The 57671-nt window shown below is 72.3% G+C and carries 54 protein-coding genes (2 of these 54 cut by a window edge); 36 read left to right on the top strand and 18 right to left on the bottom strand.

The window, feature by feature from the left end:
- From LNK82_RS13305 to LNK82_RS13280, 6 genes are all read left to right on the top strand, one after another.
- A protein-coding gene (locus LNK82_RS13305) for an ABC transporter substrate-binding protein (protein ID WP_230567268.1) crosses the window boundary here: on the top strand, positions 1-660 show its 3' portion. 597 nt of this gene lie to the left of the window's left edge; only the last 660 of its 1257 coding nucleotides appear in the window; the start codon falls outside the window, past its left edge; the stop codon is at positions 658-660.
- Positions 657-1607, top strand: a complete 951-nt coding sequence (locus tag LNK82_RS13300; RefSeq protein WP_308257204.1) for a carbohydrate ABC transporter permease — start codon at positions 657-659, stop codon at positions 1605-1607. The genes LNK82_RS13305 and LNK82_RS13300 overlap by 4 nt, the downstream gene beginning before the upstream one ends.
- Complete coding sequence (locus LNK82_RS13295; protein ID WP_230567267.1) at positions 1607-2452, top strand: carbohydrate ABC transporter permease; 846 nt, start codon at positions 1607-1609, stop codon at positions 2450-2452. The genes LNK82_RS13300 and LNK82_RS13295 overlap by 1 nt, the downstream gene beginning before the upstream one ends.
- A gap of 4 nt (positions 2453-2456) precedes the next feature.
- Entirely contained in the window at positions 2457-3638 is a 1182-nt protein-coding gene (locus LNK82_RS13290; RefSeq protein WP_230567266.1) for an ABC transporter ATP-binding protein, read from the top strand.
- A 283-nt stretch (positions 3639-3921) separates the two neighbouring features.
- Entirely contained in the window at positions 3922-4809 is an 888-nt protein-coding gene (locus LNK82_RS13285) for an SDR family NAD(P)-dependent oxidoreductase (protein ID WP_230567265.1), read from the top strand.
- A 162-nt stretch (positions 4810-4971) separates the two neighbouring features.
- The gene (locus LNK82_RS13280) at positions 4972-5943 is read left to right on the top strand and encodes a hypothetical protein (protein ID WP_230567264.1); all 972 of its coding nucleotides are present in this window, start codon (positions 4972-4974) and stop codon (positions 5941-5943) included.
- Here the strand turns inward: LNK82_RS13280 and LNK82_RS13275 are convergent.
- Together LNK82_RS13275 and LNK82_RS13270 are read right to left on the bottom strand one after the other, a co-directional pair.
- Positions 5940-6779: a chromosome partitioning protein ParB gene (locus LNK82_RS13275; protein ID WP_230567263.1), complete on the bottom strand. Its 840-nt coding sequence runs from the start codon at positions 6777-6779 to the stop codon at positions 5940-5942. The genes LNK82_RS13280 and LNK82_RS13275 overlap by 4 nt on opposite strands.
- An 11-nt stretch (positions 6780-6790) precedes the next feature.
- Positions 6791-7447, bottom strand: coding sequence for a metallophosphoesterase family protein (locus tag LNK82_RS13270; protein ID WP_230567262.1), 657 nt, complete (start codon positions 7445-7447; stop codon positions 6791-6793).
- A gap of 106 nt (positions 7448-7553) precedes the next feature.
- On the opposite strand from LNK82_RS13270, the gene LNK82_RS13265 reads away from it, so the two are divergent.
- A complete protein-coding gene (locus LNK82_RS13265; RefSeq protein ID WP_230567261.1) occupies positions 7554-8639 on the top strand; it encodes a DUF2332 domain-containing protein in 1086 nt (361 codons plus the stop codon).
- 134 nt (positions 8640-8773) lie between these two features.
- Here LNK82_RS13265 and corA read toward each other — a convergent pair whose 3' ends face one another.
- Positions 8774-9850, bottom strand: a complete 1077-nt coding sequence (gene corA, locus LNK82_RS13260) for a magnesium/cobalt transporter CorA (protein WP_230567260.1) — start codon at positions 9848-9850, stop codon at positions 8774-8776.
- A gap of 296 nt (positions 9851-10146) precedes the next feature.
- Between corA and LNK82_RS13255 the strand changes: the two genes are divergently transcribed.
- The gene (locus LNK82_RS13255; protein ID WP_053716239.1) at positions 10147-10650 is read left to right on the top strand and encodes a MaoC family dehydratase; all 504 of its coding nucleotides are present in this window, start codon (positions 10147-10149) and stop codon (positions 10648-10650) included.
- 1 nt (position 10651) lies between these two features.
- Positions 10652-11737, top strand: coding sequence for a DUF2332 domain-containing protein (locus LNK82_RS13250; protein ID WP_230567259.1), 1086 nt, complete (start codon positions 10652-10654; stop codon positions 11735-11737).
- Between the two features lie 13 nt (positions 11738-11750).
- Here LNK82_RS13250 and LNK82_RS13245 read toward each other — a convergent pair whose 3' ends face one another.
- The gene (locus LNK82_RS13245; protein WP_230567258.1) at positions 11751-12164 is read right to left on the bottom strand and encodes an NUDIX hydrolase; all 414 of its coding nucleotides are present in this window, start codon (positions 12162-12164) and stop codon (positions 11751-11753) included.
- 142 nt (positions 12165-12306) lie between these two features.
- On the opposite strand from LNK82_RS13245, the gene LNK82_RS13240 reads away from it, so the two are divergent.
- From LNK82_RS13240 to LNK82_RS13220, 5 genes are read left to right on the top strand one after another with little or no spacing between them, the layout of a single operon-like run.
- A complete protein-coding gene (locus tag LNK82_RS13240; protein WP_170185132.1) occupies positions 12307-12465 on the top strand; it encodes a hypothetical protein in 159 nt (52 codons plus the stop codon).
- Positions 12466-12505: 40 nt separating this feature from the next.
- Entirely contained in the window at positions 12506-13066 is a 561-nt protein-coding gene (locus LNK82_RS13235; protein ID WP_073896001.1) for a PH domain-containing protein, read from the top strand.
- Positions 13067-13080: 14 nt separating this feature from the next.
- Positions 13081-13938 carry a PHP domain-containing protein gene (locus LNK82_RS13230; protein WP_230567257.1) on the top strand — a complete coding sequence of 286 codons (858 nt, stop codon included), beginning with the start codon at positions 13081-13083 and terminating at the stop codon, positions 13936-13938.
- A gap of 45 nt (positions 13939-13983) precedes the next feature.
- The gene (locus LNK82_RS13225) at positions 13984-14823 is read left to right on the top strand and encodes a RecB family exonuclease (protein ID WP_230567256.1); all 840 of its coding nucleotides are present in this window, start codon (positions 13984-13986) and stop codon (positions 14821-14823) included.
- Between the two features lie 10 nt (positions 14824-14833).
- On the top strand, positions 14834-15136 hold the full coding sequence (locus LNK82_RS13220; protein WP_230567255.1) for a hypothetical protein: 303 nt from the start codon (positions 14834-14836) through the stop codon (positions 15134-15136).
- A 36-nt stretch (positions 15137-15172) separates the two neighbouring features.
- Here LNK82_RS13220 and LNK82_RS13215 read toward each other — a convergent pair whose 3' ends face one another.
- The 3 genes from LNK82_RS13215 to LNK82_RS13205 form a co-directional block, all read right to left on the bottom strand.
- A complete protein-coding gene (locus tag LNK82_RS13215; RefSeq protein ID WP_230567254.1) occupies positions 15173-16045 on the bottom strand; it encodes an alpha/beta fold hydrolase in 873 nt (290 codons plus the stop codon).
- A gap of 42 nt (positions 16046-16087) precedes the next feature.
- On the bottom strand, positions 16088-17470 hold the full coding sequence (locus tag LNK82_RS13210; protein WP_230567253.1) for an Rv3212 family protein: 1383 nt from the start codon (positions 17468-17470) through the stop codon (positions 16088-16090).
- A 775-nt stretch (positions 17471-18245) separates the two neighbouring features.
- The gene (locus tag LNK82_RS13205) at positions 18246-19889 is read right to left on the bottom strand and encodes a DEAD/DEAH box helicase (RefSeq protein WP_372470480.1); all 1644 of its coding nucleotides are present in this window, start codon (positions 19887-19889) and stop codon (positions 18246-18248) included.
- A gap of 345 nt (positions 19890-20234) precedes the next feature.
- Between LNK82_RS13205 and LNK82_RS13200 the strand changes: the two genes are divergently transcribed.
- Both LNK82_RS13200 and LNK82_RS13195 read left to right on the top strand, forming a co-directional pair.
- A complete protein-coding gene (locus LNK82_RS13200) occupies positions 20235-20930 on the top strand; it encodes a ferritin-like fold-containing protein (RefSeq protein ID WP_230567251.1) in 696 nt (231 codons plus the stop codon).
- 41 nt (positions 20931-20971) lie between these two features.
- Positions 20972-21202 (top strand): DUF3107 domain-containing protein, encoded by a 231-nt coding sequence (locus LNK82_RS13195; RefSeq protein WP_230567250.1) that lies wholly within the window; start codon positions 20972-20974, stop codon positions 21200-21202.
- 97 nt (positions 21203-21299) lie between these two features.
- On the opposite strand, the gene LNK82_RS13190 is transcribed toward LNK82_RS13195, so the two are convergent.
- Together LNK82_RS13190 and LNK82_RS13185 are read right to left on the bottom strand one after the other, a co-directional pair.
- Complete coding sequence (locus tag LNK82_RS13190; protein WP_230567249.1) at positions 21300-21602, bottom strand: DUF4873 domain-containing protein; 303 nt, start codon at positions 21600-21602, stop codon at positions 21300-21302.
- The gene (locus LNK82_RS13185; RefSeq protein WP_230567248.1) at positions 21602-22336 is read right to left on the bottom strand and encodes a TetR/AcrR family transcriptional regulator; all 735 of its coding nucleotides are present in this window, start codon (positions 22334-22336) and stop codon (positions 21602-21604) included. The genes LNK82_RS13190 and LNK82_RS13185 overlap by 1 nt, the downstream gene beginning before the upstream one ends.
- An 84-nt stretch (positions 22337-22420) precedes the next feature.
- On the opposite strand from LNK82_RS13185, the gene LNK82_RS13180 reads away from it, so the two are divergent.
- Positions 22421-23320 (top strand): AurF N-oxygenase family protein, encoded by a 900-nt coding sequence (locus LNK82_RS13180; protein WP_230567247.1) that lies wholly within the window; start codon positions 22421-22423, stop codon positions 23318-23320.
- Positions 23317-24198 carry an alpha/beta fold hydrolase gene (locus LNK82_RS13175; protein WP_230567246.1) on the top strand — a complete coding sequence of 294 codons (882 nt, stop codon included), beginning with the start codon at positions 23317-23319 and terminating at the stop codon, positions 24196-24198. Before LNK82_RS13180 ends, LNK82_RS13175 begins: the two co-directional genes overlap by 4 nt.
- Positions 24199-24298: 100 nt before the next feature.
- Here the strand turns inward: LNK82_RS13175 and LNK82_RS13170 are convergent, their stop codons facing one another.
- A complete protein-coding gene (locus LNK82_RS13170) occupies positions 24299-24946 on the bottom strand; it encodes a TetR/AcrR family transcriptional regulator (protein ID WP_053716225.1) in 648 nt (215 codons plus the stop codon).
- A gap of 140 nt (positions 24947-25086) precedes the next feature.
- On the opposite strand from LNK82_RS13170, the gene LNK82_RS13165 reads away from it, so the two are divergent.
- The 3 genes from LNK82_RS13165 to moeZ all read left to right on the top strand — a co-directional run bounded on the left by LNK82_RS13165 (position 25087) and on the right by moeZ (position 28455).
- Entirely contained in the window at positions 25087-26070 is a 984-nt protein-coding gene (locus LNK82_RS13165; RefSeq protein ID WP_230567245.1) for an alpha/beta fold hydrolase, read from the top strand.
- Positions 26071-26152: 82 nt separating this feature from the next.
- The gene (locus tag LNK82_RS13160) at positions 26153-27181 is read left to right on the top strand and encodes a DUF3152 domain-containing protein (RefSeq protein WP_230567244.1); all 1029 of its coding nucleotides are present in this window, start codon (positions 26153-26155) and stop codon (positions 27179-27181) included.
- Between the two features lie 101 nt (positions 27182-27282).
- Positions 27283-28455, top strand: a complete 1173-nt coding sequence (gene moeZ, locus LNK82_RS13155; RefSeq protein ID WP_230567243.1) for an adenylyltransferase/sulfurtransferase MoeZ — start codon at positions 27283-27285, stop codon at positions 28453-28455.
- Positions 28456-28507: 52 nt separating this feature from the next.
- Here moeZ and LNK82_RS13150 read toward each other — a convergent pair whose 3' ends face one another.
- Positions 28508-29494: a serpin family protein gene (locus LNK82_RS13150; protein WP_230567242.1), complete on the bottom strand. Its 987-nt coding sequence runs from the start codon at positions 29492-29494 to the stop codon at positions 28508-28510.
- Between the two features lie 117 nt (positions 29495-29611).
- On the opposite strand from LNK82_RS13150, the gene LNK82_RS13145 reads away from it, so the two are divergent.
- The 10 genes from LNK82_RS13145 to LNK82_RS13100 all read left to right on the top strand — a co-directional run bounded on the left by LNK82_RS13145 (position 29612) and on the right by LNK82_RS13100 (position 41680).
- On the top strand, positions 29612-30406 hold the full coding sequence (locus LNK82_RS13145) for a TIGR02569 family protein (RefSeq protein ID WP_230567241.1): 795 nt from the start codon (positions 29612-29614) through the stop codon (positions 30404-30406).
- A gap of 152 nt (positions 30407-30558) precedes the next feature.
- On the top strand, positions 30559-32532 hold the full coding sequence (locus LNK82_RS13140; RefSeq protein ID WP_230567452.1) for a molybdopterin oxidoreductase family protein: 1974 nt from the start codon (positions 30559-30561) through the stop codon (positions 32530-32532).
- Complete coding sequence (locus LNK82_RS13135) at positions 32529-33971, top strand: FAD-dependent oxidoreductase (RefSeq protein WP_230567240.1); 1443 nt, start codon at positions 32529-32531, stop codon at positions 33969-33971. Before LNK82_RS13140 ends, LNK82_RS13135 begins: the two co-directional genes overlap by 4 nt.
- A gap of 100 nt (positions 33972-34071) precedes the next feature.
- Positions 34072-35424, top strand: a complete 1353-nt coding sequence (locus LNK82_RS13130; protein WP_230567239.1) for an MFS transporter — start codon at positions 34072-34074, stop codon at positions 35422-35424.
- A 119-nt stretch (positions 35425-35543) separates the two neighbouring features.
- The gene (gene nirB, locus LNK82_RS13125; RefSeq protein ID WP_230567238.1) at positions 35544-38048 is read left to right on the top strand and encodes a nitrite reductase large subunit NirB; all 2505 of its coding nucleotides are present in this window, start codon (positions 35544-35546) and stop codon (positions 38046-38048) included.
- Positions 38045-38365: a nitrite reductase small subunit NirD gene (gene nirD, locus LNK82_RS13120; RefSeq protein ID WP_230567237.1), complete on the top strand. Its 321-nt coding sequence runs from the start codon at positions 38045-38047 to the stop codon at positions 38363-38365. The genes nirB and nirD overlap by 4 nt, the downstream gene beginning before the upstream one ends.
- Positions 38362-39477: a uroporphyrinogen-III synthase gene (locus LNK82_RS13115; protein ID WP_230567236.1), complete on the top strand. Its 1116-nt coding sequence runs from the start codon at positions 38362-38364 to the stop codon at positions 39475-39477. Before nirD ends, LNK82_RS13115 begins: the two co-directional genes overlap by 4 nt.
- A complete protein-coding gene (locus tag LNK82_RS13110) occupies positions 39474-40139 on the top strand; it encodes a sirohydrochlorin chelatase (RefSeq protein ID WP_230567235.1) in 666 nt (221 codons plus the stop codon). The genes LNK82_RS13115 and LNK82_RS13110 overlap by 4 nt, the downstream gene beginning before the upstream one ends.
- Before the next feature lie 192 nt (positions 40140-40331).
- Complete coding sequence (locus LNK82_RS13105; protein ID WP_230567234.1) at positions 40332-41294, top strand: pirin family protein; 963 nt, start codon at positions 40332-40334, stop codon at positions 41292-41294.
- On the top strand, positions 41291-41680 hold the full coding sequence (locus LNK82_RS13100) for a tetratricopeptide repeat protein (RefSeq protein ID WP_230567233.1): 390 nt from the start codon (positions 41291-41293) through the stop codon (positions 41678-41680). Before LNK82_RS13105 ends, LNK82_RS13100 begins: the two co-directional genes overlap by 4 nt.
- Here LNK82_RS13100 and LNK82_RS13095 read toward each other — a convergent pair.
- Entirely contained in the window at positions 41643-41969 is a 327-nt protein-coding gene (locus LNK82_RS13095) for an MGMT family protein (protein WP_230567232.1), read from the bottom strand. The two genes, LNK82_RS13100 and LNK82_RS13095, sit on opposite strands and share 38 nt — an antisense overlap.
- Before the next feature lie 113 nt (positions 41970-42082).
- On the opposite strand from LNK82_RS13095, the gene LNK82_RS13090 reads away from it, so the two are divergent.
- Both LNK82_RS13090 and LNK82_RS13085 read left to right on the top strand, forming a co-directional pair.
- On the top strand, positions 42083-45247 hold the full coding sequence (locus LNK82_RS13090; protein ID WP_372470478.1) for an ATP-dependent helicase: 3165 nt from the start codon (positions 42083-42085) through the stop codon (positions 45245-45247).
- Between the two features lie 70 nt (positions 45248-45317).
- Positions 45318-48905, top strand: coding sequence for an ATP-dependent helicase (locus LNK82_RS13085; RefSeq protein ID WP_372470477.1), 3588 nt, complete (start codon positions 45318-45320; stop codon positions 48903-48905).
- Here LNK82_RS13085 and LNK82_RS13080 read toward each other — a convergent pair.
- Together LNK82_RS13080 and LNK82_RS13075 are read right to left on the bottom strand one after the other, a co-directional pair.
- A complete protein-coding gene (locus LNK82_RS13080) occupies positions 48902-49438 on the bottom strand; it encodes a hypothetical protein (RefSeq protein ID WP_230567231.1) in 537 nt (178 codons plus the stop codon). The two genes, LNK82_RS13085 and LNK82_RS13080, sit on opposite strands and share 4 nt — an antisense overlap.
- 79 nt (positions 49439-49517) lie before the next feature.
- Positions 49518-49898: a DoxX family protein gene (locus LNK82_RS13075; RefSeq protein WP_230567230.1), complete on the bottom strand. Its 381-nt coding sequence runs from the start codon at positions 49896-49898 to the stop codon at positions 49518-49520.
- A gap of 69 nt (positions 49899-49967) precedes the next feature.
- Here LNK82_RS13075 and LNK82_RS13070 point away from each other — a divergent pair, with 69 nt between their 5' ends.
- Together LNK82_RS13070 and LNK82_RS13065 are read left to right on the top strand one after the other, a co-directional pair.
- Complete coding sequence (locus LNK82_RS13070) at positions 49968-51380, top strand: M20/M25/M40 family metallo-hydrolase (protein ID WP_230567229.1); 1413 nt, start codon at positions 49968-49970, stop codon at positions 51378-51380.
- Complete coding sequence (locus tag LNK82_RS13065) at positions 51377-52444, top strand: potassium channel family protein (protein ID WP_230567228.1); 1068 nt, start codon at positions 51377-51379, stop codon at positions 52442-52444. Before LNK82_RS13070 ends, LNK82_RS13065 begins: the two co-directional genes overlap by 4 nt.
- A 37-nt stretch (positions 52445-52481) precedes the next feature.
- On the opposite strand, the gene LNK82_RS13060 is transcribed toward LNK82_RS13065, so the two are convergent.
- Together LNK82_RS13060 and LNK82_RS13055 are read right to left on the bottom strand one after the other, a co-directional pair.
- Positions 52482-54137 (bottom strand): sensor histidine kinase, encoded by a 1656-nt coding sequence (locus LNK82_RS13060; RefSeq protein ID WP_230567227.1) that lies wholly within the window; start codon positions 54135-54137, stop codon positions 52482-52484.
- Positions 54134-54817: a response regulator transcription factor gene (locus LNK82_RS13055; RefSeq protein WP_230567226.1), complete on the bottom strand. Its 684-nt coding sequence runs from the start codon at positions 54815-54817 to the stop codon at positions 54134-54136. The genes LNK82_RS13060 and LNK82_RS13055 overlap by 4 nt, the downstream gene beginning before the upstream one ends.
- A gap of 772 nt (positions 54818-55589) precedes the next feature.
- Here LNK82_RS13055 and LNK82_RS13050 point away from each other — a divergent pair.
- On the top strand, positions 55590-56027 hold the full coding sequence (locus LNK82_RS13050) for a hypothetical protein (RefSeq protein ID WP_230567225.1): 438 nt from the start codon (positions 55590-55592) through the stop codon (positions 56025-56027).
- On the opposite strand, the gene LNK82_RS13045 is transcribed toward LNK82_RS13050, so the two are convergent.
- Entirely contained in the window at positions 55997-56899 is a 903-nt protein-coding gene (locus LNK82_RS13045) for a neutral zinc metallopeptidase (protein ID WP_230567224.1), read from the bottom strand. The two genes, LNK82_RS13050 and LNK82_RS13045, sit on opposite strands and share 31 nt — an antisense overlap.
- A gap of 15 nt (positions 56900-56914) precedes the next feature.
- Positions 56915-57671 carry the 3' portion of a neutral zinc metallopeptidase gene (locus LNK82_RS13040; RefSeq protein WP_268996313.1) on the bottom strand. 431 nt of this gene lie beyond the right edge of the window, so only the last 757 of its 1188 coding nucleotides appear in the window; its start codon lies beyond the right edge, outside the window; it ends in the stop codon at positions 56915-56917.

Below are 57671 nucleotides of genomic sequence, written 5' to 3'. Positions count from 1 at the left end.
CTGGTCAACACCGCCGGCGGGCAGATCCTCGACGAGAGCGGCACGAAGTCCGTCGTGGACGACGGCGCGGTCAAGGCGCTGGAAGTGCTCAAGCAGTTCGCCACCTCCGACGTGGTCGACCCGTCCTTCTCCAACGCCGCCGAGGACGACGCCCGCCTCGCGATGGAGAACGGCAAGGCGGCGTTCCAGCTCAACTGGCCCTACGTCTACGCCGCCGCGCAGTCCGTCCCCGACCTCGCGCCGAACCTGAAGTGGGCGCCCTACCCGTCGATCGACGGCGGGCCGGCCGAGGTCACCGTGGGCGGCATCAACTACGCGGTCAGCGCCTTCTCCCGCCACCCCGACGAGTCGTTCGACGCCGTCACGTGCCTGCGCAGCGCGGAGCACCAGAAGTTCGCCGCCATCAACGACGGCGTGCCGCCCACCATCGAGTCCGTCTACGACGACCCGGAGATGGCCGAGCCGTACCCGATGAAGGAAGCGATCCTGGAGACGCTGAAGAACGCGGGCGCCCGCCCGCGGACCCCGGCCTACCAGAACGTCTCGACCGTCATCTCGACGATCCTCTCGCCACCGGCCGACATCGACCCGCGGCGCACGGCCGACCGGCTGCGCACCGAGCTCCAGGACGCGCTCGACTCGAAGGGGGTGCTGCCGTGAGCCACGCGTTGGACGCCGAACCGGCCGCCGAACCCAAGCTGTCGCCCAAGGCGAAAGCCGCGCTCAGCGAGGGCAAGAAGGCCGAACGCCGACTCGGCCTGCTGCTGTGCGCGCCCGCGATCCTCATCATGGCGGCCGTCGCGGGCTGGCCGATCCTCTACTCCTTCTGGCTGTCGCTGCAGCGCTACGACCTGAAGTTCCCGGACCGCACGGAGTTCGTCGGCCTGGACAACTACGTCACCGTGCTGACGAACCCCTACTGGTGGAACGCCATGTGGGTGACGGTGCTCATCACGGTGGTGTCCGTGGCCGTCGAGCTGGTGCTCGGCATGGCGCTGGCGCTGATCATGCACCGCACCCTGGTCGGCCGGGGCATCGTGCGCACGTCCACGCTCATCCCGTACGGGATCGTCACGGTCGTCGCCGCGTTCTCCTGGCGCTACGCCTGGACGCCCGGCACCGGCTACCTGGCCGAGACGGTCGCGGGCGGCGACCCCGTGCTCACCGAGAAGATCCCGGCGATCATGGTCGTGACGCTGGCCGAGATCTGGAAGACCACGCCGTTCATGGCGCTGCTGCTGATGGCGGGCCTGGCCCTGGTGCCGGACGACCTGCTCAAGGCCGCCGCGATGGACGGCGCGAGCGCGTGGCAGCGGTTCACCAAGGTCATGGTCCCGGTGATGAAGCCCGCGATCCTGGTGGCGCTGCTGTTCCGCACGCTCGACGCGTTCCGCATCTTCGACAACCTGTTCGTGCTCACGGCTGGCTCGCAGGGCACGTCGTCGGTGTCGATGCTGACCTACAACAACCTGATCAAGGGGCTGAACCTGGGCATCGGCTCCACCATGTCGGTGCTGATCTTCATCGCGGTGGCGATCATCGCGTTCGTGTTCGTGAAGCTGTTCGGGACCGCCGCGCCCGGCAGCGACGGCGGGGGGAGGCGCTGATGGCGGGCATCGGCGGGGCCGTGACGACGGGCCGCAAGGCGCGCTGGACGGTCCTCAACGTCCTGGTGGTGGCGTACGCGCTGTTCCCGGTGCTGTGGATCGTGTCGCTGTCGTTCAAGACCAAGGAGACCCTGGGCGACGGCAACTTCATCCCGCGCGCCTGGACGTTCGACAACTACAAGGCGATCTTCTCCACCACGGAGTTCGTCCGCGCGCTGGTGAACTCGATCGGCATCGCGCTGATCGCCACGGCCGTCGCGGTCGTGTTCGGCACCATGGCCGCCTACGCCATCGCGCGGCTCGACTTCCCCGGCAAGCGGCTGCTGGTCGGGGTGTCGCTGCTGATCGCGATGTTCCCGCAGATCTCGCTGGTCTCGCCGCTGTTCGAGATCGAGCGCTCGCTCGGGCTGTTCGACACCTGGCCCGGCCTGATCCTGCCCTACATCACGTTCGCGCTGCCGTTGGCGATCTACACGCTCTCGGCGTTCTTCCGCGAGATCCCGTGGGAGCTGGAGAAGGCGGCGAAGATGGACGGCGCGACGCCCGGCCAGGCGTTCCGCCGGGTCATCGCGCCGCTGGCCGCGCCCGGCGTGTTCACCACCGCGATCCTGGTGTTCATCTTCTGCTGGAACGACTTCCTGTTCGCGATCTCGCTGACCTCGACCGAGAGCTCGCGCACGGTGCCGGTGGCGCTGTCGTTCTTCACCGGCGGCTCGCAGTTCGAGGACCCGACCGGGTCGATCGCCGCCGCCGCCGTGGTGATCACCGTCCCGATCATCCTGTTCGTGTTGTTCTTCCAGCGTCGGATCGTCGCCGGGTTGACCTCCGGCGCCGTCAAGGGGTGAAGCAATGGCCGAGATCGTCCTGGACAGCGTGACCAAGCAGTACCCCGACGGCGCGGTGGCCGTGCGGGACGTGGACATCGAGATCGCCGACGGCGAGTTCATCATCCTGGTCGGCCCGTCCGGCTGCGGGAAGTCCACGACCCTCAACATGATCGCGGGCCTGGAGGACATCACGTCCGGCGAGCTGCGCATCGGCGGCGAACGCGTCAACGAGCGCGCGCCCAAGGACCGCGACATCGCGATGGTGTTCCAGTCCTACGCGCTGTACCCGCACATGACAGTGAAGGAGAACATGGCCTTCCCGCTGCGGTTGGCCAAGGTGGACGACGCGACCGTGGAGAAGAAGGTCCGCGACGCCGCCGAGATCCTGGACCTGACCCACCACCTGGACCGCAAGCCGTCCAACCTGTCCGGCGGGCAGCGGCAGCGGGTCGCGATGGGACGGGCGATCGTGCGCAACCCCAAGGCGTTCCTGATGGACGAGCCGCTGTCGAACCTCGACGCCAAGCTGCGCGTGCAGATGCGCACGTCGGTGTCGCGGCTGCAGAAGCGGCTCGGCACCACCACCGTGTACGTCACGCACGACCAGACCGAGGCGATGACCCTCGGCGACCGGGTCGTGGTGATGCGCGGCGGGGCGGTGCAGCAGATCGGCGCGCCGCAGTTCCTCTACGACAACCCCGCCAACCTGTTCGTCGCCGGGTTCATCGGCTCGCCCGCGATGAACTTCGTGCCGGCCGCGCTGGAGCACGGCGTGCTGCGGTCGGCGCTCGGCGACGTGCCGCTCACGGACCGGGTGCGCGGGCTGCTGGAAGGCGCCGACGCGCCCCGCGAGGTGATCATGGGGTTGCGGCCGGAGCACTTCGAGGACGCCCGGCTGGTGGACGACGCCGTTCGCTCGAAGGGCGTCACGTTCACCAACCACGTGGACGTGCTGGAGTCGATGGGCTCCGACAAGTTCGCCTATTTCAGCCTCCAGGGTGAACAGGCGACCTCGGCGGAGCTGGCCGAGCTCGCGGCCGACGCCGGCTCGGCGGACGTGCCCGGCGGTGGGGTGTCGCTGGTCGCCCGGATCGCCGCCACGTCCACCGCGGTGGCGGGGGAACCGGCGGACATCTGGTTCGACGCCGACCAGGTGCAGCTGTTCGACCCGGGCAACGGCCGCAACCTCACCTACCGCGGCTGACCACCGCACCGGAAGGCCGCCCCACTGGTTCGACGGGGGCGGCCTTTCACACTTCCAGGGGAAGTCCAACGGGAGGTTTCCGGAGGTCACGGGAAGGGTGCTGACCAGTCCGGACCATCGGCCGGGGCGAACTCCATAGGCCATTCAGCGCAGCAAACGCACACCTCGTCGCATTTGTGGCGCTACGGGTGCCGGCGATCCCCACGCTGGTCGGAGGCGGAAACGACTCCGGCCGTAAAGGGCCGGGGCAGGGGAGTCCGCCGAGCACAGAGAAGAGCGCGAGATGGGGATTCTTGACGGCAAAGCAGTCGTGATCACCGGGGCGGGACGGGGTTTGGGCGAGGCCTACGCGATGCACGCCGCGCAGGCCGGAGCCGCGGTCGTGGTCAACGACATCGATGCTGACCAGGCCGAACAGGTGGCCGAGCACATCCGGGCGTACGGCGGGCGCGCGGTGGCCAGCACGGCGACGGTGGCCGATCCCAGCGAGGCGGAGAAGATCGTGGGAATGTGCCTGGCCGAGTTCGGCCGGGTCGACGGGCTGGTCAACAACGCCGGCCTCAACTACGAGGCGCTGCCGTGGGAGGACGAGCCGGAATCCATCCGGCGGATCGTCGAGGTCAACCTGCTGGGAGTCATATACACCGGAATGGCCGCGATGCGCGTGATGCGCGAGCAGGGCCACGGCTCGATCGTGAACATTTCGTCAGGCGCGTTTCTCGGCCAGCGCAAACTCGCCGCCTACTCGGCCACCAAAGGCGCGGTGGCCTCGCTCAGCTCGTCGTGGGCCCTTGACCTGGAAGGGGACAACATCCGGGTCAACGCCGTCTGCCCGGTCGCCCACACCCGGATGGTGTGGAAGTCGGAGCGGTCCCTGCGGGCCATCCCGGCCGACCGCACCCCCGGCAAAGTCGCGCCGCTCGTGCTGTTCCTGCTCAGCGACGCGGCCGACGGCATCACGGGGCAGATCGTCCGGTGCAACGGCCGCCAGCTGCACCTCGTCGGCCACCCGTACTTCAAGCAGCCGATCCTGGAGAGCGACACCTGGGACACCGCGTCGGTGAAGCGGGCGTTCGACGGCGTCCTGCAGGCCCACCTGGAACCGTTCGGCCTGGAGAAGCGCATGCCGCCGCGGCTGCGCGAGCTGGTCGAGCCGGGCCGCACGGCCTGAGCCGGAACCGGGTGGTGGAGCAGGGGAGGCGCCTTCGAACCGGCGCTTCCCCGCCCTGCCGCGAGGTTCACCTGTTTGCCCGCCCCTCACCCGCTCCCACCGCGGTGATCACACCTTCGGGTGATCGCCTGATCGGTGGGTCTTGCTGCGACGATGCTGGACATGGGCACGCGCACACCCCGGGTCACGGACTGGCGGCTGGTGGTGCAGTCGCGGTTGGACCGGGTGCGCGCCGACCTCGCCGCGCTCGGCCCGCGGGACCCGCTCGACCCGGAGAGCGACCAGTGGCGCGCGGTGGCCGAGCAGGAGGCCGCCGTGGTCGAGGACATGATCACGCGCGCCGAGTCGCGGTGGCGGACGGTCGCGTCGTGGTGGTCGGGGTGGCACATCGAGCGAGCCTGGCGGTCGCTGCACGAGGCCGAGATCGCGGTCGTGGCCGCGGGCAGCGGGTTCCTCGGGCGGCTGCCGGGGCTCAAGGCCCGGGTCGCGGAGAACCTGGAGGAGGACGACCCGCGCCGCGTCGCGCTGGAGGAGCTGCGGCCCGGCGAGTTCCCCCTCTCCATTGAGCGGGAGATCGTGGTCGACGCGCTGCGGGCGGCGTTCGACGCCTCCGACTTCGCCCACGCCGGGTCGCGGGCGTTGCGCAACAAGCTGATCGCCACGTCCGTGGTGCTGTTCGTGGTGAACACCGCGCTCGGCGTCATCGGCCTGCTCAAGCCCGGCCTGATCCCGATGTGCGTGAGCGCGGAGAAGCTGCCGACGGTGTGCCCGTCGGGCAAGTCGGCGACCGGCGCGGACGTGTGGCTGTCCCAGGTGTTCGGCGCGTTCGGGGCGGTCCTCTCGGCCGTCGTGCTGCTCCTGCGCCGCCGGCCCAGCCTCTCGCCGTACGTCATGGTCGGCTACCAGGCGCTGATCAAGGTGCTGCTCGGCGCGGCGCTCGCGGTGGTCGGCATCCTGGGCCTCGGCGCGGGCGTGACGACCGGCCTCATCGGCGTGGCGTCCCAGGCCGCCCTGCTGCTGTGGGCCGTGATCCTCGGGTACGGCCAGCAGGTCGCGACCCGCCTGCTCGACACCTACACCGACCGGGTGATGGACCAGGCCCGGCCGCTGCCCCGGCTGGAACGGCAGCGCTAGCGGCGCGAGCGCAGGGTCGAGATGACGTCGGCGTCCCACCGGTGCGTGCGGATCAGCCGGTACCGCTCCGCCGCCACCCACATGTACGCCTCGGTCTCCGTGCGGTCGCCCACCAGGTCCGCCTGCCGCAGCATCTCGACCACCGGCTGGTACTCCTCGGCGTACCAGCGCCCGGCGACCGTGGCCCGGTCCAGGAACGCGCCCTCGTCCTGCATCAGCCGGAAACCCCACGCCTCCACGTGCTCGCCGAGCTCGGCGTACTCCCACGGGTCCGACAGCAGCACCGCCGCCCGCGCCTGCCCGCCCAACGGCACCCGCTCGAGGAACAGCCGCCGGTAGTCCTTCACGATCAGGTCGCCCCGGTGCCGGATGCCGTGCGCCGCGATCCGCGTCACGACCTCCGTCACGTACGCGTCGATCACCTCCAGCCCCAGCGCGTGCGCCACCGAGACCCGGTGGTGCCCGTCCTGGACGAAGTGCAGGTCACCCACCCGGTACACCTCGATCGGCGGCACGGGCTCGCCCCGCCGCTGCGCCAGCGCCAGCCGCTGCCACCGCTCCCGCACCCGCGCCGACGTCGGCCGGAACCGGCGGTCGAAGTCCCGCGTCCGGTCCACGCTGCCGACGATCGAGTCGAGCCGGACCGCGCGCAGCCCGAGCCGCCGCTCGCTGAGCATCCCCAGCGACTCGACCACCTCGTGGAACGGCAGCATGATGTTCACGTCGTCCGGCTCGCGGCGCAGCCACGCGGCCAGCCGCGACATCACCTGGCGACGGCGGGCGCGCAGGAAGTCGTTCTCCGCGTCGGCCCGCGGGAATCCGGTGTCACGGGGCACGGCACTCCTCCTCAGGGCACTGGGACGTCCAACACCTGGTAACCCACGACGTTCACCACGCGGGTCGAGCCGAGCACGCGGTCCGGCTTCACCTGGCCGTGCGGGTGGATGTGCCCGTGCAGCATGACCGGTGGCCGCAACCGCCGCACGGCCTCGTGCAGGCAGGCGAACCCCCGGTGGGGCGGGTCCGGCTCGTCGCCGCAGCCCAGCGGCGGCGAGTGGGTGAGCAGCACGTCCACCCCGCGCCCGTCGCGCCACCGCCGCCACCGGGCCGCCCGCAGCACGCCGCGCAGCCGACGAGCCTGCTGCCGCTCGGTCCACTGGTTCGGCCCGCCGCTGTACCGCACGGACCCGCCGAGCCCGGCGATCCGCAGCCCGGCGACGTCGACCACCCGCCCGTCCGCGTTCACGCCGCCCGCCGGACCGGGCCAGCGCGCCGGGAGGCCCGCCTTCGTCCACAGGCCCCGGACGTTGGTGTACCCGGTCAGGTCCGCGTCGTGGTTGCCCGGCACGAACACGCACGGCCGGTCCAACGCGCCGGCCAGGAACTCCAGGTAGTCGAACGGCAGGTCACCGGCCGCGACGACCAGGTCGACGTCGTGCCGGCGCACCCGGTCGGTCCACAACGACTCGACCACCTCGTCCGCCACCGCGAGCACCCTCGGCACCCACCGAGCCTAAGCGCCGGCGCGGTCGGAGACACCTCGTCGGTGAAAGGGTGAACAACGCGTTCCTCCCCCTGCCGCACAAGGGAAATCGGGTTAACGTCACAGGGTGCTCGCCGAGCTGTTCCTCGACGCGTCCCGCGCCTGCGACGTCCACAGCCCGCTCACCCGCACCCTGCTGGTGGCCGCGGCGGACGACCTGGCCCGCGGCGGCATCACCGCGCGGGTGATGGCGGGCGCCGAGTGCGACCGGCACGGCACCGTGCCCGGCCTGCGGTTCGCGGGCGCCCTGCACCGGCTCGTCCTGGAGGGCCGCGCGCCGACGCTGGCCAAGCACTACCCGACGGCCGGCGGCCGACCCGACCTGGGCGCGCTCTGGGACGACGCGCTGACCGTGCTGCACGAGCACACCGACGAGCTGCACGCCCTGGTCACGTCCACCGTCGTGCAGACCAACGAGCCGGGCCGCAGCGCGCCCCTGTTCGGCGGCCTGCAGACCGCCACCCACCTGGCTGCGGCCGAGGTCGGCAGGCGGGCCACGTTCCCGATCCGCCTGCTGGAGGTCGGCGCGTCCGGCGGGCTGAACCTGCGCCCGCACCGCGTCGCCTACCGGGTCGGCGGCGAGACGTTCGGCGACCCGGGCAGCCCGTTCGCCCTCGACCCGGGGTGGACCGGCAGGCCGCCCGTCGACCTGCGCCACAACCTGCGCCTGGTCCGGCGCGCGGGCTGCGACCTCAACCCGGTCGACGTGTCCACAGAGGACGGGCGGCTGCACCTGTCGTCGTTCGTCTGGGCCGACCAGCCGGCCCGCTTCGACCGCCTCCAGGCCGCCGTCGAGCTGGCCAGGCTCGACCCCGTCCCGGTGCGGCGGGCGACGGGCCCCGAGTGGCTGGCCGAGCAGCTCGCCCGCCCGGAGCGCGACGTGCTGACCGTCGTCTGGCACTCGGTCGTCTGGCAGTACGTGTCACCGGCCGACCGCGCCATGGGCCGCGCGATCCTGGCCGACGCCGCCTCCCGGGCCACCCCGATGGCGCCGCTGGCGCTGCTGGTCTTCGAGCCGCGCCGCACCCACACCGCGGGCACGTACGAGTTCCGGCTGCTCCTCAAGCTGTGGCCGGCCGGCGTCTCGCTGCGCCTGGGCACGGGTGTGGGGCACGGCATCCCGTTCGCGTGGGACACCGCGCCCTGGAACTGAGCGGTCAGCTCCCGTTCGCGATCAGCAGGGTCACCGTGGCGAGCCAGCCGATGAGGAAGGTGAGCACCCAGAACCGCAGGTTCGTGAACATCCTGGACATGGGGGGACATCCCGTCGCGGGAAGGGGAGGGGGTCTACAGCCAGCGGTTGCGACGGAATATTCGGTACAGGGTGAGGCAGACCACGAGGATCACGGCGATCACCATGGGGTAGCCGTACTTCCAGTGGGTCTCCGGCATGTAGTCGAAGTTCATGCCGTACACGCCGACCACCATGGTCGGCACGGAGATGATCGCCACCCAGGCGGCGAGCTTGCGCATGTCCGAGTTCTGCTGGAGCGTGATCTTCGCCAGCACGGCGTTGACCAGCGTGGTCAGCAGCTCGTCGAAGTTGATCACGCGTTCGGACACCTCGGTGAGGTGGTCGTCCACGTCGCGGAAGTACGAGCGCACCTGCTCGGGGATCAGCGGGGTGTAGCCCTCCGCCAACCGCCGCAGCGGCACGGCCAGCGGCATCACCGCCCGGCGCAGCTCCAGCACCTCGCGCTTCATCAGGTAGATCTGGTCGGCGCTGACCCGGCTGCGCGGCTGGAAGACCAGCGCCTCCATCTGGTCGATGTCGTCCTCGATGTGATCGGTGACGTCGAGGTAGTTGTCGACCACGTGGTCGGCGATCGAGTACAGCACCGCCGCCGGCCCCGAGCGCAGCCGTTCCGGCTCCTCCTCCAGCTCGCGCCGCACGGCCGCCAGCCCCGAGTGGTTGCCGTGCCGGACCGTCACCACGAAGTCGCGGCCGAGGAACACCATGATCTCGCCGCTCTCGACGATCTCGTTGGCGGTGTCCGGCGACGAGTTCTGGATGTACCGGACCGTCTTGAGCACCATGAACAGCATGTTGTCGTAGCGCTCGAGCTTGGGCCGCTGGTGCGCGTGCACGGCGTCCTCGACGGCCAGCTCGTGCAGCCCGAACGTGTCCGCGACGCCCTGGATCTGCTCCTCGTCCGGCTCGTGCAGCCCGATCCAGACGAACCCGTCGCCGCGCTTGCGCACCTCCTCGACCGCGTCGACGTGCGACCAGCGGCCGGGCAGGCGCGTGCCGTCGACGTAGACGCCGCAGTCCACGACGTACCGCGCCAGCGGCACGGGGATGGGCACCGAGGGTCGATCCTGCGCGCGGCCTCTCAAGCCGCCGAGCGAGGGCAAGCTGGGCACGGGTCCTCCAGGTGGGGAGCGTCGACTCGACGAACGACGACGGCACGTCCCGACCGGTACCGCTGGGCCTAGCTGTGGAAAGCCGGCTCCCCGATGAGGACGCGCGAGGTACTCGCAGGATGGGGGTCGTTACTCATCGGTAGTCCTCACCTCCTCGGGTCGGCTGGCCGCGGCGGTGTAGTCGCTCACAGACCAGTTGCCGAGGGTACTCCCCCGGTGCTCACACTGTCGTCCCGGTCGGAGTGGTCCTCGATCACACCGACCTCACACTGGTAGCCGGCCAACGGAGGCGTGCGGTGCAGTTCGGGCGTTACTACGAGGAGTTCGAGGTCGGCGCGGTCTACAAGCACTGGCCCGGCAAGACGGTCACCGAGTACGACGACCACCTGTTCTGCCTGCTCACGATGAACCACCACCCGCTGCACATGGACGCGCACTACGCGGCGGAGACCACCGACTTCGGCAAGAACGTCGTCGTCGGCAACTACGTCTACTCGCTGCTGCTGGGCATGTCGGTGCCCGACGTGTCGGGCAAGGCCATCGCCAACCTGGAGGTGGAGTCGCTCAAGCACGTCAAGCCCACGTTCCACGGTGACACCATCTACGGTGAGACCGAGGTGCTGGACAAGACGCCGTCGAAGTCCAAGGACGACCGCGGCGTGGTCTACGTCGAGACCCGCGGGTACAAACAGGATGGAACGGTCGTCTGCGTGTTCCGCCGGAAGGTCATGGTGCCCAAGCGCTCCTACGGCGAGGCGCGCGGCGGCGAGCAGCCGGGCAGGCCCGAACCCAAGGAGTGACGTGACCTCGCTGGATCTGGTGCGGCAACGACTGGCCCGGTTCGCGACGAGCGAGGCGCACGGCGTCTCGCCGCTCTACGAGCACCTGGCCTCGCACGCCGCCGACGATCCGGAGGTCGCCGGTCTGCTGACCGCCGCCCCGGAGCGGTTCGCGCACGCGACCCTGCTCCTGGCGGCGGCGCACCGGCTGGTGCAGGCCGAGCCGTTCCACGCGCTGTCCCGGTACTACCCGTCGCTGGGCGGCACGTACGGCGCGGACGAGAGCACCTGGCGGCTGTTCCGCGAGTTCGTGCTCGACCGGGCCGACAAGGTGCGCGAGCTGGTCGCCACCCGGACCGTGCAGACCGACGAGGTGCGGCGGGCCCCGCTGCTCTACCCGGCGCTGGCGCGGGTCAAGGGGCCGGTCGGGCTGCTGGAGGTCGGCTGCTCGGCCGGCCTGCTGCTCGGCCTGGACCAGTACGGCTACCGCTACCAGACCCAGCAGGCGGGCCAGCTCGTCGCGGGGCCCGCCAAGGCGGCGCTCGGGCTGCACTGCGCGCTGGAGCTCGCGCCCGGCGCGGAGCTGCCGAAGATCCCCAAAACGGTGAAGATCGCGGCCAAGGTCGGGCTGGACCGGGCGCCCGCCGACCTGACCGACGAGGACACGTACGCGTGGCTCGAGGCGTGCGTGTGGGCCGACCAGCCGGAGCGGCTGCGGCTGTTCGGCGTGGCCGCGACCGTGCAGCGCAAGTCGCCGCCGGAGTTCGTGGTCGGCGACGCGGTGGCCGACCTCGGCAAGGCCGCCGACCGCGTGCCCGAGGACCTGCCGCTGGTGGTCCTGACCAGCAACGTCCTGCCGTACGTCGCGGGGGAGGAGTTCGTCGGCGCGCTGCGCGGGCTCGGCCGCCCGGTGTGGTGGCTGAGCCACGAGGCGTACGCGGCGGGCCTCGTCCACGTGCTGCCGGGACGGGACGACCTGCGGCCCGGCGCGGACGAGCCGGCCTTCGACGTGATCGGGCTGGTCCGGTTCGAGGGCGGCGACGTGCGGTCGGCGCAGGCGTTGGCCCGGACGGCGCCGCACGGCCAGCGGTTGGTGTGGCTCCCCTGATCGGGGGAGGCGATCACGAACGGGGGAGTTGGCCCCAGGCGTCGAGGGTCTCGTGGAGCATCTCGGTCAGTGGAAGTGTGGCCAAGATCGCAGCGTCGGCCCAGCGCGCGTCCACCGCGTCGTCCCCTGGTCGGAGGACGCCGGATCGCACCTGGCAGGCGTAGTCGTGGATCTCGTAGACACCGCGTGGCGCCGGACGGGTGACGCTGCCGATCAACGCCCCGACCGTCACGGAGAGTCCCGTCTCCTCGCGCAGTTCCCGCACAATTGCGGTCTCGTCGGATTCGCCGGGTTCGACTCGGCCACCCGGTAACGACCACAGTCCCTCACCTGGAGCATTGCCCCTTCTCACGAGTAGCAGTCGCCCGTTCGAGTCGTGGACGATGCCGCCGACACAGCGGATCCGGAGCTCACGTTCGGCCGTCACGATCACCAAGCGTAGTCACACCGGGTTGGCGGTGCAGGACGCTGACCCAAGTGCGGTACAAATCTCCCGACGTGTCGCGGAGTGCGGTACAACGGTTTTCACTGGCGCCAAACGGGTGCGGTAGCGAACGGGGTTGATCACCGTGAATCTGAAGAAGATTCTCACTTTCGCCGGGGTCGGCTTGGTCCTGTTCTTCCTCATCGCGGAGCCTCAGCAGGCGGCTCAGCTGGTGCAGAACATCCTGGGCACCCTGCGGGAAGCCGCTGAGGCGCTCATCACCTTCGTGAAACAATTGTTCTGAGTCGACCGGCTCCTCCCTCCCACGGCGAGAGGTCGAAGGCATGTTCGCACCACGGGACCCCGACGAGTACCTGCTCCCCACGGAGCGTCGGGTCATCCGGGTACGCAGGCACTGGAGCAGTCTGCTCTGGGATCTCCTCGAGGCGGGCGCGCTGCTCGCCGGCGCGATGATGATCTCGTACCTGCTGCCCGACAACGCGGGCATCATCCAGAACATCCTCTGGTACGCCTCGCTGTTCGTGCTGCTCAGGCTGGCCTACTTCGTCATGGAGTGGTGGGTGGAGCGGATCGTCGTCACCGACAAGAGGTTCATGATCTCCTCGGGGGTCTTCGAGACCAAGGTCGCCATGATGCCGATCAGCAAGGTCACCGACCTCACCTACGAGCGGTCGGTGCTCGGGCGCATGTTCGGCTTCGGGACCCTGGTCGTGGAGTCGGCGGGTCAGATCCAGGCCCTCAACCGGATCGAGTACCTGCCCAACCCCGAGGAGGTCTACGACGCCATCTCGGAGTTGACCTTCGGTGACAAGAAGGCCCAGGCGGAGCGCTTCTCGATGATCAAGGCGCAGCGGGCGGCGCGCGGCAAGAAGATGGTGCCGTAGGTCAGACTGGGTGGGTGCGCATCGACCTGCACACCCACTCGACCGAGTCCGACGGCACCGACACGCCCGCGGAGTTGGTGGCGGCCGCGGCCGCCACCGGCTTGACCGCGGTCGCGCTCACCGACCACGACACCGCAGCCGGCTGGGCGGAGGCGGCCAACGCGCTGCCACCCGGCTTGAAGCTGGTGCGCGGCGCCGAGCTGTCCTGTGCCTCCGACGACGGCCGGGGTCGGGTCATCACCGTCCACCTGCTCGCCTACCTGTACGACCACACCTCGCCCGCGTTGGTCGAGGAGCAGCTGCGGCTGCGCCTGGAACGACGCCACCGGCTGCGCCGGATGGCCGAGCGGATGGTCGCCGACGGGTTCCCCATCGACCCGGACGAGCTGATGGCGGCCATGCCGACCGACGCGCCGGCCGGACGTCCCCACCTCGCCATGGCGTTGATCCGGGCCGGTGTCGTGTCCACCGTCAACGAGGCGTTCGCCAAGTACCTGACCGGTGGCCGGTACTACGTGCCGCGCACCGACACGCCCGTGGCGCGGGCGATCGAGATGATCGCGGAAGCCGGCGGGGTGACCGTCCTGGCGCACCCCTTCGCCACCTCGCGCGGCCCGATCGTGACCGACCAGGTGGTGGCCGACCTGGCCGGGCTGGGACTCGCCGGCGTCGAGGTCGACCACCCCGACCACGACCCGGGGACTCGGGCGAGGCTGCGCGGCCTGGCGGGGGAGCTGGGCCTGCTGATCACCGGTTCCAGCGACTACCACGGCACGAACAAGACCGTGCGGCTCGGCGCGGAGACGACCTCGCCGGACGTGCTGGACGCCCTGGCCGATCGGGCAACCGGGTGCAAGATCCTGGTCGGTTGAGGTAGCTCTTCGAGAACTGTCGGACTCCCTCGGTAGCGTGGGGGCGTGCAGGAGCAGCTTGGGTTCGACTTCGGCGCGATGCCGAAGAAGTTGGTGCGGGTGACGCCGGCGAAGCTCGCCACGTGGGCGGACTGCCCGCGCCGCTTCCGCATGGCCTACCTCGACCGGCCGTCGCCGCCGCGCGGTGGGGCGTGGGCGCACAACACCCTCGGCGCGGTCGTGCACAACGCGTTGAAGGCGTTGTTCGACCTGCCCGCCCAGCGCCGCACGCCCGAGCAGGCGGTCGCGCTGCTGCACCGGCAGTGGAAGAACGACGGGTTCCGGGACGCCGAGCAGGCGGGCGTGTACCGGGACCGGGCGGTCGGGTGGGTGCGCGACTACGTCACCGAGCTGGACACGTCGATCGAGCCGGTCGGCATCGAGCGCTGGGTGTCCACGCCCACGTCGAAGATCGTCGCCGAGGGCCGCGTCGACCGGATCGACCTGCGCGACGGCGAGCTGGTGATCGTCGACTACAAGACCGGGCGGCACGCGCTGACCGTGGACGACGCGCGGGGCTCGCAGGCGCTGGCCCTGTACGCGCTGGCGGCCCGGCGGACGCTGCGCAAGCCGTGCCACCGGGTCGAGCTGCACCACCTGCCCACGGGCACGGTGTCGGTGTGGGAGCACACCGAGGAGAGCCTGGGGCGGCACGTGTCGCGGGCCGAGGAGGCGGCGGACGAGCTGCGGCTGGCCACCGACACGCTGGAGGCGGGCGGCGACCCGGAGATCCTGTTCCCGCCGCGCACCGGGAACCAGTGCACGTGGTGCGACTTCCGCCGGTCGTGCCCCGAAGGGCAACGCGCGGCGCCGTCGCTCGACCCGTGGGCGTTGCTCGCGCCGTAGAGTTGGCCGCGTGACGATGGTGGACAGCGGACCCGAACCACGCCTGGCCAGGGTGTGGCGCGGCGTCAGCGGCGCGCTCGCCGTCGGCTTGGTGCTGCTGACGTTGGGCTTGATCGGCGTGCAGGTCTACGCGGGCACCCGCGACCTGCCCGGACCTGGGCTGGACGTGGTGGCCGGGCACGGCGTGGCGGCCGTCGCCGCGGTGGTGGCGCAGGTCGTGGCCGACCGCCGCCGGGGCTGGGCGGTGGCGTTGTGCGGCCTGCTGGTCGTGCTGCTGGCGGCGTCGACCCTGTGGTTCTTCTGGTGGGCTTAGCCCCTGGCCGAAGCGCTCGACAGGGCCTGCGCCCGGTCAGGACAGCCAGGCGCGCCAGGTCGGCAGGAGCGTGGCCAGCAGGGCGTCCGGGGCCTCGGTGTTCGGGTTGTGCATGACGCCGGGCAGCACGGCGAAGTCGGCGTCGAGGCGTTCGGCCATGTCCCGCTGGCTCGCGGCCGACCAGGAGTCGTCCAGGTCGCCGCACACGACCAGGCACGGGATGCCGTTGGACCGGGCGACCCTGGCCAGCTTGGCGACCAGGTCCGGTTCGGCGCGCAGCGCCTCGCCCATGCCGAGCAGCCCGACGGGTGACGAGCGGACGAACCGCTCCCGGTAGAAGTCCTTCAGCTCCTGGGGCACCATCCGCCAGCGCGGGTTGAGCGCGTGGCGGGTCTCGTTGACCTCCTGCGACGCCTCGATGCCCTGCTCGCGGAGGACGATCTCGCCGTAGTCCAGCGCGGTGCGGCGCTCGCCCGGCGGCAGTTCGGACGGGCCGGACGACATCAGCGTCAACCCCGCGACGGGCGCGCCGGCCAGCACCGCACCGCGGGCCACGAGTCCACCGAACGAGTGACCCAGCAGCAGAACCCGCCTGCCCTCGGCGGCCAGCTTCGCGACCAGTTCGGCCACCGACGCGCCCAGCGCCTCGGGCCGGTAGTCGGATTCGAGGAGCGGGCCGGGCGACTCGTACTGGCCCGGCAGGTCGATCGCCACGACCTCGATCCCGGCGTCGGCTATCGGGTCGAACAGCGGCGCGAAGTCCTCTTTGGACCCCGTGTAGCCGGGGAGGAGCAGCGCGGTCGCGCCGAGGTCGGGTCCGGCGGCGGGCGCGTGCAGGGCCGCGATCGGTCCGTGCCTGCCGGGCAGGTCCACGCGTTGCGCCCGGTGCGGGCTGAACTGCGAGTGCACGTCTGGCAGTCTGCCGCACCGGGCGCGCGGGCGCGTGGCGCGTTACCGCAGTGCGACGAGCGTGCCGCCGCGCTGCTCCAGCACGACCGGGCCCTCGGTGGCCATCTCGATCGGGCCGGCGTGGTCGCCGCGGTCGACCGGGACCGAGGCGATCTCCTCGCCGGTGATCTGGTCGAGCACCTTCAGCCCGTCGTCGACCGGCAGCAACAGCCGCCCGGCGAGCGTCGTGCCCGCGCCGAGGGTGTCGTTCGCGGTCCACAGCGGGTTCAGCTCGGTCAGCGACAGTGCGACCGTCTTCGACCCGGTGAACCAGTAGACGTTCGCGGTGCTGGTGAACGTCGACGCCACCCGCCCGGGCGGGTCGCCCGCGAGTTCGTCGGCGGTGACGTCGACCGGGTAGCTGCCGATCGAGGAGCCGGTCTCGGAGTCGAACACCACGATCCGACCCGGCACGGCCAGCGCGACCCGGTTCGCCGTCACCGCGATCACCCGGGCGCCGTTCTCTCCGGTCACGGTGGAGGTGATGACCTGCGGCTCGTCGGACTTCTCGGGGTTGGGCTTGAGGATCGTGAGGCGGTCTGAGGGGTCCAGGGCGGGGCAGCGCTCGATCAGCGCGATCTTGCCGCCGGTGACCGCGAACGAGTGGTACGTGCAGCCGGTGCGCGGCTGCTTGTTCGGGTTCACGATCGCGCGCAGGGCGCCGTACTCCATCGAGCGGACCAGGTCGTCGCGGCGGTAGACCTCGACGTACGTGCCGCCAGTGGTGAGCACGTGCGAGCCCTCGTTCAGCAGGCGGGTGCCGAACTCGGCGTCGCCGTTGCGCTGCGGTCCGCGCTTGCCGGAGGCGTTCTCGAGGGTGGTGACCTCGGAGCAGTTGGTGTCCTTGCGGTGCACCGCGAACACCCGGCCCCAGGCCGTGGAGACGGTGCAGAGGGGCAGGTCGCGGGCGTAGCGCCAGCGGACGTCGCCGGTGAGCGCGTCGCGGCCGACGACCTCGCCGCCATCGCCCGTGACGACGACCGAGTCGAGGTTCACCGGCACCGGCGTCGCGCCGCTGGGGGCGCGCCAGATCTCGGACAGCGTCGGCGGCATCGCGGTGACGGGCTGCAGCGGGGTGATCTCGGACGGGCCGGTCTGGCTGACGGTGTTGCGGGCGTCGCTGGTCAGCCACAGCACGAGGCTCGCCACCAGCACCGCGACCACGACCAGGGCGAGGCCGATGAAGTCGCCCCTGGTGCGCCACGACCTGGACGGCACCGGCTCGTGCGGCTCGTCGTCGTGCGGCTTGGCGCCGTGCGGTCCGTCGTCGTGCGGTTCGCCGCCGTCGTCGTGCGGCTCGACCTGGGATTCGACGGGCTGCGCCAGGACGTCTTCCTCGTCCAGCACGACCTGCCCGTTCGACTCCGCCTGCTCCGGCTGGCCCACTGCCCGGCTCCCGATGTCGGTGATCTATCGCGTTTCGTCTGGCGACATGCTGCCACCACCGGGAAGAGGTCGGTGTGAGGCGGCGGCACCGACCGTTCCCCGCGGCGTTCCACGGCCCTGCGCTCCACCCGTTCCGGCGCGGCGCTGACGCGGCTCCGGCACGGCTGCGGCGTGGCCTGACCGTGCTGGCGCGGGGCCGTTTCGGCGGCTCCGCCCGTGCCGGCGCGGGGTCGCGTCGGCGGCTCGGCCGTTGCGGCGCGGGCCTTGCTGCTTCGGCCGTTGCGCCGCGGGCTGTGCCCGACTGCTCCGACCGTGCTGCTCCGACCGTGCCGGCGGGCCGTGTCGAGCGGCTCCGACCGTGCCGGCGCGGGCTGTGGTGTCCGCGACCTGGCCCGGTCCGTTCACCCGCCCGCCTTGGCCCGGCCCGTGGCCCGTTCACCGCTGTCCGGTGTTCGGGCCGGGCGGCGTGCCGTGGCCGGCGGGTGCGGCCTGCCGTCCGTTTCCGGCGGCCCGGTCCTCGTGGTCCGGGCCGGTTCCGGTTCCGGCGGCGGGTGTTGCGTGCCGTTCGTGCCGGTGCCCGGGCGTCCTGGTGGCCCGGTCGCCGTGGCGGGCGGCGGGTGGGTTGCCCAGGGGGCCGGGTTGGTTCGGGGCTCCTCGTTTTCAACCGAGGTGCGGTAACAGTGTTTCCGTACATTTTCGGGCGATGATCACCCGATCGTGTTGCCGGTCGAGTCGGGCAGCGCTCTCCAACCGCGCTGCCCACCACGATCGTTCCCTACTCGGCCGGTGCGGACTCGGCCGACTCGCCGCCCGTGCGGCGGCGCCGGCGCCTGCGGGGGCGTTCGGCGTCACCGGCGGACGAAACCGACGACTCCGGTGCACCTGCGGTGACCTCGGCGGACGCCTCGGCGACCGGTCCGCTCTCACCGCCGGCCGGCGACACGCCACCACGGCTGCGGCGGCGCTTGCGCGGCCTGGTGCCGCCCTCCTCGCCCGACCCGGAGCCGGTGGTGCTGCCGCCGCCGTTGCCGGACTCGGTGGCCGGGGCCGCGTCACCCGCCCGACCGCTGCGCCGGCGCTTGCGCGTCTTCTTCTCGCCCTTGAGGTTCTCCTCCGGCTCGGCGTCCAGGCCCGCGCGCGTGCGCAGCCCCAACGGCAGCCGACCGGTCGAGCCCGCCGGGATGTCCAGGTCCGCGAACAGGTGGTCGGACGTCGAGTACGTCTCCACCGGCTCCGGCTTGCCCAGGTCGAGCGTGTCGCTGATCATCTTCCACCGGGGCATCTCGTCCCAGTCGACCAACGTCACCGCGACGCCCGTGCGCCCCGCCCGACCGGTGCGGCCGATGCGGTGCACGTAGGTCTTCTCGTCCTCGGGGCACTGGTAGTTGATCACGTGCGTGACGCCCTCGACGTCGATGCCGCGGGCCGCCACGTCGGTGGCCACCAGCACGTCGATCTTGCCCGAGCGGAACGCCCGCAGCGCCTGCTCGCGCGCGCCCTGCCCCAGGTCACCGTGCACGGCCGCCGCGGCGAAACCGCGTTCGACCAGGTCGTCGGCCACCTTCTGGGCGGTGCGCTTGGTCCGGGTGAACACCATGGACAGGCCGCGCTCGCGGGACTGCAACGCCCGCGCCAGCAGCTCCGACTTGTCCAGCGCGTGCGCCCGGTAGACGAACTGCTCGGTGCGCTCGTGGATGGCGCCCGCGTCGTTCTCCTCGGCCCGCACGTGCGTGGGCTGGTTGAGGAACGTGCGCGCCAGCGTGATGATCGGGCCGGGCATGGTCGCCGAGAACAGCATGGTCTGCCGCTCGTCGGGCACCATGCGCAGGATCCGCTCGATGTCGGGCAGGAAGCCCAGGTCGAGCATCTCGTCGGCCTCGTCGAGCACCAGCCCGCGCACCTTGCCGAGCACCAGGTGGCGCTGCTCGGCCAGGTCGAGGAGCCGGCCCGGCGTGCCGACGACCACGTCGACGCCCTTGCGCAGCGCCGCGATCTGCGGCTCGTACGGCCGGCCGCCGTAGATGGCCAGCACGCGCACGTTGAGGTGCTTCGCCGCGTCCGTCAGGTCGTGGGTGACCTGCAGGCACAGCTCACGCGTCGGCACGACGACGAGCGCCTGCGGCGTCCCGTCACCGGGCGTGACGATGCGCTGGAGCAGCGGGATGCCGAAGCCCAGCGTCTTGCCGGTGCCGGTGCGGGCCTGGCCGATGACGTCGTCACCGGCCAGCGCCAGCGGCAGCGTCAGCTCCTGGATGGCGAACGTGCGGTGGATGCCCGCCTCGGCCAGGGAGCGCACGATCTCCTCGCGCACGCCCAGCTCGCCGAACGTGGGCGAATCGGGTTTGACCGGGGCGTCGGCCACGAGCGGGTGCGAGGTGTCGTCCTCGGGGACACCCGCCTCGCTGTGCTCCAAGGCCACCGGGTCGATATGTGTCTCTTCGTTCGTCGCGGTCAGGATGATCGCCTCTCTCGTACCAGCGCGCCACGGCCTGTACGGGCCACTCGACCGCGTCACCGCCACTCGGCCGGGGGCCGGGCGGGTCGCGGGAGGGCCAGCGAGGTGTGTGCGCGCACCCTCTCCTGGCGGCACGGTGCCGCCGCAGTTCAGCCTTCGGCACCGCTGCGAGCCCCCACTGGGCCGCGCCGCGCCGGGCGTCATCTGTCGAGTCTACCCGCCGACTAGGCCGATCGGGCTGGTTCGCGGCGTCGAGTGCGGTTTCGCGTGCCCAGGGTGTTGCCAACGACACCCGACTAGGCTCGTGGCATGAGCGACCCGGGAGTGGATGCAGCGGTGGGCCAGGTTGCGGTGGGTGACGGTGGCCAGGTGGCGGAGGGTGTCGTGGACCTCCTCGGCGCGCTCGCGTACGGCGAGCTGTCGGCGTTCGACCGGCTCGCCGAGGACGCCAGGACCGCGCCCACGCTGTCCGGGCGTGCCGCGCTGTCGCAGATGGCGGCGGCCGAGATCGGTCACTACGCGCTGCTGGACCGGTACCTGGCCGAGCGCGGCCACTCGCTGGAGGAGGCCATGCGGCCGTTCGCCGCGGGCTTCGACGGCTTCCACGCCTCCACGGCGCCGCGCTCGTGGCTGGAGTCGCTGGTGAAGGCCTACGTCGGGGACGCCCTGGCGGCCGACTTCTACCGCGAGGTCGCCGAGTGGCTGGACGAGCCGACCAAGGAGCTGGTGCTGGCGGTGCTGGCCGACACGGGCCACTCGGCGTTCGCCGAGCGCGAAGTCCGGTCCGCCTGCGACGACGACCCGAAGCTGCGAGACCGGCTCACGTTGTGGGGTCGCCGGCTGCTCGGCGAGGCATTGACGCAGGCCCAGTACGTGGTGGCGGAGCGGGACGGGCTCGCGGAGCTGATCGTGCGCGGCTCGGGCGACCTCGCGGGCATCGCGGCGCTGTTCCGGCGGCTGCAGCAGAGCCACACGCGCCGCATGGCGGCCCTCGGGCTCGGCTAGGGTTGGTGTTCGAAAGCCATCAACGCCGCACGGAGGTCAGCGTGGAGGTCAGGGTCGGGATCGCGGACAGCCCGCGGGAGCTCGTGGTGTCCAGCGGGCTCACCCCCGAAGAGGTCGAGGCGCAGGTCGCGGACGCGCTGAAGGCCGGCACCGGGCAGCTCGTGCTGGTCGACCAGAAGGGCGCCCGCTACGTGGTGCCCGCGGCGCGCATCGCGTACGTGGAGATCGGTCCGAGCGACTCGCGCCGGGTCGGGTTCGTCTCCGGCGACTGAGCGTCCGCGCGGCGCGCAGCCGAGCGAACTTCGCCCGGGCGACCGGGCACGAGAAGGGGCACCCGATCGGGTGCCCCTTCCGCGTTTCCCGCCCTGGTCAGCCCACCGTGAACGGCGGCGTGGAGGTGCCCGCCACGCGGTAGCGCCGCCAGGGGTCGGGGTCGGTCAGCGAACCGGTCGCCGAGCCGTCGGGCGTGCGCAGCAGCGCGGTCCGCGCACCACCCTCCACCAGCTCGGTCACCTGCTCGTTCGCGCCGACCCGGCCGTACCAGTGGTAGCGGCCGTCGATGGGCTGGAAGTAGCCGCGCAGCTCGACGCTGACCGGCACCTCCTGCTGGTCGAACACCAGCACGGCCGCGCCGGTGTAGCCCTCTTCGTCGTGCTCGTGCCCTTCGGACATCACGCCTCCTCGACGTCGACGACCCGCAGCCGGGGTCCTTCGTGCCGGTCACCATCGGTGAACTCGGTGGTCAGCGGCGCCTCCGGGTCGAGTGCCACGCCCGCGGAGCGGAGCAGGCCGTCGATGGCGTGCCAGATGATCGTGGTCAGGTAGTCGCTCAGGCTCGCCCGCGTCATCGACTGCCGGTCGAGCCACCAGTCGCCGGCGTTCTGCACCATGCCGACCAGCGCGTGCGCCCACGGCTCGGCGCCGCCGGAGTCCATGTCGAACGCCCGCAGGTAGTCGCCGAGCAGCCGGGCCAGGGCCGCCGCGATCAGCTGCTTGTCCTCGTTGACCACGTCCTGCTCGACCGGCCGGTCGGTGAACGACTTGCGCACCACGAACCGGTACAGGTTGGGGTGCTCCTCGATCACGGACAGGTACGCGTCGACGATGCCCTGGATGCGGGGGCGGATCGGACCGTCGAGGTCGATCGCGGGCCCCATCTTGTCCATGAGCATCTCGGTGCCGCGCCGGCCGACGGCGAGGTAGAGGTCGGACTTGTCGGCGAAGTGCCGGTAGAGCACCGGCTTGCTGACGCCCGCCTCGGCGGCGATCTCGTCCATGCCCACGTCCGGGCCGTGCTTGGCGACGGCGCGGATCGTGGCCTCCACGAATTCGGCGCGCCGCGCCTCGCGGTGCCCCTTCCACCGTTCCCGGCGGGCGTCGGTGCCGCCCTTGACAGTTCGAGCCATGTGACGCACGCTACCAGAAGTAACCGTTACCTCAAGTTACAGATAACTCGAGTCACAGATAACTCTCCCCGGGAGGGACCACCGATGACGAAGGCCTTGAAGGTCGCGGACCGCGAGAAGACCGCCGAGCGCCTGCTCAACTCCTCGGCCGACAAGTTCTACGACCCCGAGGTCGACATCGACTGGTCCGCACCGCTGGTCGACGGCCTGCGGTACACGCCGGAGCACCGGTGCTCGCTGTACGGCACCGAGCTGTGGGACCGGATGAGCCCGGAGCAGCGCGTCGACCTGTCCCGGCACGAGGTCGCGAGCGTGGCCAGCGTCGGCCTGTGGTTCGAGATCCTGCTGATGCAGATGCTGCTCAAGGAGGTCTACCGCTCGGACCCGACGACCAAGCACGCGCAGTACGCGCTGACCGAGGTCGCCGACGAGTGCCGGCACTCGACGATGTTCGCCCGGATGGTCGAGACGATCGGCTGCCCGCCCTACGGCCCCCGCCAGTACACCTACCAGCTGGGCAAGCTGCTGCCGGTGATCGGCTACGGGCCCGCCCTGTACGGGTCGATCCTGGTCGCCGAGGAGATGCTGGACCGGTTGCAGCGCGAGACGATGGCCGACGAGACCGTGCAGCCGCTGGTGCGCATGGTCAACCGGATCCACGTGCTCGAAGAGGCCCGGCACGTGCGGTTCGCGCGGGAAGAGGTCGTGCGCGGCATGGCGAAGCTGACCAAGAAGGAGCTGCCCTACCAGCGGTGGCTGCTCGCGACCACGTCCATGTTCATCACCCGGTCGCTGATCAACCCGGACGTGTACGCGGCCGTGGGGCTGGACAAGGACGAGGCGCACAAGGCCGCGCTGGGCAACCCGCACTGGCAGGAGAGCATCCGCTGGTCGGGCGAGCGGATCATGAAGTTCCTGGACGAGGTCGGGCTGGTCGGCAAGCCGGGCATGCGCGCGTGGCGCCGCTCGTTCCTGCTCGGATGAGGGCTCGGGTGGACGCGCCGCGGGCGTCCGACCAGCGGTTCGTGACCTCCGACGGCACGGCGCTGCACGTGGTGGACAGCGGGCCGCCGGAGGCCGAGGTGACCACCGTGCTGCTGCACGGCTGGACGCTGGACCACACGTCGTGGGACCCGGTGGCGCCGGCGCTGCCGGGACGCGTGCTGCGGTACGACCACCGGGGTCACGGCGGCTCGGCGCCCGCGCCGGTCGGGACGGCGACGATCGCGCGGTGCGCGGACGACCTGGCCGAGCTGGTGGCGGCCCGCGTGCCGACCGGGCGGCTCGTGCTGGCCGGTCACTCGATGGGCGGCATGACGATCATGGCGTTGGCCGAGCAGCACCCCATGCTGCTCGACCGCGTCGACGGCGTCGTCCTGATCGCCACCTCTTCGGGTGAACTCGCCGGGTCGACGCTGGGGCTGCCGGGGCCGTTCGGCCGGGCGTTCGTGGCGGGGGAGAAGGCCGTCAACCGGCAGATCGTCCGGTTGCGCCGGGCTGAGCTGCTCAAGCGCACCGAGGTGGTCCGGCCGGGGCTGCGGTGGCTGCTGTTCGGCAAGCGGCCGTCGTGGCGGGACGTGGCGATGACGGCCGCGATGGTCGGCCGCTGCCACCCGGTGAGCATGGTCGGGTTCCGGGACTCGCTCGACGAGCACGACCGGCGCAAGGCGCTGGCCGGGCTGGCGGGGATCCGGACGGTCGTGCTGGCGGGCGCGGAGGACCGGCTGACGCCGTTGCGGCACGCGCGCGTGCTGGCCGACGAACTGCCGCACGCCGAGCTGGTGATCCACCTGGGCGCCGGCCACATGCTGCCCCTGGAGCGGGCTGAGGAAGTCGCAGCACACATCACGGCGTTGCATTGACCCGCCTCCGGCAGGTCGGCGAGGCCGCCTGGAAGTCGGCAGGTCGCGCTGCTGTGACTGCGGTGAGGGCCGTCGTCGGGGACGGCCCTCACCGCACGGCTCAGTGCTGCAGGGGGAAGCCGCCGCCGATGCCCCGCCAGGCGAGGTTCGAGATCAGGGCGACCGCGTCCTCCTTCGCGAGCTTCCGGTCGTCCGCGAGCCACGCGCGTGCCGTGACCTGCGACAACCCCACCAGGCCGACCGCGAGCAACCGCGCGCGGTGCTCGTCGAGGCCCGCGTCGGCGGTGATCGTGTCGGTGATGGCCTCCACGCTGTCCGTCGTCGCCCGCTCCACGGCGCGCGCCACCGCGGGCTCGCCGCGCAGGTCCGACTCGAACACCATCCGGAACGCCTGGCCCTCGCCGTCCACGAAGTCGTAGAACGCGGCGACCGCGGCCTTCACCCGCTGCTTGTTGTCCGTCGTGGACGCCAGCGCACCGCGCACGCGGTTCACCAGCTCGTCCACGTGGGACTCCAGCAGCGCCATGTACAGCTCGAGCTTGCCGGGGAAGTGCTGGTAGAGGACCGGTTTGCTGACCCCCGCGCGCTCCGCGATCTCGTCCATCGCGGCGGCGTGGTAGCCGTTGGTCACGAACACGTCCTGCGCCGCGGCCAGCAACTGGGCACGCCGAGCGGTTCGCGGGAGCCGCACACCCCGCCCCGCCGCGCCGCCGTGGTGCCCGACCGCAGTCTGGGCCGTCTCCGTCATGGTGCCTCCAGCCAACCAATCACTTCGCGGAACCGGGAAAGGGGTTGCCCTTCCGGCTCGTCGGCAACCTTACTCGCTGGTAGCAGCGTTCCAAGCATGCTTCCCGTTTCGTAGGACGCCCGGCCAGGCATCCTGGGGTGGTGACCGAGACGCTGGAGGCCCGCAGGACCGCCCTCACCCACGTGCCCCTGTCCACCGCGCCGCTACCTCCGCTGGACACAACGATCCAGCCGTGGCCTGGTGACTACGTCGAGGTGGGCGGGCACAGCGTGCACGTCCGCCGCACCGAGGGACCGGCCGGGTCGAGGGCCGTCTACGTGCACGGGCTGGGCGGTTCGGCGACGAACTGGACCGACCTGGCCGCGCAGTTGCGCGAGCACGTCGAGGGGCACGCGCTGGACCTGCCCGGTTTCGGCCGCTCCGAACCGATCGACGGCTACGACTTCCGGATGGCCACCCACGCGAGGGTGGTCATCGAGTACATCGAGTCGCTCGGCCCCGACCCGGTGCACCTGTTCGGCAACTCCATGGGCGGCGCGATCACGCTGATGGTCGCCGCCACCCGGCCCGACCTGGTCCGCACCCTGACCCTGGTCTCGCCGGCCGTGCCGGACCTGCGGCCGAGCCTGCGCCGGGTGTCGGACCGGCGGCTGCCGCTGGCGTTCCTGCCGGTCGTCGGCCCGCGGGTGCAGGCGCAGCTGGCCGCGATGACGCCGCGTGAGCGCACCCACCAGATGCTGCGGCTGTGCTTCGCCGAGCCCCACTCGGTGCCGGCGAACCGGATCGAGCAGAGCGAGCGGGAGTACACCGAGCGGTCCGCGCAGGCGTGGGCCGGCAACGCGCTCAGCGCCAGCACCGTCGACCTGATCCGCTCGTGGCTGGTCCCGAGGTCGAGGTCGATGTGGCTGCTGCCGCCGAAGATCACCGCGCCGACGCTGGTCGTGTGGGGCACGGAGGACCGGCTGGTCAGCGTGCGCAAGGCGCCGCGGGTGGCCAGGCTGATCCCGCGCGGCCGGCTGTACGTGCTGCCGCGCACCGGGCACGTGGCGCAGATGGAACGGCCGGTGTCGGTCGCGCGTGCCGTGGCGGGCATGTGGGAGGCGGTCGAGCGGGGGGCGTGGTGACCCGTGATCGGTTCAGCCGACCGGTGACGCGCAGGTCACCTGCAGTCCGCCGCCGTGGTGCGGTTGTGGCACCCTGGTTGGCGTGAACCGGACGTCGCAGGGCGCGCGTGACACGGCGCCGTCCTCTGATGACCGGCCGCCGCTGTCCGAAGACCGCTACCGCCGCGGCACGCGCCGCACCGGCGCCGAGCCGCTGGCCGCGGCCTGGGAACCGGCAGGCCGGAGGCGCCGCAAGCGCCGCAGGGGTGTGAAGGGCCTGATCGCGGGCTACGGCTGGCGGATCTACGCCATTCCCGTGCTGCTCGTGCTCACGGCCCTGGTCGTGCTGGACACCGCCGCGCCCTCGACGTCCGCCGGTGGCGAGACCAACCCCACCACCGGCTCGTCCGCGACGTCGACCACCACCGGGCCGCCCGAGGCGACCGAGAGGCCGCCGGGCGACATCGACCTGAAGAACTTCCCCACCGCGCAGCTGCCGGACGGGCCGAAGTACTCCGAGCAGGGCGCGGGCACGTTCGCGGTGGTGCCGGGCGGCACCCAGCCGGCGGGTACCGGCGGCAGGCTCTACCGGTACGCGATCGCCATCGAGGACGGCGTGGAGCCGTCGGACTACAACGGCGACCGCGAGGCGTTCGCCCGCACCGTCGACGGCATCCTGGCCGACCCGCGCAGCTGGATCGGCACCGGTCAGGTGTCCATGCAGCGCGTCGAGGGCGGACCGGTCGACTTCACCGTGAGCTTGACCACCACGAACACCACCCACGCCCTGTGCGGCTACTCGATCAAGTTCGAGTCGTCGTGCTGGCACGACGGGACCAAGCGGGTCATCATCAACACGTCCCGGTGGGTGCGCGGCGGCAAGGTCTACGGCAGCGACCTCAGCGCGTACCGGACGTACGCGATCAACCACGAGGTCGGCCACGTGCTGAAGAACCCGCACGAGGGCTGCAAGGAGAACGGCAAGGCCGCGCCGGTGATGATGCAGCAGTCGTTCGGGGTGGCCAACGACTACGTCGCCCAGCTCAACCAGGTCGACTCGTCCAACCGCTACGCCGTGGAGGCCAACGGCCTGGTGTGCACCCCCAACCCCTTCCCGGTCGCACCGCAGTAAGGCCCGTCCCGAGCCTTGGGACGACTTCCCATCGGGGAAGACGGACGGGCAGGCTGGTGTTGTCCGTCGGTACAGGACATGTTTCGTCGAGGAGGACTCAGATGGCGCTTCCGCCGCTCGTGGAGCCCGCAGCGGAGCTGACCAAGGAAGAAGTAGCGCGCTACAGCCGCCACCTGATCATCCCGGACGTCGGGGTCGACGGGCAGAAGCGGCTGAAGAACGCGAAGGTCCTGGTCGTCGGCGCGGGTGGCCTGGGCAGCCCGGCCCTGCTCTACCTCGCGGCGGCGGGTGTCGGCACGCTCGGCGTGGTCGACTTCGACGTCGTCGACGAGTCGAACCTCCAGCGTCAGGTCATCCACGGTCAGTCGGACGTCGGCAAGCCCAAGGCCGAGTCGGCCCGGGACTCGGTGGCCGAGATCAACCCGTTCGTGAAGGTGGTCCTGCACCAGACCCACCTGAACTCGGAGAACGCGCTCGACATCTTCCGCGACTACGACCTGATCCTGGACGGCACGGACAACTTCGCCACCCGGTACCTGGTCAACGACGCGGCCGTGCTGCTGGGCAAGCCGTACGTGTGGGGCTCGATCTTCCGATTCGAGGGCCAGGTCAGCGTGTTCTGGGAGGACGCGCCCAACGGCCAGGGCCTGAACTACCGCGACCTCTACCCGGAGCCCCCGCCGCCCGGGATGGTGCCGTCGTGCGCCGAGGGCGGCGTGCTGGGCGTGCTGTGCGCGTCGATCGGCTCCGTCATGGTGACCGAGGCGATCAAGCTGCTGACGGGCATCGGCGACCCGCTGCTCGGCCGGCTCATGGTCTACGACGCCCTGGAGATGTCCTACCGGACCATCAAGATCCGCAAGGACCCGGAGAGCCCGAAGATCACCGAGCTGATCGACTACGAGGCGTTCTGCGGTGTCGTGTCCGACGACGCGCAGCAGGCCGCCGCGGGCAACACGATCACGCCGCTGGAGCTGAAGCAGAAGCAGGAGAGCGGCCAGGACTTCCTGCTGGTGGACGTCCGCGAGCCGCACGAGTACGAGATCGTGAAGATCCCGGGCTCGGTGCTGATCCCGAAGGACCGCATCCTGTCGGGTGAGGCGTTCGCGGAGCTGCCGCAGGACAAGCAGGTCGTGCTGCACTGCAAGTCGGGCGCGCGTTCCGCCGAGGCGCTGGCCGTGCTGCACCAGGCCGGGTTCAAGGACGCCGTGCACGTGGGCGGCGGCGTGCTCGCCTGGGCGCGCGAGGTCGACCCCTCCCTTCCGACCTACTGAGCTGACAACCGACGCCGGGGCGGCCTCCAGGGGCCACCCCGGCGTCGGGCGCTCACGGCTCGGTCACCTCGGCCAGGAACAGCAGCAGGCCCGTGCCCCGGTGGCGCACGGCCAGCAGGAACGGCCGGTCGAACCGCACCACCAGGGCCTCCCCGGGGTCGTGCCAGCCCATCGCGGCGATCATCGTGGTGGCCGCGGCGCCCTCGACCCCGTGCTCGTCGAGCGTGAGCTTCGCCTGGTGCAGCACCTGCTCCACCAGCAGCCACGAGTCGAACAGCGGGCCCGCCCCGAGCGCGCGCAGCGGCTCGACCAGTGCCGAGCCCGCCTCCAGGTCCACCTTGGGCAGGTACAGGTCGACCTCGGTGAACCGCACCCCGGTGATCAGGTCGGCGAGCGCCTCCCCGTCGAGCTCCGCCGTCGCCAGGGGCTGGTCGGGGAGCAGGGCGACGACGTCCAACGCCTCCTCGCACGGGATCAGCACGGACTGCCAGCCGTGCCGCGCGGCGTAACCCGATGCGCCGGTCCGCCGCATCGTGGGCACCATCCGCTTGCCCGACGGGGCCCGGAACTTGCGGGGCCGCGTGTCCTCCTCCGGGAAGTCCTCCGCCCACGCGCCCTTCACGTGCAGCGCGTTGACCAGGACGGCGAGGGTGCCGGGCGTGATCGCCCGGGGTGGGACGGCCTGCCGGACCAGGCCATGGGTCAGCTCGCGCACCACCTCGTTGATCACGACGTGCGCGTGCTCGTCCAGCACGAGCCGCCGCACGTCCGGGTGCTGCGCCGCCGGGGCGGCCGGGTCGACCCAGATGGTGTCGGCCGAAGTCACGGCTGGCTCGTCGGCCGCGACGGCGAGCAGCTTCGCCGTCCGGTCGACGTCGGCGCGCAGCACGTCGGCCACGGCGGGCCCGGTGTCCTCGCCGGCCACGCCCGCGGCCCGGCACAGCGCCGCGGCCACGGAGAACGGCGACCAGCAGCGGTTGCCGGCGGGCAGTGCGCGGTGCACGGCGAGCGCGAACGCGGCGTGCGTGGCTTCAGTCACAGCACAAATCCCCCTGTTGAGACCGCAATAATGCGGTTAGGCCGAATGCGTGGACACCACGTGTTCGAACGCCCGAGGTCCACCAACGGAAGGCCCGGTGCAGGTAGCGTGCCGGCCGTGACCACTCCGGAGCCGCCACCGTCGCACGTGCGCGCGGCGTTCGGCGCGCGCGACGCCGAGCCGGAGTTGATCGACGGCGGCCCGGTGTGGCGCTGCGGCGACGCGGCGATCCGGCCCGCGGGCAAGCCGGCCGAGGCCACCTGGGTGGCCAAGACCCTCGACGCGCTCGACGTCGAGAACGTGCGCGTGGCCAGGCCCCTGCGCTCCACCGACGGCCGCTACGTGGTCGGCGGCTGGGCGGCGACCAAGTACCTCTCGGGTCGGGCCGAGCCGCGGCACGACGAGGTCGTGGACGTGGCCGTCAAGCTGCACCGGGCGACCGCCGAGCTGCCGAAGCCCCGGTTCCTGGACGCGCGCGTCGACCTGTTCGCCACCGCCGACCGCTGCGCGTGGGACGAGGAGAAGGCCGACCTCGACCCCGACCTGGGCGGCCGGCTGTTCGACCTGACCGCCGCCTACCGCAAGCCCGTCGCGCTCAAGCCCCAGGTCGTGCACGGCGACCTGTTCGGCACGGTGCTGTTCGCGGGCGACGCGGCCCCGGCGATCATCGACTTCGTCGCCTACTGGCGGCCGGCGCCGTACGGCGCGGCGGTCGTCGTGGTGGACGCGCTGTCCTGGGGTGGCGCGGATCACGGCCTGCTCCAGCGCTGGGCGCATTTGGACGAGTGGCCGCAAATCCTCCTGCGGGCGACCCTGTTCCGCCTCGCGGTCCACGCGCTGCACCCCCGTTCGAGCAGACAATCTCTCGCGGGACTGGAGCGAACGGCGGCACTCGTCGTCGACCTGCTGTGAGCTCACCCTCACCGCGCGTCCCCTGAGCTGTGAAGTTCGCGTGGACGAAACATTCCACGTGCTGCCGTTAACAGCCGCTTCTTACCGTCGGGCTCGTGACCGCCTCCGCGAGCATCGACACGCACTGCCCGTACTGCGCGCTGCAGTGCGCGATGTCCATCGAGAACGGCAAGGTGTCGCCGCGCGAGTTCCCGACCAACCGCGGCGGGCTCTGCCAGAAGGGCTGGACGTCGGCCGAGCTGCTGACCTCGCCCCACCGGCTGACCACGCCGCTGGTGCGCCGGGACGGCGAGCTGCGGCCCGCCACCTGGGACGAGGCGCTGGACCTCGTGGCGGCCAAGCTCAAGGACCTCCGCGAGACCCACGGCCCGGACTCGGTCGGCGTGTTCGGCGGCGGCGGGCTGACCAACGAGAAGTCGTACCTGCTGGGCAAGTTCGCCCGGGTCGCGCTGGGCACGTCCCAGATCGACTACAACGGCCGGTTCTGCATGTCCAGCGCCGCCGCCGCGGGCCTGAAGGCGTTCGGGCTGGACCGCGGCATGCCGTTCCCCGTCACCGACCTCGACCGCGCGGACGCGATCCTGCTGGTCGGCGGCAACCCGGCGGAGACCATGCCGCCGTTCGTGCAGCACCTCCGCAACGCCGAGCTGATCGTCATCGACCCCCGGCGCACGCCCACCGCCGAGCTGGCCACCCTGCACCTGCAGCCCGCGCCCGGCACGGACCTCGCGCTGGCGCTCGGCCTGCTGCACACCGCCGTGGCCGACGGCTACCTGGACAAGGAGTACCTGGCCGAGCGCACCACCGGCTTCGACGACGCCTGGCGCATCGCCGCCACGTGGTGGCCGGAACGCGTCGAGCGGGTCACCGGCGTGCCGGTCGCGGACCAGCGGGCGGCGGTGCGGATCCTGGCCGAGGCGCACAACGCCTACGTCCTCACCGGCCGCGGCACCGAGCAGCACGCCAGCGGCGCGGACACCGTGTCGGCGTGGATCAACCTGGCGCTGGCGCTGGGCCTGCCCGGCCGGAAGTACTCCGGCTACGGCTGCCTCACCGGCCAGGGCAACGGCCAGGGCGGGCGCGAGCACGGGCAGAAGGCCGACCAGCTCCCCGGCTACCGCAAGATCGACGACCCGGCGGCCCGCGAGCACATCATGAACGTCTGGGGCGTCGACGACCTGCCCGGACCCGGCCGCTCGGCCTACGAGCTGCTCGACGCGCTGGGGCAGCCCGGTGGCCCGAAGGCGCTGCTGGTGTTCGGCAGCAACGTCATCGTCTCCGCGCCGCGCTCCCAGCACGTCGCCGACCGGCTCAAGGCGCTGGACCTGCTGGTCGTGGCCGACCTGGTGCTGTCGGAGACGGCCGCGGTCGCCGACGTCGTGCTGCCGGTCACGCAGTGGGCCGAGGAGAGCGGCACGATGACCAACCTCGAAGGCCGGATCCTGCTGCGCCAGGTGGCCGTGGCCCCGCCGGAGGGCGTGCGCAGCGACCTGGACGTGCTGCGCGGCCTGGCGACCCGGCTCGGGCAGCCCGCCGAGCGGTTCCCGACCGAGCCGGAGGTGGTGTTCGAGGAGCTCCGGCAGGCGTCGAAGGGCGGCGTCGCCGACTACTCCGGCGTGACCTACGAGCGGCTGCGCGACGGCGAGGCCCTGCACTGGCCCGTGGTCCAGGAGAGCACGCCGCGCACCTTCCTCGACCGCTTCGCGCACGCCGACGGCCTGGCCAGGTTCGTGCCCGTCGAGCACCGCGGACCCGCGGAGGTGCCCGACGCCGACTACCCGTTGCAGGCGACCACCGGCCGGGTGCTCCAGCACTACCAGTCCGGCGCGCAGACCCGGCTGGTGCCCGAGCTGAACAAGGCCGAGCCCGAGGCGTACGTGGAGGTCCACCCGGACACCGCGACCAGGGCGGGCCTGGACAACGGCGGGATGGCGGCCGTCGTCTCGCGGCGCGGCCGGACCGTGGCGCGGGTGCGCTGCGTGCCGTCGATGCGGATCGACGTGGTGTTCCTGCCCTTCCACTACGCGGGCGAGGGCCGGGCGAACCTGCTGACCAACCCGGCGCTGGACCCGACCAGCCGGATGCCCGAGTTCAAGGTGTGCGCGGTCCGATTGGAGTCGCTATGAGGAACGTTGTCATCGTGGGCTACGGCATGGCCGGCGCCCGGCTGGCCGACGAGATCCGGCGCCGCGACCCGAAGGCGGAACGCGTCTCGGTGACCGTGCTGGGCGACGAGTCGCACCACGCGTACAACCGGGTGCTGCTGTCCAGCGTGGTCGCCGGGTCGCTGACGCCCGACGCGGTGCGGCTGCACGACCCCGACTGGGCCGCCAAGCACCACGTCGACCTGCGGCTCGGCAGCGCGGTCGGCAAGATCGACCGCACCCGCCGGGTCGTGCACGTCGACGACACCGAGGTGCCCTACGACGCGTTGGTGCTGGCCACGGGCTCGCGGTCGTGGGTGCCGCCGACGCCCGGCCTGCTCGACGGCAACGGCGCCCTCGCGCCCGGCGCGGTGGCGTTCCGCTCGCTGGACGACTGCGCCGAGATCGTGGCCAAGGCCTCGCCCGGCACGCCGGTCGCGGTGCTCGGCGGCGGGCTGCTCGGGCTGGAGGCCGCGCGCGGCCTGGCCGGCCGGGGCTGCCTGGTCACCGTGGTGCACCCGGTCAAGCACCTGATGGAACGGCAGCTCGACGCGGGCGCGGGCCGGGTGCTCGCCACGACGTTGAACGGCCTGGGCATCGAGTTCCGGCTCGGCGTGCTGGCCGCGAAGTACACGCCCGGCGACGGGCTGGAGCTCGACGACGGCACGCACGTGCCCGCGGACCTGGTCGTCGTCTCGGCGGGCGTGCGCGCGGAGACCTCGCTGGCCGAGCAGGCGGGCATCGAGGTCGACCGGGGCATCCTCGTGGACGACGCGCTGCGCACCAGCGACCCCAGGGTGCACGCCATCGGCGACTGCGCCCAGCACGTCGGCACGGTGTCCGGCCTGGTCCAGCCCGCGTGGGAGCAGGCGGCCGTGCTCGCCGACCGGCTCACCGGCGTCGCGCCGGCCGCCCGCTACTCCGGCACCACCGTCGTGACCAGGCTCAAGGCCCGCGACGTCGACCTGGCCGCGTTGGGCGACGTGCACGTGGGCGTCGACTCGGTCGACGACGAGGTGCTGTGCTTCCAGGACCCGGCGCGCGGCCGGTACGCCAAGCTCGTGCTGCGCGACGACAAGGTCACCGGCGCGATCGTGCTCGGCGCGCCGGACGCGGCGGCGGCCATCACCCAGCTGTTCGACCGCGGCCTGCCCGCGCCGACCGACCGGCTCGCGCTGCTGCTGGGCCGCGCGCTGCCCGCCGAGAACGAGGCCAGCCCCGCCGACCTGCCCGCGTCCGCGGTGGTGTGCCGGTGCAACACGGTCAGCAAGGGCCAGCTGGTCAGCGCCTGGCGCGGCGGCGCGACGACGTTGTCCTCGATCGCCGAGGTCACGCGGGCCAGCACGGGCTGTGGGGGCTGCAAGGACGCGGTGTGCGGGATCGTCGACTGGCTCGCCGCCTCACAGCCCCAATCCGCTTGATGTGCGCGGGAGTTGCCGCCGACGACACCTGTCCGAACGTCGGGGTAACGGACCGTTCTTACGGTTCCTGCAACGGGAAATCGGTGTCCAGGAGGGTCCAATGAGCACGGTGATGGAGACCAAGGGCGTTGCGCCTCAGGCCAAACGCGGTGGTCGGTGGATCGAGCACTGGGAGCCGGAGGACCCGTCGTTCTGGGAGACGACCGGCAAGAAGGTCGCCCGCAAGAACCTGGTCTTCTCCATCCTGGCGGAGAACCTGGGCTTCACGGTGTGGAGCCTGATGAGCATCGTGGTCGTGAGCCTCGGCTCCGTCGGCTTCAGCTTCAGCGTCGGCCAGACGTTCTGGCTGCTCATCGTGCCGAACCTGGTCGGCGCGGTGCTGCGCATCCCCTACACGTTCGCGGTGCCGAAGTTCGGCGGGCGGGCGTGGACCACGATCAGCGCCGGCCTGCTGCTGATCCCCACCACGATGCTGGCGATCGCGGTGAGCAACCCCGGCACGCCGTACTGGTTCTTCCTGCTCACGTCGGCCGCGATGGGCTTCGGCGGCGGCAACTTCTCGTCCTCCATGGCGAACATCTCGTTCTTCTACCCGGAGGGCAAGAAGGGCCTGGCGCTCGGCCTCAACGCGGCGGGCGGCAACCTCGGCGTGGCCATGGTGCAGCTCGTCGTGCCGATCGTCATCTCCCTCGGCACGGGCATCAACCTGGCCTACGCGGCGCTGTTCTGGATGCCGTTCATCATCGTGGCCTCGGCGTGCGCGTGGTTGCTCATGGACAGCCTCACCCAGGCCAAGCCGGACGGCACGTCGTACAAGAAGGCGATGTCGAACAAGCACACGTGGGTGATGTCGTTCCTGTACATCGGCACGTTCGGCTCGTTCATCGGCTTCTCGTTCGCGTTCCCGTCGCTGATCAAGCTCAGCTTCGTCGACTACAAGAGCTTCGTCGGCCTGGCCTTCCTCGGCGCCCTCATCGGCTCGGTGAGCAGGCCGTTCGGCGGGTGGCTCGCCGACCGGTTCGGCGGCGCGCGGATGACCATGGCGGTGTTCCTCGGCCTGGCCGCCGGCACCGTCAGCCTGCTGGTCAGCATCGAGATCCGCAGCTTCGCGCTGTTCTTCGGCTCGTTCATCGCGCTGTTCGTGCTGGCCGGCGTCGGCAACGGCTCGACCTACCGGATGATCCCGGCGATCTTCATGGCGCAGACCGCGGACGTCCCGTCGGCCAAGCGGCAGGCCGCGGCCGTGGTCGGCATCGCGGGCGCGATCGGCGCGTTCGGCGGCGTGCTGGTCAACCTGGTGTTCAAGTTCTCGCTCGAGGGCAGCAAGACGCTGGCGCCCGCGCTCACCGCGTTCCTGGTGTTCTACGGCCTCTGCATGGCCACCACCTGGTGGTTCTACATGCGGCGACGGGTGTTCGCGCGCGTGCCGAGCCTCGCCTACGCCGGCGTGTGACGCACACAACCCTCTGAAGTGCGGCGTGAGGCTGCTTTAACGCCTGCGCAACATTCGCGACCTTGGCACGACACGGTGCCCGGTGAGCATTGACCTGGGCGGAAGAAGGGATTGGTCCCATGACGCGAACGCTGGTGGTGGTCGGTCACGGCATGGTCGGTCACCGGCTCGTGGAGGCCCTCCGCGAGAAGGACGTGACCGGTCAGTGGCGGATCGTCGTGTTCGCCGAGGAGACCCGTCCGGCCTACGACCGGGTCGCGCTCTCGTCCTACGTGGACAACTGGGACGCCGGGTCGCTGAGCCTCGCGCCGCACGACGACGACGCCGTCGAGCTGCACCTGGACGACAAGGTGGTGCACCTCGACCGCGACAACAAGGTCGTGCGCACCGCCAAGGGCCGGGTGCAGCCCTACGACGCGCTGGTCCTGGCCACCGGCTCGGTGCCGTTCGTGCCGCCCGTGCCCGGCCGTGACCTGCCCGGGTGCCACGTCTACCGCACCATCGACGACCTGGACGGCATCCGCGCCACGGTCGAGTCGGCGCGCGCGGCGGGCCGGCATGCGGGCATGGTGCTCGGCGGCGGCCTGCTCGGCCTGGAGGCGGCGAACGCGCTGCGCGGCATGGGCATCTCGCCGCACGTGGTCGAGCTCGGCCCGCGGCTGATGCCGCTGCAGGTGGACGAGGGTGGCGGCGGCCTGCTCAAGCGCCTGGTCGAGAAGCTGGACCTGACCGTGCACACCGGCACGTCCGCGTCCTCCATCGAGCAGGACCGCGGGCGGCTCATCGCCAAGCTGTCCAACGGCGTCGAGCTCGACCTGGACGTCGTGGTGTTCTCCGCGGGCATCCGGCCGCGCGACGAGCTGGCCCGCTCGTTCGGCCTCACCGTCGGCGAGCGCGGCGGCATCATCGTCGACAAGGCGTGCCGCACCTCCGACGAGCACGTCTACGCCATCGGCGAGTGCGCCAACCTCGACGGCATGGTGTACGGCCTGGTCGCGCCGGGCTACTCCATGGCCGAGGTGGTCGCCGACCGCCTGCTCGGCGGCGCCGCCGAGTTCCCGGGCGCGGACATGTCCACCAAGCTCAAGCTCCTCGGCGTGGACGTGGCCTCGTTCGGCGACGCGCACGCCAAGCAGGAGGGCGCGCTGGAGGTCGTCGTCAACGACGCCGTGGCCGGCACCTACGCCAAGGTCGTGGTGTCCGACGACGCGAAGACCCTGCTCGGCGGCATCCTCGTCGGCGACGCGTCCAAGTACGCGTCGCTGCGGCCGCTGGTCGGCAGGCCCGTGCCCGGCGACCCGGTCGCGCTGATCGGGCCGGAGGGCGGCGTCGAGCTGACCCTGCCGCACGACGCGCAGGTGTGCTCGTGCCACGCGGTCACCAAGCAGCAGATCGTGGACGTGGTCGACTCCGGCGAGGCCGTCGACGTGCCGGGCATCAAGTCCTGCACCAAGGCGGGCACCGGCTGCGGCTCGTGCGTGCCGATGCTGAAGAAGCTGCTGTCCGAGTGCGGCGTCGAGCAGTCCAAGGCGCTGTGCGAGCACTTCGACCAGTCCCGCGCCGAGCTGTTCGAGGTCGTCCGCTCCACCGGCGTCACCACGTTCTCCGAGCTGGTCTCCCGGCACGGTCGCGGCCACGGCTGCGACATCTGCAAGCCCGCCGTCGCCTCGATCCTCGCGTCGCTGGACAACGGGCACGTGCTGGAGGGCGAGCAGGCCGCCCTGCAGGACACCAACGACCGCTTCCTGGCCAACATGCAGCGCAACGGCACCTACTCGGTCGTGCCGCGCATCCCCGGCGGCGAGATCACGCCGGAAAAGCTGATCGTCATCGGCGAGGTCGCCCGCGACTTCGGCCTCTACACCAAGATCACCGGCGGGCAGCGGATCGACCTGTTCGGCGCGACCGTCGACCAGCTCCCGCTGATCTGGAAGCGCCTGGTGGACGCCGGTTTCGAGTCCGGCCACGCCTACGGCAAGGCGCTGCGCACGGTGAAGTCGTGCGTCGGCACCACGTGGTGCCGCTACGGCGTGCAGGACTCCGTGTCGCTGGCCATCGCGCTGGAGCTGCGCTACCGCGGCCTGCGGTCGCCGCACAAGCTCAAGTCCGCCGTGTCCGGCTGCGCGCGCGAGTGCGCCGAGGCGCGGGGCAAGGACTTCGGCATCATCGCGACCGAGAACGGCTGGAACCTCTACGTCGGCGGCAACGGCGGCTTCACCCCGCGCCACGCCGACCTGATCGCGTCCGACGTGGACACCGAGACCCTGATCAAGCTGATCGACCGGTTCCTGATGTTCTACATCCGCACCGCGGACCGGTTGCAGCGCACGTCGACGTGGATCGAGTCGCTGGAAGGCGGGCTCGACCACCTGCGCGACGTCATCGTCGACGACAGCCTCGGCATCTGCGCCGACCTGGAAGCCGCGATGGCCAAGCACGTGGACAACTACGCCGACGAGTGGCGCGGTGTGCTGGAGGACCCGGAGAAGCTGTCCCGCTTCACCTCGTTCGTCAACGCGCCCGGCACGCCCGACCCGACGATCACGTTCCGCGAGGAGCGCGGCCAGAAGGTGCCGGTCCTGTTGGGCGTTCCCACTGTCGGCCAGGCGGAGGTTTCCCGATGACACCTGTGTGCGAGTTGAGCGCCCTGCAGCCCGACCGCGGGGTGGCGGCCCTGCTGCCCGACGGTTCCCAGGTGGCGGTGTTCCTCACCTCGGCCGGGACCGTGCACGCGTTGGGCAACATCGACCCGTTCAGCGGCGCGGCCGTGATGTCGCGCGGCATCGTCGGCGACCGCGGCGGCGTGCCGGTGGTCGTGTCACCGGTGTACAAGCAGGCCTTCGAGCTCTCCACCGGCAAGTGCCTGGACGACCCCTCGACCGGCGTGCCGGTGCACCCCGTGGTCGTGGCCGACGGCGTCATCCAGGTCGGGTCACCGTGAACGCCGCCCCGCTGGCCGGGTACACGGTCGGGGTGACCGCCGCCCGGCGGGCCGACGAGCTCTCGGCTCTGCTCGAGCGCAAGGGCGCGACCGTGCTGCACGGTCCCGCCATCAGGATCGTGCCCCTGCCCGACGACACCGAGCTGCTGGCCGCGACCAAGGCCGTGGTGGAGGAGCCGGTGGACGTCGTGGTGGCCACCACCGGCATCGGCTTCCGCGGCTGGGTGGAGGCCGCGGAGGGCTGGGGGCTCGGCGCGCGTCTGCTGACCAGGCTGTCCGGGGCGCGGGTGCTGGCCAGGGGGCCGAAGGCGCGGGGCGCGGTGCGCGCAGCCGGGTTGGTGGAGGCGTGGTCGCCGGAGGGCGAGAGCAACGCCGAGCTGCTCGACCACCTGCTGCGGGCCGGCGTGTCCGGTCGGCGCATCGCCGTGCAGCTGCACGGCGAGCCGCTGCCGGAGTTCACGTCGACCTTGCGCGCGGCCGGCGCCGTGGTCGTCGAGGTCCCCGTCTACCGCTGGACGGGCCCGTCCGACCCCGCGCCGCTGGAACGGCTGCTGGAGGCCGTGCTCGCCGGCCAGGTGGACGCGCTCACGTTCACCAGCGCGCCGGCCGCGGCCTCCGTGCTGCGCGTGGCGGAGGCGATGGGCAAGCAGACCGAGCTGATCTCGTTGCTGCGCCGGGAAGTGCTGGTGGTGGGCGTCGGCGCGATCACCGCCGGACCGCTGGTCGCGGCCGGCGTGCCCGTCGTGCAGCCGGCACGGGCGCGGATCGGCGCGCTGGCGCGTGAGCTCGCGCTGGAGCTGCCCGCCAGGGCGACGCGGCTGCGGATCGCGGCCCGGGACATCGAACTGCGCGGCCAGGCCGTGGTGGTGGACGGCGAACTGCGCCCCGTGCCGCCCGCGCCGATGGCCGTGCTGCGCGTGCTGGCCGCCGCCCGTGGCCGGGTGGTGTCCCGGCGCGACCTGCTGGCGGCGCTGCCCAGCGGCGGCGAGGAGCACGCCGTGGAGACCGCCATCGGCCGCCTGCGCTCGGCGTTGGGCGAGCCGCGCATGGTCGCCACCGTCGTGAAGCGCGGCTACCGCCTGGCCATGGACCCCGCCGGGGTGGCCGTATGACCCTGGTCCTCGTCGCGCACGGCACCCGTGACCCCGCCGGGGCCGTTGTCGTGGAAGAGATCGCGTCCCTGGTGCGGGCGCGGCTGGGTGGCGTGCCCGTGCGGGTCGCCTACGCCGACGTGCGGCAGCCGGACGTGACCTCGGTGCTGGAGTCCATCTCGGGCCCGGCCGTCGTGGTCCCCGCGTTCCTGGCCGCGGGCTACCACGTCCGGGTGGACATCCCGGCGCAGGTCGAGGCGTCCGGCCACCCCGACGCGGTGATCACGGACCCGATCGGTCCGGCCCTGCTGCCCGCGCTGCTGGCGCGGCTGACCGAGGCCGGGTGGACGCCGGGCGACTCGGTGGTGCTGGCGGCGGCGGGCTCGTCGGATCCCCGCGCCCTGGCCGACGTCCGCGCCGTGGCCACCGCGCTGTCGCGCCGGGTCGGCCCGGTGACCATCGGCTACGCCGCCACCGCCGAACCCCGCATCTCCGACGTGGTCGCCTCCGCCGCCGGTCGCGTGGCCGTGGCCTCGTGGCTGCTGGCCCCCGGCCTCTTCCACCGGGTCGTCGCCGACTCGGGCGCGGCCGTCGTGGCAGCGCCCATCGGCGCGCACCTGCGGGTCGTGGAAGCCGTCCTCCTCCGCTACTACGAGGCGCGCTGCTTCCAAGACGTGGCCTGACCGCGAGAGTCCTACGTTCACGGCGCGTGAGTCCTACGTCCAGACCGCGCGTGTCCTACGTTCGGAACACCCGAGTTCAACGCTCGGGTGTCGGCGGGCGTGCGACGACGGGCCCGGAATAGTTGAGGGTTCAACCAGGTTGACGCGGGTGAGACCGCCGAACCCGGGCGGTCACCGTCCGAGGAGGCAGTCATGCCCGCCGTCACCGCCGACACCCTGACCTTGCCGCGCCTGCCCCGGTTGCCCGAGGCCGCGACCGAGTGGCGCGGCGTGCGCCGGGTCGTGCGGGCGCAGCGGTTCCTCGAAGGCGAGGGCTTCCAGGTCCGCCGCCCGTTCCCGGGCGTGGAGCTCGCCGACGCGGACCCGTTCCTGCTCCTCGACCACATGGGCGCCGTCGAGTACGGCCCCGGCGAGGCGAAGGGCGCGCCCTGGCACCCGCACCGGGGCTTCGAGACCGTCACCTACATGATCGACGGGGTCTTCGAGCACCGGGACTCCACCGGTGGCGGCGGGGTGATCACCAACGGTGGCACGCAGTGGATGACCGCCGGTTCCGGCGTGCTGCACTCCGAGCTGCCGTCGCAGGAACTGGTGGCGCAGGGCGGGCTGTTCCACGGCGTGCAGCTGTGGGTCAACCTGCCGAAGGCCGCCAAGTGGACGCCGCCGCGCTACCAGGACATCAACGCGGCCGACACCGTGCTGCTGTCCAGCGACGACGGCGGCGCGCTGGTCCGCGTGATCGCCGGTGACGTGGCGGGGCACCAAGGCCCCGGCATGACGCACACGCCGATCACCTACCTGCACGCCACGCTCAGCCCGCACGCCCACCTGACCCTGCCGTGGCCGGAGGACTTCACCGCGATGGTCTACGTCCTGTCCGGTCGCGGCACGGTCGGCGCCGACCACCGCCCGCTCGACGAAGGTCGGCTGGCCGTGTTCGAGAACCACGGCGCCGCGCTCACCATGCGGGCCGACACGACGTGGGACGTCCTGGTGCTGGGCGGGCTGCCGCTGCGCGAGCCGGTCGCGCGCTACGGGCCGTTCGTGATGAACACGCGGGCCGAGATCCTGCAAGCCGTCGAAGACTTCCAAGCCGGGCGACTGGGCGTCACGCACGTGCCGCACGTCACCGCGGCGGACGAGGAGCTGTCATGACCGACGTTCGCGAACTGCTGCGCAAGGGACGGATGTTCCGCGCGTCCGGCGACCCGAGCGGCGCGGCGCGTTACCTGGCCGAGGCCGCGGAGCACGCGCCGGCCGACCGGACCGTGCTGACCGAGCTCGCGCTGGCGCACTTCCAGTCCGCCGCGCTGGGCAAGGCCGAACGGGTGCTGACCGCGCTGGTCGACCTCGACCCGTCCGACGGCTACGCGCGCCTGCTGCTCGGCCGTACGCTCAGCAGGCAGAGCAGGCACGCCGAGGCGCTGCCGCAGCTGCGCCTGGCCGCCGCGATCACGCGCGACCCCGAGGTCGAGTCCGAGGTGGCGCGGGTCGAGGCGCGGGTCAGAACAGGGCCGGGGGCTCGTCGGCCTTCTCCTTGACCGCGTCCTCCCAGCGGTACGTGCGCAGGTCGACCTTGCCCCCGTCGACCGCCACGCCCTCCTCGCGCAGCAGTTGCAGCTGCTCGTCGGCGATGTGGGGCGCGCACGTGCCGTTGGCGCGCAGCACCCGGTGCCACGGCAGGTCGTGCCCGTCCTGGTTGAGCACCTGCCCGACCAGGCGGGGCGACGGCGCGCGGGCGATGTCGGCGACGTCACCGTAGGTCGCGACCCGGCCGCGGGGAATCTCGCGCACGACCGCGCGGACCATCTCGTGCAGTTCCTCGTCCACAGTGCCAGTATGGCCGCTGCTTCGCAGACGGCGGCTCGGTCGCCTGGAAGTCGGTCGTTCGCGACCTCGCGTGGTGGTCCGGTCGTGTCGGGGGTTCGTGGTTCCATGCTCCGGTGGCAGTGAACAGGGCGCCGTTGCTGGTGCGCCGGGTGCGGCAGGAGGAGCCCCGGCGCCACTGGGACGCGCCCGCACGCGCCGTGTTCGACCACGCCGGCGGGCCGCTGCGGTTGCTCGGCGGCCCCGGCACGGGCAAGACGACGTTGCTGGCCGAGGTGGTGGCGCACCGGGTGCTGCACGGCGGCGTGCACCCGGAGAACGTGCTGGTCCTCACCCCCAACCGGCGCGCGGCCGAGGCGATGCGCGCCCACATCACCCGCCTGCTGACCGTCGCCCGCGCCGACGGCGCCCTGCCGACCACGCAGGAACCGCTGGTCAGGACCGTGCACTCGTACGCCTTCGCGGTGCTGCGCGCGCAAGCCGTCCACCAGGGCGAACCCGCGCCCCGCCTGCTCTCCGGCCCCGAGCAGGACGCGGTGGTGCGCGAACTGCTCGCCGGCGACGTGAGCATGGGCGCCCCGAAGTGGCCGGAACGCCTCCGTCCCGCCCTCGCGCTGCCCGCGTTCGCGCACGAGCTGCGCGACCTGATGCTGCGTGCCACCGAACGCGGCTTCGCGCCGGAGGACCTCACCGAACTCGGCCGCGTGCACTCCCGCGAGGAGTGGGTCGCGGCCGGCCTGTTCGCCACCCAGTACGAGCAGGTCAACCTGCTGGCCAGCAGCGGACAGGGCCACGCGCCGTCGTTCGACGCCGCGGAGTTGGTCGGCAGCGCGCTGCTCGCCTTCCAGACCGAGCCGGACGTGCTCGCCGGCGAGCGACGGCGGGTGCGGCACCTCCTGGTCGACGACGCGCAGCACCTCGACCCGTTGCAGTACGAGTTCATCCGCGTGCTGGGCGGCGCCGCGCAGGAGTTCGTCCTCGCCGGCGACCCCGACCAGGCCGTGTTCTCCTTCCGCGGCGCCGACCCGACGCTGCTGTCCGAGGCGGGCGGCCCGGCGGTGGTGCTCACCACGGGCTACCGGATGGCGCCGGAGATCAGGGCCGCGGTGGGCAGGCTCGCCGGACGCCTGCCCGGCGCGTCGCCGACCCGCGAGGTCTCACCGGCCGACGGCACGGGCAACGTCCAGGTCCGCCTGTTCGCGTCCGCCGCGCAGGAGGCGAGCTGGGTGGCCGACCAGCTGCGCCGGGCCCACCTGATCGACGAGGTCCCGTGGTCGCACATGGCCGTCGTGGCGCGGTCGGCGACCAGGTCACTGCCGGTCCTGCAACGCGCGCTGCTCGCGGCCGGCGTCCCGGTGGCCGTGCCGCGCGACGAACTGCCGCTGGCGCGCCAGCCGGCGGTGATGCCGTTCCTGGCGCTGCTGCGCTGCGCGGCCGTGCCCGGGGCCCTCGACGAGGACACCGCCGCGATGCTCCTGTCGTCACCGCTCGGCGGCGCGGACCCGTTGGCGCTGCGGCGGTTGCGGCGCGGCCTGCGCCGGCTGGAGCTGGCCGCGGGCCGTGACCGGCCGAGCGGCGAACTGCTGGTCGAGGTGATCGAGTCGGACGACCGCCTGGCCGCGCTGGAGGACGCCGAGGCGCAGCCGGCGCGCCGCGTCGCCGGGCTGCTCCGCAAGGCCCGCAAGGGGATCGCCGACGGCCTGACCGTCGAGCAGGTGCTGTGGGAGCTGTGGCAGACCACCGGCCTGGAGCTGCGCTGGGTGGCGCAGTCCGCGCGGCACGGCACCGTCGGCATGCAGGCCGACCGGGACCTCGACGCGATCGTGGCGCTGTTCGAGGCCGCCGCGAAGTACGTGGACCGGCTGCCCGGCTCGGGCGCCGAGGGCTTCGCGGACTACCTGGCCGCGCAGGAGATCGTCGGCGACACGCTGGCCGCCGCCGCGCCCACCGGCGAAGCGGTGTCGGTGCTGACCGCGCACGCCGCCGCCGGTCGCGAGTGGACGGTCGTGGCGGTGCCGGGAGTGCAGGAGGGCAGCTGGCCCGACCTGCGGCTGCGCGGGTCGTTGCTGGGCGTGGAGCGCATGGTCGACGTGGTCGCGGGCGTGTCGGCGGAGACGGTGTCCGCGGTCGCGCCGATCCTGGCCGAGGAACGGCGGCTGCTGCTCGTCGCGGCGAGCCGGGCCCGGCGGACGTTGCTGGTCAGCGCGGTGCGCGGGGAGGACGAGCAGCCGTCGCGGTTCCTGGACGAGATCGAGGAGCTGTCCACCGAGGAGCCGGAGCGGCCGACGTTCACCCCCGAGCGCGGGCTGGTGCTGGCCGAGCTGGTCGGCGAGCTGCGGCGGGTCGTGTGCTCCGACGACGAGCCGGCCGAACGCCGGGAGCGCGCGGCCGTCCAGCTGGCCCGGTTGGCGGCGGAAGGCGTGCCGGGCGCGCACCCGGATTCCTGGTACGGCTTGGCGGACGTCACCACGGAAAGTCCTCTGTGGACCGAGGAGCACACGGTGAGCGTGTCGCCGTCCACGGTGGAGACGCTGGCGAAGTGCCCGCTGCGCTGGGTCGTCGAACGGCACGGCGGCCAGGACCCGGCCGAGCTGGCGTCGGTCACCGGCACGCTCGTGCACGCGTTGGCGCAGGCCGCCGCGACCGGCGCGGACGAGAAGGAGCTGCGGGTCAAGCTGGACGAGGCGTGGGCCGCGGTCGACGCGGGCGCGCCCTGGTTCTCCCGCCGCGAGCGGATCCGGGTGGAGCGGATGCTCGACACGTTCCTGGCGTGGCTCGCGTCCAGCCGCTCCCAGCTCACCCAGGTCGCGGTCGAGGAGGAGATCTCCGTCGAGCTCCCGAGACCCGACGACGGCCCGAAGCTGCGCGTGCGCGGCCGGGTCGACCGGCTGGAGACCGACCGGGACGGGCGGCCGGTCGTGGTGGACGTGAAGACCGGCAAGTCCCCGGTGAGCAAGGACAAGGCGCAGGAGCACCCGCAGCTCGCCGTCTACCAGCTGGCGACGGCGCTGGGCGGCTTCACGCACCTGGGCCTCGGCACCGACCCGGGCGGCGCGCGCCTGCTCTACGTGGCCAAGGAGGACCGCAAGTCCGGCGCCGTCGAGCGCGAGCAGGCGCCGCTGGACGAGCAGGGCGTGCGGGTGTGGCTGGAGGCCGTGCAGCTGGCCGCCGGGTCCAGCGTCGGGCCGTCCTACCAGGCGACGGAGAACGCGGACTGTGATCGTTGCCCGGCCCGCACCACGTGCCCGGTGCACTCGTCCGGTCGTCAGGTGAGCCACTAGGGCGGTCCTGACCAGCCACTTCGTCCCCGCCCTGCGGGTCGCCGAAGCCGGCCGGGCCCGACCACGGAGAATGCGGGACGTGGTCGTGCCGAGCGGGGTCGAACGGGTGGCGGGTGAGCCGGTGGCGCTCGCGAGCCCGTTCGAGGTCGCCGAGGCGCTCGGCCTGCCCAAGCCGACGCCCGAGCAGGCCGCCGTCGTCGCCGCGCCCACCGCGCCCGCGCTGGTCGTGGCCGGGGCCGGCGCCGGCAAGACGGAGACGATGGCCGCCCGCGTGGTGTACCTGGTCGCCAACGGCTTCGTCACCCCCGACCGGGTCCTCGGCCTGACGTTCACCCGCAAGGCCGCGCGCCAGCTGTCGGACCGGGTGCGGCTGCGGCTGCGGCGGCTCGGTGGCTCGCCCCTGCTGGACCGGCTCGACCCGAGCGGTGAGCGGCGGGCCGCGGTGCTGACCACGGAGCCGGTGATCCTGACCTACCACGCGTACGCGGGCCGGTTGGTGGGCGAGCACGGCCTGCGGCTGCCCGTGGAGCCGGGCGTGCGGCTGCTCACCGAGACCGCCGCGTGGCAGCTCGCGCACCGCGTGGTGTCGACGTGGAACGACGACCTGGACACCGACAAGGTGCCCGCGACCGTCACCGGCTACCTGCTCGCGCTGGCGGGCGAGCTGGGCGAGCACCTGGTCGACCCGGTCACGCTGTGGCGGCACGCCGAGCGGCTGTGCGCGGTGATCGAGAACGCGCCCAAGACGGCACGGCAGCGCGACGGCCTGCCGGAGTCGCTGAAGGCCGTGGTGAGCGCCCAGCGGCTGCGGGTCAACCTGATCCCGCTGCTGGAGGCCTACCAGGCGCGCAAGCGGCGTGAGGCGGCGATGGACTTCGCCGACCAGATGTCCCTGGCGGCCCGGCTCGCGTCCGAGCACCCGGAGGTCGTGCGGGGCGAGCGGGAGCGCTACGGCGCCGTGCTGCTGGACGAGTACCAGGACACCGGTCACGCGCAACGCGTGCTGCTGCGGTCGTTGTTCGGGCGGGGCGAGCCGATGCCCGTGACGTCGGTGGGCGACCCGGCGCAGGCGATCTACGGCTGGCGCGGCGCGTCGGCGGCGAACCTGCCCCGGTTCGTGCAGGACTTCCCGCCCGCGAAGAAGTACGGCCTGCTCACCAGCTTCCGCAACCCCCCGGAGGTGCTGGCCCTGGCCAACGCCGTGTCCGCGCCGCTGCGCGCGATGGGCCTGGACGTGGACGAGCTGCGCGCCCGTGAGGGCGCCGGGCCGGGCGACGTGCGGGTGGCGTTGTTCGACGACGTGCGGCAGGAGCTGGACTGGGTGGCCGACACGGTCGCCGCGCAGTGGGAGCAGCACCTGGACCACAGCGACGAGCCGCCGACCGCCGCCGTGCTGGTGCGCCGCCGTTCGGACATGGCGAACATCGCGGCGGCGCTGCGGGAACGCGGCCTGCCGGTCGAGGTCGTCGGTCTCGGCGGGCTGCTGGACGAGCCGGAGGTGCGCGACCTGACCAGCGCCCTGCGCGTGCTGGTCGACCCGCTGGCCGGCACCGCCGCCGCCCGGCTGCTCACCGGCTCGCGCTGGCGGATCGCGGCGTACGACCTGGCGGCGCTGTGGGCGCGCGCACGTGACCTGGCCGGTGCGCCGAGCAGGCAGGCCGTGGCGAACGACCCGCTGGCCGTGATCGCGGACGCGCTGCCGGGCGAGCACGCCGAGCAGGCCGGGCTCGCGGACGCGTTGGACGACCCGGGCGACCCGACCGCGTACTCCGCCGAGGGGTACCGGCGGATCCGGCGGCTGGGCGCGGAGCTGTCGTCGTTGCGCCGGCGGCTGGTGCAGCCGCTGCCCGAGCTGGTCGCGGACGTCGAGCGCACGTTGTTGCTGGACATCGAGGCGATGGCCCGGCCGGGCGGGGTGGGGCGGGCGCACCTGGACGCGTTCGCCGACGTGGTCAACGACTTCGCCGCCGCCAGCCCGTCGGCCACCCTGCCCGCGCTGCTCGACTACCTCTACACCGCCGAGCAGGCCGAGGACGGTTTGGAACCCGGCGAGGTGGAGGTGGCCGAGAACCGGGTGCAGGTGCTGACCATGCACTCGGCGAAGGGCTTGGAGTGGCACATCGTCGCCGTGCCGCACGTGGTGAAGGACGTGTTCCCGGGTCGGAAGAAGTCGTCGAGCTGGCTGCGCACGGTGGCTGAGCTGCCCGCCGACCTGCGCGGTGACGCCGAGGACCTGCCGACGCTGCGCATCGCGCCCGACGCCAACCGCAAGGAGGTGGAGGAGGCGCTGGCCCGGCACGAGGACGACTTCGACGCGCGGCGGCTGGTGGAGGAGCGGCGGCTGCTGTACGTGGCGCTGACCAGGTCCGAGCACAGCCTGCTGGTGTCGGGGCACTGGTGGGGCGAGACGGGCGACAAGCCGAAGGGCCCGTCGGCGTTCCTGACCGAGATCCGCGAGTCGGTGCTGGCCGCCGACCACCCGCCCGCCGACATCGCCCACTGGGCGGCCCGTCCGGCCGACGACGAGCCCAACCCGCTCGCGTCGCAGACGAAGACGGCCCAGTGGCCGACCGACCCGCTGGGCAAGCGCCGCGCCGCCGTGGCCGACGGGGCCGAACTGGTCCTGACCGCCCTGGACCGCCACCTCGCCGCGCCGCCGACCCCCGACCTGCCCCCCGAGCCCTCGTCGGAACCGGACCTCGACCTGCCACCCGAACCGCCGGCCGACGACCTGCCCCCGGACCCGCTCGACCTGTCCGACCCGCCGGCCGACGACCTACCTCCCGACCTGCTCGACCTGCCCGAACCCCCGGACCACGAGCCGGACTTCGAGCCTGCCCCCGAACCTGCCCCCGAACCTGACCACGAGCCACCGCCGGACCCGCCCGACTCGGACCCGCGCGTGTCGAACGCTCAGGACCCGCGTGTCGAACCCCCAGGACCCCCGAGTTCCACGTTCGGCGACCCCGACGTGCCCGAGGACGACCCGGACGGCTGGGCCCGGGACGTCGACGTGCTCCTCGCCGAACGCGCCGCCGCGGCCGACCGCCGGGAACGCGTCGTCCTGCCCGACCACCTCTCGGTCAGCCAACTGGTCGAGCTCGCGGCCGACCCGGACCTGCTCGCCCGCCGGCTGCGCCGACCGCTGCCGTTCCCGCCCAACCCGCTGGCCCGCCGCGGCACGGCGTTCCACACCTGGCTGGAACAGCGGTTCGGCGCGAGCCGCCTGTTCGACCTCGACGAACTGCCCGGCGCGGCCGACGACGGCGCGGCGCCGGACAGCGACCTCACCCGTCTGCAGGAGGCGTTCCTGGCCGGCGCGTGGGCCGACCGCGTGCCGCACGACGTCGAGGTGCCGTTCGAGGCGGAGATCGACGGCCTGTCCGTGCGCGGCCGGATGGACGCGGTGTTCGCCGACGACGACGGCGGCTGGACCGTGGTCGACTGGAAGACCGGCGCGGTGCCGGAGCCCGACCGCCTGCCGGCGCTGTCGGTGCAGCTCGCGGCCTACCGGCTGGCGTGGGCGGCGTTGACCGGGACGCCGGTGGAGAAGGTGCGGGCGGCGTTCCACTACGTGCGCCAGGACCACACGCTGCGCCCCGCCGACCTGCTGGACGCCGACGGCCTGCGGGCGCTGATCCGCTCGATCCCGGCTTAGGAGTTCACCCGCGCGTGCGCGGGCACTTCCTTCAGCACCCGGTCGTAGAGCACTTCCAGCAGCCACCGCCCGAACAGCGACGGCCCGAACTCCGTCGACCGGTCCTCCGGCGGCACCAGCAGCTCGGCCGCGCCCGCCGAGTCGACCGCGACCACGCCGATGCCGTAGTAGTCCAGCTCGATCAGCGGCCACGACTGCTTGCCCAGCGGCGCCGGGAGCACCACCGAGCACGGCGCGAGCGTCATCAACGTCCCGCACGACTGCAGCGCGCGGTCCACCGTGGACTCACCCACCAGCACACCGACCAGCTCGACGGCCGGCACGGGCAGCCGGTCGTGCGCGGCCGGCTCGAACCACGAGCGGAACCACGAGGGGTCGGCCTGCGGCGGCCAGCCGTTCGTGCTGCGCCACTCGTGCACATCGGCACGAACCCGCACGACGGCTGACACCTGATGGCCCAGCACGGCGACGTCGGGCACGACGATGCCGCGCCAACCCAACGCCGTCGCGGCATGGTGGAGGAGCGGTTGCACTCGGGCATCCTAGGACTGGTTGCGGTTTCAATGACAGTCCCCCGGCCGCGCTGGGTGTCGAACCCAGTGCCGAGAGTGATCAGGGAGTTGAGTGTCCTACGCGCAAGGCCCACAGGATGAGCGGCACCTGCAACGGCAACCGCCCGTAGGCGACGGCCTTCACCCTGGGTGACTTCGTCCGGTAGTCGTAGGCCATCTTGACGTTGGCCGGGAACACCGCCGCGAAGAACCCGGCCGCCAGCTTCCCGCCCACGCCCCGCGTGCGCGGCACGGCGACCGCCGCCGCCAACGCCAACTCCACGGCCCCGGACAGGTACGTCCAGGTCCGCGGCTTGCCCGGCAGCGCGCGCGGCACGATCGCGTCGTACGGCTTCGGCTTGGCGAAGTGCGCGACACCCGCGGCGCCGAGCAACCCGGCCAGCGCGAGCGCCGACCGGGAACGGGAACGAGTGGGTTCCATGGGACCACCCTGTCACGTCGTCCGGCGAACGGCGCTCCCAGGGTTCTTCCGGGGTTATCCTCCCGCACCGTGAGCGGTGATCCCGAAAAACCCGAATCCCCCGAGCGGGCGGCCGTGGCGGCGTTCGCCGACGACTTCCTGACCGGCCTGCGCGAGTGGCTGGCCATCCCGTCGATCGGCGTCGACCCGGCGCACCACGGCGACGTGGCCGCTTCCGCGCACTGGCTGGCCGACGCGCTGCGCCGCGACGGGTGGTCCGACGTGCGGGTCTGGGACGAGGGCCCGGCGCTGCCCGCCGTGTACGCCTGCCGGCCCGCGGCCGATCCCGACGCGCCGACCGTGCTGGTCTACGGCCATCACGACGTGCAGCCGGTCGACCCGGTCGAGCAGTGGCACCATCCACCGTTCGAGGCGACGGTGATCGGCGAGGAGCTGTTCGGCCGGGGCGCCAGCGACGACAAGGGCCAGGTCGCGATGCACCTGCTCGGGATGCGGGCGCACCTGGCGGCGACGGGCGCGGAGCACCCCGCGGTGACGGTGAAGCTGTTCGTGGAGGGGGAGGAGGAGTCCGGCTCGCCGCACCTGACCCGGCTGCTCGACGACCACCGCGACGACCTCGCGTGCGACCTCGTGGTGTTCACCGACACGCCGCTGTACGGGCGTGACGCGCCGACCGTGTGCACCGGCCAGCGCGGGGTGTACGGGGCGGAGGTCGTGTTCACCGGCGGGACGTCCGAGGTGCACTCCGGGCGGGCCGGCGGCAGCGTGCCGAACCCGGCGACGGCGATCGCGCGGCTCGTCGCGGCGCTGCACGACGAGGACGGGCGCGTCCGGCTCCCTGGCTTCTACACCGACGTGATCGAGCCCACGGCGGCCGAACGCGCCGACTACGCGGCGCTGCCGTTCGACGAGGCGGAGTGGCTGGCGAACGCCGGCGGCGCCCAAGGAGTGGCCGGGGAACCCGGTTGGTCGACCCTCGAACGAGTCTGGGTGCGTCCCACCGCCGAGGTCAACGGCATCCACGGCGGCTACACCGGGCCGGGGCTCAAGACGGTCGTGCCCGCGCGGGCGTCGGTGAAGCTGTCGTTCCGGCTCGTGCCCGACCAGCGGCCGGAACGGGTCGCCGACGCGTTGCGCGAGTTCGTCGCCCGCCACACCCCGGCCGGGCTGCACGCCGAGGTGGTCCCGTCCGGTGACGGCGCGCCGCCCTACGCGGTGGACGTCTCCCACCCGGCCGTGGGAGCGGTGCGCGACGCCGTGCAGGCCGCGTTCGACCAGCCCGTGCGGTTCAGCCGGACGGGTGGCTCCGGCCCGGCGGCGCTGCTGCACGGGTGGCTCGGCGTGCCGGTGGTGTACCTCGGCGCGACGTTGCCGGATGATCGGATCCACGCGCCCAACGAGCGCGTCGTCGTGCCGCTGCTGCTCCGCGGCGCCGAGGCCGCCGCCCGGTTGTGGCGACTACTGCCGGAGAGGTTGTCATGATCCGCCGCACCAGCCCGGGCGAACCGCTGGCCGACCGGCCCGGCCACTCGCTCGTCGGCGTGATCAGGATGCCGGACACGGTGCAGAGCCCGGTCCGCGCGATCATGAAGCGGGTGATCGGCGCTCTGACCGCGCTCATGGCGGCCGTGCTGATCGTCTACTTCGACCGCGACGGCTACCGCGACGTCAACGAGGACGGACTGTCCTTCCTGGACTCGGTGTACTACGCGACGGTGTCGCTCTCCACCACCGGATACGGTGACATCACCCCCGCCAGTTCGTCGGCGCGGCTGGTCAACGTCCTGGTGATCACCCCCTTGCGGGTGCTCTTCCTGATCGTCCTGGTCGGTACGACCCTCGAAGTGCTCACCGAGCGTTCGCGGCAGGCGCTGCGCATCCAGAAGTGGAGGACCAAGGTGCGGGACCACGTGGTCGTCATCGGGTACGGCACGAAAGGCCGGTCCGCCGTCAGCGCCCTCATGGGCGACGGCGCCGAGCCGGGCTCGATCGTCGTGGTCGACACCACCCAGGAGGCCTTGGACGCCGCGTCCGCGATCGGTCTCGTCACCGTCCACGGCTCCGGCACCAGCAACGACGTCCTGCGGGTCGCGGGCGTCCCCCGCGCACGTGCCGTGGTGGTCGCCGCGAACCGCGACGACACCGCCGTCCTGGTCACCCTCACCGCGCGCGAGCTGGCCCCGAAGGCGCAGATCGTCGCCTCGGTCCGGGAGCGCGAGAACGAACACCTGCTCCGCCAGTCCGGCGCGGACTCGGTCGTGGTCTCCAGCGAGACCGCGGGCAGGCTGCTGGGCATGGCCACCGCCACCCCGTCCGTGGTGGACATGGTGGAGGACCTGCTGACCCCGGACGCGGGCCTGGCGATCGCGGAACGCGACGTGGAGCCCTCGGAGATCGGCGGCTCGCCGCGCCACCTGCCGGACATAGTGCTGGGCGTGGTGCGCGACGGCACCCTGTACCGGGTGGACGCCCCGGAAGCCGACGCGGTGGAAGCCGGCGACCGCCTCCTCTACGTCAAGAAGGTCACCCCGCCGAGGGACGCCTAGCCAGCCCTCGGCACACCCTCACCGGGCACCCACACCCTCATTCGGCCAACGGAATCCGCACCTCGAACGCGGCCCCAACCGACCCGATCCCCTCACCACGCGGGCCTCGCGCACCGCCCACATGAGCGACCCCGCCGGACGGCACGAGGCCATCTGGATCGGCGACCGCTCCGCGCGCCACGTCGTCCTGTGCATCGGCGACCGCGCCCCGCCCCAGGAGGCCTTGCGGATTGGCGATCGGGTCGGGCTGCCCGCTGTCCTGCGGGTCGGTGGTGGGGCGGCCGGCACCAGCCACCGGCGCGACCGGCGCGGGCCGTGCGATACCCGCGTCCCGCACGTGTGCGGCCGGCGGGCGGCTGGGGCTCGGGCCTGATCGATCCGGCGAAAGTGGGGGGTTGTGTGGGTTGTGGACTTCTGCCTCCCGCGAGTCGTTGCCGTGGTGGCTGTCGTTGCCGTCATTGCTGTTGTTGCCGAGGGTGATGCAGGAGAGCTCGCCGCCGTGCGCGCGCACGACACCGCGGGCGATCGGCAGCCCGAGGCCCGATCCGCCGGAGCGCTGGTCCCTCGCCTCGTCCAGCCGCACCAGCCGGTCGAAGATGCGTTCCCTGTCCTCGGGCGGCACGCCCGGACCGTTGTCGGACACGACCAACCGCGCGAAGCTCCCCACCCTGGACACGCGCAGCCGCACCCGACCCGACGGGCCGGTGGCCTGGCGGGCGTTGTCGGCCAGGTTCGCCAACACCTGCGCCAACCGTTGTGGGTCGCCCGAGACGAACGCCGACTCGCCGTCGGCGGCGATGTCGAAGTCCGGCGCGAGCAACTGCGTCCGCCCCACCTCGGCCTCGGCCAGGGCGAGCAGGTCGACCCGCTCCCGGTGCAGTTCGAGGCCGGCCTCGATGCGCGCCAACGCCAGCAGGTCGTCGACCAGCCGCCCCGCCCGCCGCGACTCGCGCACGAGCAGCAGGTTCAACCGCTCCCGCTCCTCGGCACTGGCGGTCTGCATCAGGGCTTCCGCTACCGCCTGCACGCCCGCGATGGGTGTCCTCAGCTCGTGCGCCGCGTCGGCCACGAACCGTTTCGTCCGCTCCTCCGATCCCTCCAACGAGTCCAGCATGTCGTCGAACGCGGCGGCCGTCCGGCCGAGTTCGTTGTCCGCCCGCGACGGGTTGAGCCGGTACCCGCGGTTGCCGCGCGCGATCGACCGGGCCAGCGTGGTCATCGCGTCCAACGGCGCCAACGCCCGCCGGACCACGAGCACCATCGCCCCCGCCGTCACGGCCAGCGCACTCACCCCGGCCAGCAGCAACAACCGCCGCAGCCTGGTCTGCGCCGCCGTGATCACCGACGACTCGGCGTACACCGTGATCTTCGACCCGTCGAGCAACTGCCGACTGACTTCGTTCGCCACCTCCTCGTCCGGCGCGTTCCCGAACACCGTCCCGTCCGGCATGACCAGCCGGACCTCCACGCCCCGGCCTTCCAGCCGGTCCACCAGTTCCGCCCCGCGCACCCGCTGCTTGACCAGCTGCTGCGCCACCCGCGCCTTCTCCAGCAGCGCGGTGTCGACGTCCCGCTTGGACTGCGCCGCGAACAGCGCGTCCACCAGCAACACGACCCCGATCAGCACGACGCCGAGCACGCCGATCGCGGACAACGTGACCCGTCGGCGCAGCGAGACGGTCCGCAAGCTCACGTCTCGTCCGCCCTGAGCACGTAGCCCAGCCCTCGCACGGTGTGCAGCAACCGCGGCCCGTGCTCCTCCAACTTCCGGCGCAAGGCGCTGACGTGCACCTCGACCAGGTTCGGGTCGTAGTCCTCGTAACCCCACACGGCGGTGAGGATCTGCGTCTTGCCCACCACCCGCCCGCGCTGCGCGGCCAGGTACCGCAACAGGCGCAGTTCGGTGGCGGTCAACTCGATCGACGCGTCACCCCGCAGCACCACCGCCGACTCGGCGTCCACGACCAGGTCGCCGATCTGCACGGTCGACGGCGTCCGCCCCAGCCGACGCAGCACCGCGCTCACCCGGGCGACCAGCTCGGCCAGCACGAACGGCTTCACCACGTAGTCGTCCGCACCCCGGTCGAGCCCGCGCAGCCGGTCGGTCACCCCGTCCCGGGCGGTCAACATCACCACCCCGGCCCCGCACGTCCGCCGGATGACCTCCAGGAGCATGAAGCCGTCCCGACCGGGCAGCATCACGTCGAGCACCACCAGGTCCGGCCGGAACCGGACCAGGTCGCCCTCCAGGTCACGACCGTCCGGCCGGACCTGCACCTGGTAACCCGCGTCCCGCAAGGCGGAACTCACCGCGGCGCCGATCGCCTCCGCGTCCTCGATCACCAGCACCCTGGCAGCAGTCGACACCTCCATATTCTGCGTCGCGTCGCCCACTACGGCCGCAACGCCGCGATAGGCCTGGACAATCGACGGTCACTCGCCGGCGCTCGCCCCGTCACCTGCCGTCACCCGGCGCCGGGCGGTCAGCGGTCGGTTGCGGTGGGCGACGTGCCGGAGGCCTGGGCCGGCCTCCCCCGACGTGGGCGCGGACGGGAGAGACCGGCCGTCTGTGGATCCCGGTGCCACGTCGCGTCGGCGGCGGTTGGCGAGCGGTGCGGCTCGGGATGCGAATCCGATGTGGACACGGACGGGGACACGGATAGGGACAACTAGCGACAGGGACGACAGGGACGGGGGCGGCTCAGGGGCGGCTGCGCCGGCCTCGTCGTGGGGTGGGCGGTGTGTCGGCTCCCGACGAGGTGGAGCGGTCCTGTGAGCGGGCGGTGTCGTGCGGGCCTGGCTGAGGGCTTCAGGAGGCGCTACGGCGCACGCACCCGGCACGGTGACCGCGTCGGCCGGCGCAGGCGCGACGGTGACCGAGTTCGAGAGCTCCACCAGGACCCGGGACTTCTCCGGCGCGGCGGCCAGGTCCAGGGACGGAGATCCCGTCGCGGTGCGCGGTGCGGCATCCGGCGACGTGCTCGTGGTCGAACGGGTTCGGTGGGTTTCGTCGTGTTGGGCATGGGACCAGTGTCGAACAGGAGTTCGAGGGTGTGCAAGATCACGATCAGGTGATGTTTGAGGGGGCGGCGGAGCCCGTCCGCCCCCACGACAACCGACCGCTCCGTCTGCGACCATCCACGCTGTGGCGGTTCCGCGAAGCCCGGTCAGGTGGGCGCTGGTGCTGCTGGTCGTGGGCCTGGCGGCCGTCGCGGCAGCGGTCGCGTTGTGGTGGCCGCGCACGTCCGCCGAGGTCCAGCGGACCGCCGCCACCGTCGTCGCACCGGCCTCCTGCGGTGACGCGGAGGCCTACGACCGGGTCGAACTCACGATCGGTGACCGGACGCACACCGCCAAGCTCGACGGCTGCGGCCACCAGCAGGACGAGGTCGTCGAAGTCGTCGTCCCCGCCGACACCAGCGCCGAGTTCACCGTCCAAGCAGCCGCCAGCACACCGGTCGGCATGCCGTTCGAGGCCAGGCTGACCACGTTGCTCATGTGCCTGAGCGGCCTGGCCGGCGGCCTCTACGCCTACCTGCTGACCAGGCGTTCTCAGCCGACGGCCGGTGCCGGCGCCGCATAGGTGTTGCACGACGACGTCACACCCGTCGTGTACCCCTGCGACGCCCATTCGGACTGGTTGGCGGGACTGCCGTGGGCGTTCTTCTCCGGCGGCTCCTCCACGGCGTACTGGAAGTCCTCCGCCGCCTCCTGCGCCAACCCGGTCCCGATCGACCCGGACACCGCCACCAGGAACATCCCGGCGAAGCAGTTGGCCTGCAGCTCGATCCGGCGCGACATCTCCAGCCCGGCGGGCGTCTTCTCGCCCGCGTCGACGATCTTGGTGTCCGCCGCCCGCAGCATCCCCGTCAACGCCTGCACGTGGTGCCCGTACTCGTGCGCCAACGTCGCCAGGTGCGACCCGGCGCGCTCGCCGCCGCCGTTGTCACGCAGCCGCCGCGTGGGCATGTAGATGGTCCTGTTGCGACCGCAGTAGTACGCGACCGCCTCGCTCTCCGCGGGCGCCGAGCCGCACGGCCCTTCGGTCAGGTCCGGCGACGTGTCCAGCGCGGGCGAGTCGAACGGCAGGTTCGCCTGCTCCAGCACCGGCCGCCACGCCTGGTCCAGGCACACCACGCCGGCCTGGTAGTACGCCGCCAGCTCCGCGTCCGACACCCCGAACCCCGGCAACGCGCACGTCACGGCGGGCAGCCGCACGGGCGCCGTGAGCAACGGGTGGTCGGCCAGCCGGTGCACGGCACGCGGCCGAGGGGCCTCCGTCTCCGTGGACTGCACGACGGTCACGCCCGGCGCGGCCACCGCACGGCCGTTGATCCGACGGGACGTCTCGAGCTGCGTGATGCCGCCGAGGCCCAACACGCACAACACGATCAACGAGAACACGCCGATGAGGACGATCGGGTTGTTCTTGGGGGTCTCCTCGGGCGTGTGCACGGTCCTCCAGTCGGGTCAGCTGACGTCCGCCGCGCTCGCCACCCAAGTGTTGCACGCGCTCGTCTCGTTGTTTTTGAACCCGTGGTTGACCCACGCGGCGTTCCGCTCGGGCGCGCCGTGGTCCCGGTTGGGGTAGATCGGGTAGTCGCCCCGGTTCCCCGCGTCCGTCAGGGCCACCGAGATGACGTCGGCGGGCACCGCGCCGTGCGACAGCGGCGCGAGCGTCATCCCGCCGAAGCACGTGGCCTGCAGCTCCTTGCGCCGGTTCAGGTCGAGGCCCTCGGGGGTGTCCCAGCCGCCCTTCTCGTACTGGGCCTGGCCGGAGGCCCGCAGGATGCCGGACAGCCACTGGACGTGGTGGCCGTACTCGTGCGCGAGCTGGCCCAGGTACTTGCCCGGGTGGTTGGGGTTCGCCGAACCCTGTTCGTTCGCGTAGTGGTTCGGCGTCCAGTAGATGGTGCCGTCGCAGTACATGGCCGTGCGGTCCGGGCCCACGGAGCCGCACGTGTTGGTGATCTGGGACGTCACCATCACCAGCTCGACCGGCTGGTAGGGCAGGTTCGCCCGCTCGAACGACGGCTTCCACATCGCCTCGATGCACGGCAGCGAGGCCCTGAGGAAGCGGTCCTGGCCGGCGGGCGAGTACTCCATCGCCGGCAGGGGGCAGCCGCCGATGTTGAACGCGCCGAGGCCCGCCGCGTGGATCGGGTTGTCGCCCAGCGCGATGACGGCTTTCGGGCCGGCCTTCGGCGTGCTGGTCGACGTGGTCCGC

This window comes from Saccharothrix luteola, from assembly GCF_020859565.1.
Taxonomy (GTDB): Bacteria; Actinomycetota; Actinomycetes; order Mycobacteriales; family Pseudonocardiaceae; genus Actinosynnema; species Actinosynnema luteola.
The sequence above is the reverse complement of the archived record's forward strand: the minus strand, read 5'-3'. Positions and strand labels throughout refer to the sequence as shown.

Excerpts from the sequence above, each read along its gene's own strand:
- LNK82_RS13295 (WP_230567267.1), top strand. The coding sequence starts at position 1,607 with ATGGCGGGCATCGGCGGGGCCGTGACGACGGGCCGCAAGGCGCGCTGG.
- LNK82_RS13290 (WP_230567266.1), top strand. The coding sequence starts at position 2,457 with ATGGCCGAGATCGTCCTGGACAGCGTGACCAAGCAGTACCCCGACGGC.
- LNK82_RS13285 (WP_230567265.1), top strand. The coding sequence starts at position 3,922 with ATGGGGATTCTTGACGGCAAAGCAGTCGTGATCACCGGGGCGGGACGG.
- LNK82_RS13280 (WP_230567264.1), top strand. The coding sequence starts at position 4,972 with ATGGGCACGCGCACACCCCGGGTCACGGACTGGCGGCTGGTGGTGCAG.
- LNK82_RS13235 (WP_073896001.1), top strand. The coding sequence starts at position 12,506 with ATGTTCGCACCACGGGACCCCGACGAGTACCTGCTCCCCACGGAGCGT.
- LNK82_RS13200 (WP_230567251.1), top strand. The coding sequence starts at position 20,235 with ATGAGCGACCCGGGAGTGGATGCAGCGGTGGGCCAGGTTGCGGTGGGT.
- LNK82_RS13190 (WP_230567249.1), bottom strand. The coding sequence starts at position 21,602 with ATGTCCGAAGGGCACGAGCACGACGAAGAGGGCTACACCGGCGCGGCC.
- LNK82_RS13185 (WP_230567248.1), bottom strand. The coding sequence starts at position 22,336 with ATGGCTCGAACTGTCAAGGGCGGCACCGACGCCCGCCGGGAACGGTGG.
- LNK82_RS13180 (WP_230567247.1), top strand. The coding sequence starts at position 22,421 with ATGACGAAGGCCTTGAAGGTCGCGGACCGCGAGAAGACCGCCGAGCGC.
- LNK82_RS13175 (WP_230567246.1), top strand. The coding sequence starts at position 23,317 with ATGAGGGCTCGGGTGGACGCGCCGCGGGCGTCCGACCAGCGGTTCGTG.
- LNK82_RS13170 (WP_053716225.1), bottom strand. The coding sequence starts at position 24,946 with ATGACGGAGACGGCCCAGACTGCGGTCGGGCACCACGGCGGCGCGGCG.
- moeZ (WP_230567243.1), top strand. The coding sequence starts at position 27,283 with ATGGCGCTTCCGCCGCTCGTGGAGCCCGCAGCGGAGCTGACCAAGGAA.
- LNK82_RS13140 (WP_230567452.1), top strand. The coding sequence starts at position 30,559 with ATGTCCATCGAGAACGGCAAGGTGTCGCCGCGCGAGTTCCCGACCAAC.
- LNK82_RS13135 (WP_230567240.1), top strand. The coding sequence starts at position 32,529 with ATGAGGAACGTTGTCATCGTGGGCTACGGCATGGCCGGCGCCCGGCTG.
- LNK82_RS13130 (WP_230567239.1), top strand. The coding sequence starts at position 34,072 with ATGAGCACGGTGATGGAGACCAAGGGCGTTGCGCCTCAGGCCAAACGC.
- nirB (WP_230567238.1), top strand. The coding sequence starts at position 35,544 with ATGACGCGAACGCTGGTGGTGGTCGGTCACGGCATGGTCGGTCACCGG.
- nirD (WP_230567237.1), top strand. The coding sequence starts at position 38,045 with ATGACACCTGTGTGCGAGTTGAGCGCCCTGCAGCCCGACCGCGGGGTG.
- LNK82_RS13110 (WP_230567235.1), top strand. The coding sequence starts at position 39,474 with ATGACCCTGGTCCTCGTCGCGCACGGCACCCGTGACCCCGCCGGGGCC.
- LNK82_RS13105 (WP_230567234.1), top strand. The coding sequence starts at position 40,332 with ATGCCCGCCGTCACCGCCGACACCCTGACCTTGCCGCGCCTGCCCCGG.
- LNK82_RS13100 (WP_230567233.1), top strand. The coding sequence starts at position 41,291 with ATGACCGACGTTCGCGAACTGCTGCGCAAGGGACGGATGTTCCGCGCG.
- LNK82_RS13085 (WP_372470477.1), top strand. The coding sequence starts at position 45,318 with ATGCGGGACGTGGTCGTGCCGAGCGGGGTCGAACGGGTGGCGGGTGAG.
- LNK82_RS13075 (WP_230567230.1), bottom strand. The coding sequence starts at position 49,898 with ATGGAACCCACTCGTTCCCGTTCCCGGTCGGCGCTCGCGCTGGCCGGG.
- LNK82_RS13065 (WP_230567228.1), top strand. The coding sequence starts at position 51,377 with ATGATCCGCCGCACCAGCCCGGGCGAACCGCTGGCCGACCGGCCCGGC.
- LNK82_RS13055 (WP_230567226.1), bottom strand. The coding sequence starts at position 54,817 with ATGGAGGTGTCGACTGCTGCCAGGGTGCTGGTGATCGAGGACGCGGAG.